Raw genomic sequence first — 50,992 nt, 5'->3', positions numbered from 1 at the left:
CTGCTCTCAATCGCATGATCCAAGTTGCAAAGCCTGATAGCTATGAAGTTAAAGCTTAATCTCAACCTAGTTTAGAACTTGATTGGCTCAATTCTCAATCATGCAACAACGCCGTAATCTATCAAAGAATCGCCAAATAACGACATGATCGTGCAAATAGCGACATTTATCATGCAAACGTACACATGAATTTGAAAGCCGCACCATTTTTTGTGAAAACGTACATAAAGTGCGCAATGCAGGCTGAACATGCCACTAATTTGCGAATTACGCCATACTTTTTGGCTATTCACAATTGCGCAAGTCATTTGCAAATTGCGGAAATCTGCGCAATTCGTTTGCCGAAAAGTGAATCTGCGCAATTCATTTGCCAAAAAGTGAATCTGCGCAATTCATTTGCTCACTTCCGATTTGCAGAAATCAGCAAAAAACCTTGATGTAAAACAATTTCAGCCGCCCTACAAGTGTTTCGTACTGCGGGTCATTTTTTTGCGCAAGTCATTTGGAAACGGTATAATTTTGCGCAAGCTATTTGAAAGTAAGTAAAAACACTTAAAAAAGTAAGATTGCGCAAGTCATTCGGAAATTGCGCGATATAATGTGCTCAGTCACAACGGACACTTATTCCTTCGCTTGTAGAGCGAAGAAATAAGTGTCACAGCCGAAGAAATAAATGTCACAACCGCTTTTTGCCTCAAAGCTTTACAGGGTAGGACTTTGAGATTTTGTAGTCGCCAATTTTTAGAGAAAACGCTACCGAAGAATTACGTGTCATTTCGTGAGGCTACCGAAGGAATAAATGTCATTTCGTTAGTCACTGATTGAAACTCATGTTTTGCAAGACTTTAGCGTTTTCTGCGATCGCCGAAGAATTTCGTGTCATTTCGTTAGCTTAGAAGCTAAAACCTATATACAATAATAATTTCAGGCTTTTCTAGCTTAAGCGAAGGATTACGTGTCATTTCGTTGGAGCCGTTTTCCTTCACGCTGAGATCGCCTATCACTTATGAAATAATCCTACGACTAGATTCTATGTTGGAAGCAGATTGCTTTGTTTAAGGAGTTGTCGCTGAGTGGCTACCCATCCTCACTCTGCTCCTAGGGAAGAAAATTTGTCTCATCTTGTATGACTGCAACCGCTACGCTACAACTTCTAAACCCAATTTACCAGTGACTTTTGATACAGCGATCGCATTCGAATAGGTCATGCTCCATCGCTTAAAGTAGTAGCCCCCGGACTTAAATGATCTTCACATTGGTGCAGACAAAACGACATGATCATGTGAATAGCATCAATGGTGAACGTGTCCACAGGATTATGCAGTTTGAGATGAGGCTAACCCAATGTGATAAACCCCTCAAAAAAGGGAACTCTAATTCTAAAGCAATCCTGCTGTGGAATGTAAAGGTTCCTTGCAGTTGCTCTTGTCATAGTACTGTCACAACAATAAGTCCTTCTATTCAATGAATACTTCTAGAAGCGCTATCATTGACCAAATCATTGAGAAACGTAAACCGCTTGCAAAAAAGATTCAGCAAGTTGAAGCTAACTTGGAATTTTTAGCAGACAAGTTAGGACGTCTTGAAGCTTACCGACAGACTGTGCTTGGGCAAGCTAAAAGTCAAGTGGTTAGGCAACGTTTAGAGATGGTCAACATTTCACGTTGCAAAGACAGTATCTCTAACGAGCTAAAAACTTTAAGGAAGCTGAGAAACCGGTTTGATAGACCTACACTTAATGTTGGCGTTATCGGGCGAATGGGGCAGGGCAAAAGTACTTTGCTACAAAGCTTTAGCGGACTGACCGATGTTGAAATCCCGGCAAGAGTAGGACGAGCTTGCACCGCAGTCCGAAGTGTTTTATACAATCACGAGGGTGCTACTCAAGTTTCAGTTGTTTTACATTCAGAAGAATCATTTTTACGGGACGTTATTCATGAATATTGGCAAGAGCTAGGTTGGAATGAAGCACCTGTAAATCTGAATGCATTTGCATATAATCGATTGCCAGACTTGGTAGATGATGATGCGCTGAAGATTGAGGTTTACAAGCATCTCAAAGATTATCATGAGCATGTAGATAAGTATCGATCGCTCCTACAAGCGGACATACAACCTAGAGAAAAAGAAATTTCTAAACAGGAAATTGAAGAGTACGTTACTCAACAGAGGGATAGCCAAAATCAGTTAACGACGTTCAAGCATTTAGCAGTAAAGGAAGCGAAAATTAACTGCTGCTTTAGCAATGAGGATGTTGGTAAAATCGCACTGGTTGACGTTCCTGGTTTAGGAGATACTAAGTTGGGTGACGAGGCTCTAATGCTAAGAACTCTAAGGCAAGAAGTAGATGTTGTCCTGTTTGTGCGTAGACCCGACCCAATCCGGTACCAGTGGGAAAAAGAAGATGCGGTCTTGTATCGCAATGCTGCGAGAGAGCTTAACCAGATCGCTCAACGAGCATTCATGGTATTGAATCATCAATCTAGTGCTGGTGACAACTTGAGTGGTTGCAAAGAGTTACAAAAAACTATTTCATTTGATGTTGTTGAATGTTTAATTGTTGATTGTTCGAATCATGAAGCATCCAATCAGTTGTTGGATGCTGTTTTGACACATCTAACCAATCCTGATCTTCGCCTTGATGAAGAGTATTTTCAGTTTGTGTGCAAGAGTAGTTTGCAGCAAATTCAGGAGGACGTGGTTGCAGAGTTAGAAAAAGCACGACAGGGGTATGAGAGCTCAAGTTTTGCTGAGGAAGAACGCGTTGACGATCTGTTTGAGGAATTTTGGGAGGCATTGGCCGGAAGTTTGAAGGCGAAATTGGGTGAGATTCGCAGTCGGCGCAATGACCCTGATCCCGCATTTAAGAAGCAGATGGAGGAAACACTGCAACATTGTCGGGAAGACACAGGTGTTCCACCTCTAAGTACTATTCAAGGCTGGATTGATAGCAAAGGAGGACCTCAAACAGCCTATGAATTGTGCCTCAACGAAGTTCGTTTGATGCTCTCGCAAAAATTTATCTCGCTGGATCAGGGCTTAAAGCAATCCCTGGATCAGGCAAAGGGTGAAATGGCTACTGCATTGGCTAACGCCAGTGGTTTATCAGGGCTTTCACAGGCAAAAGGAGCTGAGTTTCTGAACGAGGTTGCTCAACAAATTCCTAACGATCTGCACATCTTGAAAGAAGTCTTTCAAACCTTTGCAGGATTTGACCTTCTATATCGTGGAATGATTCAGCATCGCATTCGCCCCCAACTTGATCCCCTTACCCCTGGCGCACTTAACTGTCCTCAAATTTCCAAATCGCCTACCGCACAGGATATTTTGGAAACTTTAGAAGAATTACAGAAAGAAGCCGTTTACAACTGTGAGCAAGCGTTGAAAGGCTCCCACGAAACAAAGGGATTACTGGAAGAACCAAGCCAAGCTGTGTTTGCGATCGCAGAAGAGTTTGTCGATGGTGTGCTGTGGGCAAAAGATGTGAGAGCGCAGTGGAAAAAGTTCTTGCGACGCGTTCGTACTAAGGTTTGGTCTAGTGAATTTGAAGTGTTTGACGCTTGGAAAGACTGGCAACGACTGATTGAGCGAGTTGAAGATGCGAATAAACTGCTCCTCAACGACCTCCTTAATTAAGCAAAGGATATTTACAATGCCAGAGATAAAAATTACGATGCTGGGACCTAGCAGTGTGGGCAAAACAAGCTTGCTCACAGCTGTGTACGAGCAATCTAAGGATGTTGCCAGTGAGACGAAATTACAATTAACTGCGATCGGTGAGAGTGCGGATCTTTTACAGAATCGTTTGAAGGAACTGAAAACCCTTCCCGCCACATTTTCCAGTATCAAAGCAGAAGGTGGAATAACGGGATCTGATAAAGTTTCAATGTTTCGCTTCAACTTAGGCAAACGAGGTAAAAACAGCTCGCTGCTGACTCTACAATTTCTGGATTACCCTGGTAAGTACCACGAGCAGAAGAAAGAATACCTTACTCAACAAATGACTGAGTGCGTTGCTGTGTTAATTGCAATTGATGCTGCAGCACTTATGGAGGAGGGTGGTAAATGGCATGAATATGTGAATATCCCCCAACAGATTACTGAACTATTTGAGAATACTTACATCAATCTGAATTCGCCTCGGCTAGTGATTCTAGCCCCTATTAAATGTGAGAAATATATGCAAGACCGTGAATCGATCCGCAAGTTACATAAAGCAATTCAAGAAAACTATAGGAACTTACTCAACCATCTTGGTTCGGAAGAACTGCTAACAAAAGTTGCAGTTGTGATTACACCGGTACAAACTGTCGGCAGTGTCTTCTTCTCCCGCATTCATCTAACCGAGGATGGACCACAATTTGTGTTCCGCAAGTTGAATTCGGCAGCTACATATAATCCTAAAGGTAGTGAACAAGTGCTTCGCTATTTATTGAGTTTTCTTTTGAAGTGCTACGACGAGCGGCGTTTGTGGGGGTTCTCTCAATTTATTCGTACTCTTTTTAACAAGGATACAGAGTTTAAGGATGCAATTCGTCATTTCACGTTTGCCTGTATCAGCGATAGTAGTTCTGAAGTGGTGCAGGGACAGCTTCTGCTGACCGTTGAGTAGGAGAATGATATGGAAATCTTTATTCAAAGTCGTGGATTTTCCCGTAAGCAGGACTACATCTGGCTAAAAGTTAGTCCAGACGGAATGGAGCCTTTAGAGCCCCCTCTGTACTCATTGGTAATAGATTCTACAGAACTGAGAGATTTTTCTGTAGTGCTGGGGAGATGGAATGGGCAGCTTTGCTTATTGGTAGCGGGGTTGAAGAGCGACCGCAAAGATATTGCCCATCGCCCGATCAGAAATTCTGTTATGTGGGTCAGTCAGAATTCTCAAGATGAATCTACATTTCGAGTACTAGCTTCCTATGCGTTGAAGAGCCAAATATCAACGTCGTCTAATCAATCCTTGCAGCAAGAGATAGATAAAGTAATCCAGGTTAGAGAATCTTATGGATTTCAGTCATCATTTTCTGATTTAAGACCTGAAAATTTTGCTGTGTCTAACGGTTCTGAACCTAAAACCGAACTTGCTATAGAGAATAACGATAGATGTTTAGCAGATAAAGTTGCCAAGATTGCTGAGCAGATTGAGAACAGTTATCTACCCAGCAAAAAGCAAGATTTGGCTTTTATTTTTACTTGCTTGATACCTCCAGTAAAGTCGAATGAACCGCAACTGTGGAGGGTAATTAATAGAGCGCCTGGTACATTAACTATGCCAAAAGAAATCATACCGTCGGCAAAACCTTTAAACCACGGCAATACTATTTTTAATCCAAAAGATTTTTTTCCAAAAGATTTTTGGATTAAAACTGTTTTTCCATCATTACTTTCCGTAGCATTAACTGCAACCATATTGCTAGCACCTCCTATTAGAAACTGGTTGTCCCCATCCTGTCCATCTCCACCTAGTTCTGCGGCAGTAACTTTCAGCGGACAGCCAGTTTTTGCAGGACTAACCATTCCTTTACTCATTGGAAGAACGGACTCTCGAATCAAAAAGTTAATTTTGATTCGAGATCATCAGGAAAGTCAGGAAGTAGAGTTAAAGTCTAATGGATTTTATGAATACCTTGGATTTCAAACTGAAGGAAAGCATCATTTAACTTTGCAAGGGCTCGATAGCGAAGGTAATGTCGTCGGTGAACAGACAAGAGAATATATAGTCCAAAAGCTTTCAGATGTTAAACAATAGATATTGTCTCTACACAAAACCTAAGGTAAAGAAAAAACTAAGACTTCTACACTCCAATAGTTTTAGGTTTCACCAGTTTCCTAAAAGATTACGTGTCATGCCATGGAGGCAATTCGCATTCCGCTGGCGATTGCTGTACGTTTTCATAGAGAATGGCGCGGCTCGCAAATTCGTGGCGTGACACCGCAAAGCCTTTGTAAAAAAAAGGATTTTACTATTTTTACCACCTCAGCATTTATTAAGTTTCACTATCAAATTTGTGGCTCAAACTTTTGGTAGTGTTCTAGACATGGAGATGAGGATTAGAGAAAATGGAACAACTTAAATCTGTTTGCTCATTCACAGTCATGGTACTTGAACCTGTCATTGCCCTACTTGCACCAGTACTAATATTGTCAAATAGGGCAAGACTCCTGAGGGCAAACAGCGATATAAATGTCGCAACATCGAATGCACTCGCCACAGCTTTGTTTTAGAGTATTCCTAACGTGGCTACTTACCTGCTATGAGGCAACAGATTTGTGATATGGTCCTCCATGGCAGTGGCATTCGCGATACGGCACGGGTTCTTAAGATTGAACCAACCACAGTGATTGAAGAATTAAAAAAGTCTTCATCTTAAACGGATCAACCGACCCCTGTTAGAACAACTCCAGCCCAGTTCTGTAAGCGCTGTGAAACATGTTGAGGAAGCTGAAGCAGACGAGATGTGGAGCTTTGTTGGGTGTAAAAAACAGAAGCGTTGACTATGGCATGCGATTGACTATCAAACCAGACACCTGCTAGCCTACGTGTTGGCAGATCATCAAGCGCATTAAAGTCGTCTGTTGATGATGAGCTCATAAGTGCAGAAAGCTGGTTTTTGTCTTTCAATCACAGCTTCTATTTCTTTTCGAAAGGATGGATTATCTACTAAATTGGGCTGCTCGCAGTGCAGGCGCACAATGAAATGATAGGCCCGTCCTCCACCCAAGATTGCCTTTTGACCGATCTCTGCTTTGCCAAACACCAATCCAGTCTCAGCGGGTTCCTCAATTGAAACATAAGGATCAGCTTCAGGAGCAGGTAAGGGGTCGATCGGTAAACCGAGGTAGAGACGCAAATAGAACCGCAAGCCCCAGCGAGTGCCATGCCAGCGGTAGAGCGTGATGGCATTTCGAATCAGGTAGCGCTGTTGTTTCAGGCTCCAGCGTGAATCAATTTCCCAACCGACCCAATGTGCTAAAAAAGGCAGCAGCGCTTCTGGTGCCGTCAACGGATCGAGGTATGCCCACATTACATCCGTTGTTTGTACAACTGGATCAAAGGCTTGTTCAAAAATCGACAGAAACCGCCCCATAAAGTCGGTTTCTCGATAGATTGCAGGCAAAAAATTGAGGTAGGCGCACCAGGGATTGATGTAGAAGTTGAAGCTATCGTAGCCAATTAAATGGTCTGATTCGTGAACAAAAATTTGGCTTTGATACTTGAGTTGTAGTTGCGATCGCCCCCTACTTAATGCCTGCTGATTCTCAAAAAAGTCTTGTGGAACGGCTAAGCGATATCTGCGGCTCAAAATTTCACCAGGGGCAATTTCTCCCGATTCTTCCCAAGTCAACCGCTGGCGTTGTGTCACTAACTCGTTTGTGGTTTGGTCCGCCTCAAACCATGAGGTAGGAAAATCTCCCTCCATATCAAGCCGCCACTGGCGTGGGCGATCGCTCAAGTTTTGTAGCTCAACTTGAATTTCACCTGGTTCACTTGGATACAGCAAAAACGCTGAAGGACTAGCGGTATCTTGAGTGGCAAAGCTTACAGATTCCGTAAACTGATAAGGACGAAAGGTTGGGGTAATTCGAACCGCCAGAGTTCGGCGGGGCAGGGCTTGGGTCATTGTTTTAGCTCAGCATGGCTTGAAGTGGGTTAGGAACGTGAATCAATTAGCTGCATGATTTCTCTGCAGTAAGGGCTTGGCATTGCCAAGCCCCTAACTTAAATGCTGTGCCTATTGAATAAACTCGACCGCGTGACTCGATCCCAACATCTCATCTGCCCACGAACACACAAGTTGCGACTCGCGCAGTTCGATTACTGACTCCGGTATCCCCTGACAGTGCCATCCCTGGTTATCTTTCTCAATCCGAAACAGTTTCACGGCTCCTAAATGCAGAATGCCAGGAACTGTCCGACACAATGCCAAAATCTCAGCTGGATAAACCGGACGACCCCAATCCCAACCTCTAATTACATCAGTAAAAGGATCGAAACTGCCGCCAAACAGAGGATTGAGAAATTGGTAAAGCTTGGTCAGGAGCTGATTGCGAAGGATATCGAGCGTGTTGTATTTTGGGTCTGGAATCACCTCCAGAATCACCTTCACGCCCAGATAATCAGGCTGAAGCGGATTAATTTGAACGCCGAGCGGTTTGCGATCGACCATATAGTCCTTAATCTTTGTACAAAATTCCTCGGAAAGCGTGAAGTATCGATCGGGATTCATGCCGTTCAACCAGCTATGGTCATGCTCCGAGCTAGGGACTGGCACAATCAGCAAAGGAACTGTGCCACCTACATGGTCAGCTGAATTTCGCGAACAGCGAACCCGCCCCACCTCTGGATGTTGCTCAACTACATACTCAAAATCTTCGGGAGTCACCGCTGCTTTGCGCGTCCGCAACTGCTTGGGGACGCGCATGACGGCTTGTGATAGAGATTCAGGATCAGCACCGCCTGTGGCTCGTTCATAGTTAACCACACTCTTAACATAGGGAATTGCCGTCTTCAAAACAGTCAGCTTCTGTGGCTCAACGTTGCCACGACTACTGCCGCCTGTGCGGTACGCCATCATATAGATTTCTGCTCCGAGCGGTGGCACCTTGCCATATTGCCGCTCCGAAGAGACAGATTGTGTGGATTCTGGTAGCGATAGTGTTGAGCCGTTGCCCTCTTGTCCTGGAAGTTTGCCCCACGCTTGCATCAAACCGCGCTGCTGAGTCTGTTGTTTCAGGTGAGCAGATTCCCGCACGAGCGGACCAAACTGTACCTCGCCTGTGCGCGAATCAATTTGGTAGTGGAGGTCTTCTGCTCCAGAGTTGGCAAAGTTACGAACTTCAGTCCAATCTTCCGCTTGTTCAAGCGACTGCCCCGGCAATTTCACCCGAATTCTTTCATCCGGTCGCCGAATTTGATCAGCATTCTGCACTTCTAAAATCAGGTTACTCTGAAGCTGAAATACCTGATTCGGCTTGCCGTTGCTCACTCCTAGCAGTTCCCGTTCAACTCTGACGCATTCGCTGGCATTAACACTGCCGCCGATCGCTCGCACTGATAGTCCTGCAATTCTGGGTGAAACACTATATCTTGACTGCTGCTCGTTATCTGGATCTAGTGCATAAACACAGCGAATCCAATAGCCTTCATAACCGCCAAAGGTAGCTTTTACCATCTGCTGCGGTAGATGCAAAATCACATCGGCTCCTTCTTGCCGAGGATTTGTACCCTGAGATGCGATCGCGCTGAAGCTAAAGCCCTTAGTCTCATCCCGGTAGCGATCGATATTGCACCATTTGTCTCCATTCCACACTTGCCATTGCAGCGGTGGATCATCTGGATCAATGCCTGTTCCTGTTGCAGATTGTCCTCTAAAGTTGACCGCTAACACATTTCCAGCGATCGCATCTGTCGGCTCGGTCAACACTAAATAGAAGCAGTTGCCAGGTCTGGGATTGAATGAATCAAATAAATAAACATCAGATTCAAAATTCTGCCATTGGCGGCTTTGCTCATGGCGAGTTCCACTAAAAGGATTTCTTAAATCGGTCTCAGTTGGCGTATCCGTATTATGGTTGATAGTCAATAAATGTTTGATTTGAGGATTGCCGATCGTCAGGTTGGCATCTGTTGTAAAAATAACGGCTTCTTCGGTTTCCGTTCTGACTGTTGCCACTTCAGTGCCGCTCGATATCGTCACCGGGGCAGGCTGTTCTCGCGTCAGTTCAAATGTTAGCTCTACGGTTGCAGCGGTAGGTGGCTCAAGCCGAATCCCCAGCAGTTCTAGAAATGTGACGTAATTGCGGCGAGGTACTTGATTAAACCGCAGCAGCATCTGATCGGTTAACCAGGCAAACAGTTCAACCAGCGTCATTCCCGGATCACCAGGATTGTGGTTTGTCCACTCTGGGCAGTAGCGGGGAATGCGGAGACGACACTCTTCTACTAAATCGTTAAATTTGCGATCGTCCAGGTCAGACTTTGGCAACTCCGGCAAAAAATCGAAATCCATGTTTACTCTTCCGCTGGTGAGAGATAAAAAGGAAAAACCAGACTCCGCAAGTCGCGAGTTTCTTTAGGTTGGTAAATAATTTGGATATCAACTTTTCCACGAATCGGATCGGGGTCTGTCCGCACTTCTCTGAGAATAATGCGTGGCTCCCACATTTCCAATGCTTCTTCAATATGCAGGCGAATCAGCAGCAATGTCTGCACATTTAACGGTTCAAACGCAAGCTCAGACAAGCGTGAACCAAAGTCAGGACGATAAACTCGTTCGCCCAATTCTGTCCGCAGAATAATCAAAATGGATTCTTCTAAATTCGGCGCGGCTGAACTGAGTTGCAGGCTACCCTGAACGTTGACGCGCAGGGGAAATGCAATACCAGCACCGATGTAGTTAGGTCCTTCGGGCATGGTGATACACCCCTGAATTGATGCTTGTGCGTCATTCTACGACAGTCAACTTGAAAAACTGAAAAACTGAAGCTTTATTTAGGTTTTCAAACTGAACTAGGATTTGTATCAATTTGCTCAATTGCTGCGATCGCTTTCACAGGCAACGTATCCTCTTCAATTACTGCTTTGATGCCCGGTAAATATTCATCCATCATCATTACATTGGTGTAAACCAATCGCTTAATCAAAGCAAAAGTAAGCCTATCTCCTTCCACATCAATGCTGGTTTTGTAGCGAATTTCACCATCATTGAAGTCGAGTTCAAAATTACCGATCGTCATCCCATAGTTAGCACGGGTGAGGAATTCGGCGATCGCTTGTCGTTTGTCTTCAGGAGTGGCGATTGGACAGATAGAGTAGAAGATAAATTGCTGCTGTTCTTCTCTAACTTTGGCGTAGCAGCTCCATTCACCATTGTCACCCTGAAATGCCACCCGCAGAACAGGTTGACCTTTCAACTTAGTGAATGACCAATCATCTTCAGTAAAGAAGGCAATAACTTGACTGAGAATGGTATCGTTAGCAATGTTTATTTGGGCAATTGCTTCGATGCTAGTGTCAGCGAGATCATTGAAGAAGTTACCAATTTCATCGAGAATTTGGGCTGTGGTTTTTTCTGTGAGATCGCCAAGATTGGCTTCTGACCAGTCAGAAAAGAAGCCAGTAAGAGCTTGAGCAATCTCAGTCTCAGAAATAGTTCCGGCAGCAAGGGCGGCAGGGTTGAGAGTTGCCCAGAGGGTTGTGTAACCAACTTCACCAGATTCTTGTGATTGTTTGACGGTAAGGGCGAGCCAGTTTTCGGTGTGGAGGAGCGGATGGTCAGGGGTTTCTTGCTGTAATTGGAGTAAGTAGTTGGCTGTTGCTTCAGCAGAAGCTGTGTGAGGAGTCAGGTCAGGGAGACGATCGGGTTTAAGGGTCGCTTGAATTTCGATCGGATAGTCAGGGGAGAACTCTACAGTTGTGGCACTTCGGAGTTCGGGTTTGAGGTTGAAGAGGGAATGAGCCTTAATCTCCTGATATTGTTCGGCAGTTGATTTCCAGGTCAGGCGGCATTCTGTCAATTGCTCAGCCTGATGGCAAAGAGAAAGTGTGATCTCACAAAGCGAGATGGAATTGGTAGTTGGGGTAAGGAAGGTTAGCTGCATTTGGTTTGAAGCATGGGTTGTTCATTTAACCCTCTAAGGAAACTTCTTCGTAGAGGAGGGCAATGGGAAACTCAAACCCAACACTTTCTAATGGGATTATGTCTCCGATCTGGTAGGCAGTGTAGAGCCATAAGCGCTCTTCGCCTCGGCGGTAGATTTCGACGTTGATTTGGGTAGAACTGACCAGAACGTATTCTTCTAAACTGGGCAGAGAGCGGTATTCTTTGAACTTGTCGCCCCGATCGAGTGCTTCTGTGCCAGGGGAAAGCACTTCGATGATGAGTTTAGGATATTGAATGGCGTTGAGGGCAGTTCTGTCGCGATCGTCGCAGCTAATCACCAGGTCAGAATAGCGGTAGATGGATGGTGTAACGTTGACTTTGGCATGGGCAATGTTGATACGGCAGCCTTGAGCGCGAATGTGGGGACGCAGTGCGGTGAGCAGATTGATGGCAATATCGTTGTGCGGCAGCGTGCCACCTGTCATGGCGAAAACTGCGCCATTGACGAATTCGTAGCGAAGTTCCTGGCAGGGTTCCCAGTCCAGGTAGGCTTCGACGGTCATTTTTTGAGGTTGGGGAGTGACAATCATGCTAGCTACCCGTCAATGCTTGACTGATTACTAGGTGCAGCATCGTATATCGCGCAAAACTTGTTCTTCATTTGCTTTAACCACTCCAAATATTCCTCATCGGTGTATTGTCTCTCATCTCCTGATTCATCGGGTTCATGATATAAAATGACCCACCCGTACTCTTCTATTAGTTCAACGAGATTAGGAGGAGGGTTATCGATAACTGTACTTAAGCAGTAGAGAGCATCCTCGGCATACCAGGGAAACTGATTTACTTTTACCTCCCACTGCTGTATCGCTTCTTCTTCAGAATTATCCATCCAGATAGCAGATAAAAACTCTTTAAAGAACTCAATAGGCGCAGCCCGACGCTTGCTTGAGTCCTCGCGGATACTTCTTAAAATATCTTCTCCATTCAGTTGCTGGGGGTTTTCCATGTTGCTATTGTTCAAAGTTTTCTATTGTGGCCACGCACTATTGATATACCAACCACCTGGAGCAGCCGAATTAGGAACAAATCTAATGTACACCTCTGTAGGAGTGACATACTGCGTCATTGGGTTAGCTGAGTTAGGAGGTACAGGCATTTTAGGATCACCAGGGTATAAAGGTCGATTTCCAGTTCCCATTGGATGAGCATAAGACGGCATCGCTGTTGCTAGATACTTGGTATTGGGAGGAGGATCAGTCTTCACTAGTGCTGTTCCTCTGGAGGATAAGCGATGTAAAAGCTGTAATGTTTGACCTGTAATAATCTGCATTCTAACAGCATCCCAGTTTGAATTAATTTGCGCTATTAGTGCTTGTCTAACCGATATGTCAGCATCACCAAGAGAGGTAAAAGCGCCAGCCTTGCCAGGACAGGAAGCAGGTTGATGACGACAAACCCTCATTGCTAATTTCTCTACATCGGACACGATACCCATGCCGAAGACATGTCTTTCGGTAGTATGTCCGCCTAGCCCAAGACCATCTTCTACGCTTACACTGTTGAATGGTCGTGGTGACTGACCTCGATCGTGAGAAAGTATTGCAGTAACCATAGCAGAATTACTGAGCTTACTGATTAATGTCTGCTCAGCAAGCTGTATTCTTCTTGGCTTCTGAGCCGCTGATTCTCCAATAAGATTTGTATTACTAGAACAATCCTTCCATAATTGCGTGATTGTTCTAGAGTTAGGATCTTCTCCGGTTGGATACAAACCTGGCACACTTAGGGGATGCGGAGGTCCTGACAAACCAGGATTAATTTTGACGGTTACATGATACTTATTTTTGTCAGCCTTCAGTAGTTCAATTGAAGTTAATTTATATCTTTTTTGAATATCCGGTAATTTCGCTCTAACACTATCAGGTGTAGCATCTACTTTCTCCATTATCTTATCGGAATCTCTCAAGGCTTTCTTGAGATCAGCTTCCTTCTCTATGATGGTTCGCTTATCCGACCCTGGTTTAGACTCACCCTTATTTGTATGCCCCCCAAACCTTTTACCAACATCCTGAAGTTTCTTTTTGCCATGCTCTTTCAGGTCTTGCACCTTAGCTTTACCTCTTTCTTTCAGATCTTTAACTTTGTTCACACCTCGATCTTTCAAATCCTTCGCCTTAGCCGCACCCGCTTTAAACTTTTTCCCAAGTTTAGAACTACCTAACTTCTTCGCAAAAGCGATCGCCTTACTCATTACCCAGTCGATCGCCTTATCCACCAACCCACGAGCTTTCTCAATCAGTCCGCGAATCTTGCCGCTGATGCCGCTTAAACCGATTAAGCTTGCCAGGAAGCTGATGACAACGGGTAGGGCTTTTGACAGTGCGCCTTCTACTAACTTGGCGGCAATGCCGATTGCTCCATCAGCGATCGCCCCCACCGAATCCAGCACCGCATTCACCAGCTCCGCAATCTGGCTGCCCCGCTCCACAAAGAACATGATCACATCGATGATCAGCTTGCAGGCACGAACAAAGGCAGAGGCAGGGTTCAGTAAACTCAGTACCCAGGTTACTCCAGCATTGATGATGGTATCCACAACGAAACTTTGAATTCCACCAATCACCATCTCCTTCAGATTGGCGAGTTTATCCTGAATAAATTTCCACAGTCCTGCTGCACCCTCATTCTTCCAAAGGATAAACATATCAAAGCCCTTCTCCAGGGCACTAACCTTCTTCTCCCCCACCTTACCAGCAACCCGATTTCGCATCGCCTGATAAGTCAGTCCCAACAGGCTTGTCACCATTGCAAAGATGCCCTTGAGGTCAAAGCTCTTGGGAATTTCAATGCCCGTGCTGGCAATTTGTCCGGTGAGCCACCCAATCAAGCCTTTCTTTAAGTGGTTAGTAATATTCCCCATGAAGCCCATAAAGCCTTGCTTGATTCCGGCAACCAAATTACCCAAGAAACCGATCGGGTCTTTGATAATTTTCTCAACGGCTCCAGATGCTTTTGCCAACATGCCCATCAGCATGTTTTTCAACTCCAGAATCGTCTGGATTACGCCACCCATCGCCTCCTTCGCCTTATTGACCCAGCCCTGATTCTCTGCCTTCCGTTTCTCAATATCAGCATCCAGGGCTTGTAGATTCTCGTTGTACTTCTGTGCTAGAGAATCAATCAATTCATTCTGTTTGTTATCAACATTTTGTTCCAGTTGATCGAACTTACTCTGAATATTCTGTGCTGCTTCCTGTCCCAACTGTCGCAGCGATGGGTTTAAACTGGCAACGTATTTTTGAATTTCTTGCTTGCCATTGGTAATTTCAGTCTTCGCTGCATTCAACTTAGTCACAACCAAACTGGCAACACGATCGATAGTTGCAGTCATGCTATCAATATACTTTCGTCGTCCAATCTGGTAAAACCTATTCACCTCATCTGGCAACGGCAGAAATAAGTCTCTCACCCATAAGAGCGCTCCATCAGGACCACCGTAGCGCTTATCTTTGTAGCGCTTCATCTCCTGATCAACGTAGGTATCAAACTGGCTCTTAGCAGCAGAAGCACCCCGATCGAATTCTTGATTGACCTCTCTATCCAATGAACTCAGCAGTAATTCAACCTTCTGCTTCGTGTTGTTGTAAATTCCCTCAATTCGTCCAGCAATTTCCGATCGTTTCTGCTCATCGTGCCCTTTAGTCGTTCCCTGCTGTCCTGTCACTTGAGCCAGAACTTGTGCATTCTGCGCCTGCATCCCCTGTAACGGAGCCTGAGCAGACGCTTGAGCCTGGGTTTGGGCTTGGGCGAGGGTTGCTTGCTCCTGTTGTCGATACTCGGCTGGTGCAGTTGCTGCATTTGCTTGAGCCTCTTTCTTTGAACCTAGAGCAGCTTTAAATTCTGGCTCATTAGATTTTTCCAGTTGCTCGTCAGTAACTTTGGCATCGGTCATTTGCCGATCGAGCGATCGGCTACCCTCCTGCATTGATACCTCAGATGCATCTTTAGGCTTCGGGGTTGCCTGACTTGCACCAATATCTCCGGGAGGCTTAGCTGGAGTTGGTGGAGGTAAGGGAGTAACAGGTTTTTCGGGAATTCCGCCTGTTTTGGGTGCTTCTTTGGTTTTCTCTTCGATCGGTTCCGCTGCTTGCTTCTTCTCATTCCCGACCTGAGAGGACAAATCGCTCTTAACCGCACCTAGCTTATTACCATCCTTAAACTTATCCGCCTCATCCAGATTCTTAGGTGTCGCTGCATTAATTTTTTCCATCAAAGCAGCTTTAAACGCTGCCGTGTTGAACTGTCCAGGCTGCTGTTGGTTCATCTCCTGAACCTGACGATCCTGTGCTTTACTCTGCTTCTCGTTTGAGGGCGGTACGGCCGCTGCTTGTGCTTCTGTAGCCTTCGCTTTTGCAGGTGGCTGTTTCTTTTGCTCCTTTGCTACAGTCTCCGTTCGCTTCACCACTGCCTGAAATCCTGGATCAGCTTGGGGTGATCTCGGAGCTTGTTTACCCTGGATAGTGGCACCTTCAGGAGCCGCACTGATCTTAGTCTGGAGTATGTCCTTAGAAGATTTCAGAGCAGTAGTAGACCTACGCTGTAAGGTTTTAGCACCTGTCTGCTGCACCACATGAGTTAACTCGTGTGCTGTCAACTCATTTTTTCCTGGTGACTTTTCTGCACCGAAATAAATGTTGCTACCGTGCGTAAACGCCTGCGCTCTCAAATCTTTGTTCATTTGGATAGCAGATGGATCGGTATGCACTCGCACATGGCTAAAGTCAGTGCCAAAACGAGGCTCCATGTGCGATCGCACCTCATCACTTAGAGGACTGCCGCCACCTCTGGAACTGGCAAGACGGCTCTCTAAATTAGGCTGAGCGATCGCACTACCGTCTGCTTTTGCCTGAACGTCTTCTGTTTCCTCCTCAGACTGCCGCTGCACCAAAGGCGTAATTGTTTGCGCCAGCGGTTTCATCTGAATTTCTTCGCCTTCCTCCTCTGGGCTGTCTTCTGTCTGGCGTTGAACAGGTTCCGCTTCAGAATCTGGCATTGCCATCACTTGAGCCGCAACGTGATCAGCTTCTTGTTCATAGCGATCGCCTGGTGCTCCGACTTTTAGTTTGGTTTGTACAAGTTCTGCGTCTGCGTCTTCCTGCGGTGGTTCTGCTTCTTGGCGTTGAAGTGTTCCTGTAGGTGTTGGAACTGTGTGTAAAGGCTGCCTGACCTGCCATCTGGGTTGAATGGCTGGGGGGCGATCGACATCGAGTTTAACTCGGTTCCAGTCCGGTTTAATGGGTTTAGGATGATCCTGCTTTGCCTGAAGTTCCGATGTTTCCTCATCCTGAGCAGGTGTATTATCGTAAAGCGGATCACCGAATGGACGATGGGAAAATAGATCTGAAGTGGACGCGGGTGAAGGCGACCATGTGGACTTTTTGCTGGTATTCGCTCGTTCACCCATTGCTTGGTTCTCCCGGTTAATACTTATGAATTTGGAATCACCTCATCAACTCCTAATCAACCACCAATCACTACCGTTGGATATCCTTGCGTAATTGCATTGGGCGCATGAAGTCCTTCAAAGATTGTGTCGCCTGCTCGACAAGCGGGTAAACCGTTGATCAATACAGTATTGCTGCCTGTTACCACAACTCCTGGCGCAGGCGTGGGCAATAAGGAAGCACAAGCGTGAGTTGAAACACCACTGGTTGCTAAGGCTGCGATTGCGTTTGTAACTCTCGCAGTCTGTTCTATTTTTGTTCTCCCTTCATTAAACTTTGCGTCAGGTTCAGCAAGGGTTCCTTTTACTGCTTGGGTTGCTAGTTCTGCTTTGTAAATCTCTTCTTGTGCATCTTTTACAGTGTTCATCAAAGCTGCCAGTGCTGCTTTGGGAACACCTAACCAGGCAGGTTGATTACCAATGAAAACACTGGGGCTACAGGGTCCGCCCGTTAAAACTGGTGGTAAGGGGTGCGCTACTGCATCCCCAAGTCGTGCTGCAAATTGATTCATTGGTTTACTCCTGTTTAATTCAGCCTGATAAAAGCACCTTTAATCGTAATTTCTCCGGTTGCGCTGATGTCGATATTGCCTTTTGCCTCAATTTTGAGATTTCCTGTTGAGCTAACGGTAACGCTGCCATCACTGTCGTTGAGATGAAGTTTGTGCCCTCCATTTGTTTCAACGTAAACTCCTTTTTGGCGATCGCCATTATCTTCTTCTACAAATTGAATTTGATGCCCTGTGCGAGTTTTAAATGTTCGCAAACGAACTTTGCCATTTTGGACACTGTGTTTTACCTCAGTAGGCGGCGCATCTTTACCGTTCCAAACCCCGCCAATAATGTAAGGACGATGGATATCTCCATGCTCAAATCCAACCAGGACTTCATCGTTGATTTCGGGTAAGCAATCAAATCCTCGGCGATCGCCTGCCCCAATGCTAACGACTCGTGCCCAATTGCTGGTGTGATCTTCCGTTAACGTTGGCAACTTTACCTTGACTCGTCCCCATCCTTCTGGGTCTTCGTTATCGGTTACAATGCCAACTAGGAGGGTTTCTCCGGGCGATCGCCTGGTTTGAGCCGAGAGTGCGGTGAGCAAATCTCCTTCCCTCAACCCACGCACACTAAATTCGGTACTGTAAGCCCGTTCTTGATAAGAGTGGCGAGTTTCCGTGATGTAATACTTGCCGTCATACTGCCCCATACCCTCAAGCTTGACGACACGTCCGACTCGAATTTGTGGATCTCCTTCAGCTTTTGCATCTGCCTGAACAAATTGTCCCTGTAGCTCATCACATAACGCTTGAGCCATGATGTCTGCCTCTTTAGGATTGAAGAAGGGGCGATCGACCACAACCAAAGTCGGTTTTTCGGGTTTACCGTTAAACTTGGTGCTGGTTTCGCTGCCTTTACCATTGTCTGTAGTTGTAATAATTTTTGCGGTTTCGGCAGTTGAGATAATGGGTTGCTTCTGGCTGTAGTCCCACGCTCTTACTTCCACTGATTTGACCTGCTCCGCAGTTGTCATGCGGACTCGAAAACTTCGTAAATTCTGTAGCCATTTCAGGCTTAATTCCTGTCCATCTGCTTTGGATTTGCGAAAGTTTAATTTGCCATTCTGCACAAATAGCTCAAATCCAGTTCGAGCAGCACGCTCTCGCAGAAATTCCATGTTAGTCTGGTTTTCCTGAAACACATAGTCATGCGGAGAACCACTGCTGTCAATCGCATTCGTTTTAATACCAACTTCTGCGGCAATCTTTTTGACAATATCGCTATCGGTCATATTCTGAAAAGAACGGTTATGCCGCCCACGATGCAGACGGTGGGAGACATCATAACCCCGCACAATAACTGGAGCCTGCGACCCTTCACTGAAATAGGTTTCGATCGCCGTAATTTCCCCTTCTAAAACGGTTCCTGGCTTCTCTTCGGAGGGGCTTTGCGATTCAGTGATACTAGAGCTGAAACCGAGCTTGAGTGTTTTACCAATTTGCAGCAAGTCTTTGTATCGCCAGGGTTTGTCATGCTCCTGTCCTGGAAAGTAGTCATTTTGAATAACCAGCATAAACATTCCCGGTCGATGTAGGCTTTCTTCGACACAAACTTGCAGAATGTCATCTAATAAATTTTGCGGTGCTTTTTCCCCATCAATTTCTAATGCAGGAAGAGCGCGATAGCCGACTGCTGCCATAACAACTGAACCCTACAAACTTGCTTTAAAATTTGCCTGCCCACTAATCCGTGCCTGAAGGCTATCTTTGACGCGATCGATCCCATTTGCTAACAAGTTTTGTCCTGTTGGAGATTCATCAATCTCTTTGAGAGCAAGGCTGTCAATTACGGCCCGAACAGGTGTTCCATCTGGCAAAAACATGGTGAGCTTATACGTCAATTTTTCAATAAAACATTTTCGTAAATGCACTTGATCGCCCCAAACAAATCGATAGGTAGGTGTACGTTGATTTTGAGCATTACCCTGTCCACCACTCTGACTGTTTGGCTGCTGACTAAGAGAATTTGATAGACTATCCAATGAGCTAGAAATTTGATCCAATGGATTTGGAATATTTTGAAGCGGCACAGGTAACCCTTCTAAATTCAGCAGTGGCGCGGTGTGAGTACCAATCGGTCTGACTGCTGCTCTAAACGCTTCAAGATACTCATCTACAACATTTTTACCCTCTTCATAGGTATCAAATACAATTTTGCTAATCGTCACCTTGTACGCTTTTGTGTAAGAAAAACTTACCTTCGGCTGTTTCTTTTGCTCAGTACGCGCACCTGGATTTTCTGAAGTTTCCACAATTCCCTCAAACGTTAGTTCAGTCGGATTAAACATAAATCGAATTGGTGGAACACCTCGCTCCCAGGGAATTAAAGTTGCTTTAACCAGAGGAGTATTACTCAAAGCTAACTTGACTTGAGGAGTACCATTTAAAAGTGAAGCATTGAGTAGAGCCATATGTTTCTCCAGAAGATAAGGTTAATGAATTGAATTAGTGCAAGCGGCTTATCCGATATCCCGATCGCTCGTGTTCGATCGCCAATTTCTGTTGAATTTGACTGTAAACTTCACGAGTTAAAACTGATATGCTGCTGTCAACTGAAGGATCATGTGAAGGGGTTGGCGATCGCTCCCCAGTTTTGATTGAATTTGATTTGATTTGAGCAGATGTTTCATAAACAGAAATGATGTTGCTTGACCAAATGGGATAAGCGATTGCGAGATAACCTGAACGCTCTTGGTCAAGATCTATACAGTGTCGCATCGCGTTATAGATGTGTTGGGCTAGCATCACAAGCTGTTGATCATCAACGGTTAATTTCTGCTGATTTGCGTTGCCAACTTGTTCGTCTGATTTCGCTTGAATTCTAGAAGAGATTAAGGTGACAGAATTATCAACAGAATTATTAGTAGCGCTCTCTTCAGCTTCAGGATCATCCTCGTAGGACAAATTGCTTGAAGAATATGTGTTATCCGCTAATTCAGCTAAGCTTGACCACGAGCTAGATCGATCGTCAGCAGCATTAAACTCTTCAGCAGAGGGTTGTGGCTGAAATTCCGTTCGTTTCCGCTGCAGAGGAATAGGTTCAGCGATCGCATCCCCAGAGATTGAGGAGTCTTTGATATCAGGGTTAGAAACCTCAGTGGATTTTACTATCTCAAATGTCTCGGCTTGATAGTAAGATGTAGAGTTCTCCCCTAGCAATTCTGCCAGGCTTGACCAAGAAGTTGGAGTTTCAGAAACACTGGATGTATTCTCATCCGATGCTTTTTCAGAACGCATTATTGATAATGAGCGATCGTCATTTTGTAAAGATTCTTCTAATATGTCTGAATCTTCCATAGAACTCATAGCCTGTAGCGTAGTTTCCGCTTGTTCCTGTAGCTTGAGTTGAATTGGAGAGATAAAATTCGATATTTGAGTGAGAGGTGTTAATGATCCTAAAGGCTTGAGTGAAGATAGAACATTACTGCTTTGCTCAATTGAAGTGTCAGTTAGAGGCGATCGCTCCTCACCTAATTCTTCTGGTTCTGTTGCAGTCTTCTCTTCAGTTACCTCGACGGATTCAGATGGTAAAATTACCGGTTCATGGAGAAGAGTAGTTGAATCAGAAACTCTTTCTATAGATGGTTGAATAGAGTTTAGCTTTGAAGAATTATCTTCTGTTTCAGAAGTTATAGTATCTGATGAATTTGATGAACTAGACCATCCATCTGTTTCCGAATTGGCTGATTGTGCTTCTAATATTGACTCCGATTCAGGTACTTCCAGAACCTCTTGTTGTTCAGTAGGTTTTGTTACTAAAGATTCTACTTTTTTCTGTAATGACGCTGAAGAAACTTGTGAAGTCAGTGGTGTGGTTTCTATACTTTCTACTTTAGAAGCTGTTTTATCTGTTCTAATGGAGTTTGAAGCAAGCTTTAGAGATTTATCTATGAATGTATCTGTTGTATCTTCTGTAGAAGAAGAATAGTTATCCGCGGGTATGTTTGTTATGTCTTCTTGAGTAGATGCTGAACGACGCAAAACTATCTGAGCAGGATCTGTAGCTAACACCTCTTTTGTTTGAGGTTGTGACGGTTGCTCGATAACTTTGTCTTCTGGAATTGCGATTGCATCTGAAACAGAACTTTCTTCTGCAGTAGTTTCCGAGTATGGTTCAGCAGCAGCTTGGACTATATCAGTAGGCAAAGCGATCGCTTCTCCTACTGGTTCTACAGGTGTAGTTTGAGATGAAGTATCGGGTGAATTGTTGGAAACCCTTGTTTGTTTTGGAGAAGAAACTCTATCTGAAATAGTTGAGGATGTCTGGTTCTGTTCTAGCTGTACTGGTAAGGCTTCTGGTATAGCCTCTAAATTATTTGAACGTGTTGAAGTATGTTCGTCTTGAACTGATGCAGCAGGTTTGGTTGCTGAACTAAGCTTTTTTCCAAGTTGGTCTTCATCATTCTGGCTAGGAGATTGTACTTCAGTCGAATCTATAACGGCTTCTGATAGTAGAGGCTGTAAGGCAAGTGATTTGTTCTGAATCGGTTCTACTGGAGTTTGTTCTTCAAAGATACTTAAGTCTTCAGGAGAGTGAGTTTCTGTTGTTTCAAGTTTTTGAATTTGGCTGTCGCTCTCCTCCGAAGTTGAGTTTTTAACTTCGGGGGAAGATAAGGAAATTTCATCTAGTGCTGGCGCTTGAGCTAGCGAGATATGCCGTAATTGTCCTGAAGATTCTAAATTACTTGATTCTTCTGAAGCAGAAGTGTTTTTTGATTTTGATGAGGCTTGTTCAGAGGAGGATGAAAGTTCTTCTCGCGATTGGGCTATTGGCTGAATTCTTGCATCTGATGAGTTCGATGAGTTAGAAACAGAAGCAGTTTCCCCCAGTTCCTCAGAGGCTGTTAGCTCAAAGAACGGATCCAAAAGTGCTGTTTGTAAAAGTAGATTGAGAGGTGAAGGAGGCTGGAGCGGTTGAAAGTTTTGTCCCAACGGTTGAGCAAATTGACCAAGTGGCGGCAAAGTTCGCAGGAATTGGTTCTGTCCTAACGGTTTAAGTTGCAGGTGGTTAGTGCTAAAACCGAGCGGTGGCAATGACATGAGCTTTACTTCCTGCCTTAAAAGGCGAGCGCAAATTAAGGATTGAAGGGATTCACAGCATTGATGAGGTCACTGCCAAGACTGCTGCCTGACGAACTGCCTGAAAAATAACCCAATTTATCTCGTCCAGACGTGAGATTGATTGCACCTCCTCCAGCAGATTTTTCAATCTTCAAGCCTTCGTAAGCTAGTGACAGTTCTTCGATCGCAACTGTAGTGGAATGTGCCTGTAAAGAGGGGGCTTTCCAGCTAATAGGAACGGCTCCAATTAGAGTCCAGCACTGCATAGTCTCTCCTGCCTGACTGAATAGCAGAATGTTAATGTTGCGCCGCTGTTTTGGAACTCCGCCTAAGATCTGGCTTGCCCAAGTCCAGAAGACCAAATCATCGGTAATGCCACGTTTTAGCGTAATGTCTGTAAACTCAGATTGCCCTAGTAAAATGCGCTGCTGGTTGTTGACACCACCTTCAAAGATTGCTTCCCGCTTAACTTTAACGCCTACTCCAGAACATTCGCTGAAGGATGCTGTAATTGCGCTTTCTATTTCCACATAAAAGCGGTTAGCTGTGACATAGTTGAGTTCATAGCTAGCAGAACTATTGCTTGAATTTGCCATTAAAATAATCTCCTAGAAGAAGGACAGCGATCGCGTTGATTGCGTAAATCTTGCAGCATAATTTCATAAACGCGATCGCTCAACTTTTGCAGCAATACTGGATCGCGTAATACCTGTTTTGCTAGTTTTGAAAACTCTTCAGAATCTTGCATTAGCGTTGATTAAGGTTGGGTACAGGGTTGTAAAGGAACTAAGCCTGCTTCACTTAGCAAACACTGTCCTTCATCCGTTTTGAGTAACTTGATAAAGTTTTCTGCACCAGTAGAAGATTCTTGTCGATACACAACAACAAGTTTGAAAGCTAATGGATAGTATCCTAATGCAAATGCCTCAATATTGGGATGATATCTTCCCTTACTGCACAAATCTGTTGTAGGTTGAATAGGTTGATTTTTGTCTTGAATGAGTGCTTGAACTTTCTGGCGTTCTCCTATTGCTAAAGGATAAACAGCACACTGTCCTGATAAACTACTAAACAGCCCAAAGCCAATTCCCAATTCCTGTTTTTCATCTTGTGTTCCCTTTAAGATTGCTCCAAAAATACTTGCTGTTCTTTCATGATTAGTAAAGTTCTCGTTATGGAATTCATCATGTTGCTGCTGTCGGACAACTTCAGGTGACTCCTGAAGTTGTCCGCCCTTAAGGACAATTTGTTGAAATAGTTTTATTGCTTGATTCTGATCCGCAAATGGGACGTAGGGTTCGACTTGCCAAGTTTCTAAACTATCAGGCGGATGCCAGTTTCTATCTACATAGATTTCGCGCAGTTCGTCAAAGGATAAGTCTCCGTCGAGTTGGCTTGAAATGTTTTGTCCTTGTGCAGGATCATTAAAGGCAACAAATACGGCGACCCCATCATAAGCAACAGGCTCCAGCGCTAAATCAGCAGGAATTTTTTCAATAGTTGTTGTCAGAATAAAATCTACATCTCCTGCTTGTAGTTGTGCGATCGCTCCTTCATGAGAACTGACTGATGATTTAAAAATATTGAGTTTAGGAGGATTAGATCCAGCCTGTCGTACTGCTATCTGCTCAATCAGCTCCTCTCCCTCTGCAACCAATCCAGTTTGGTCGAGGACATTGCTCCAACTACTGCCCTGAACATAAACATAGTTCATCGGTTCATCTGAAACCTGGACATCACTCAGTTTAGATATGGTCATTTCTTCAATAGTTGAGCGACCGATCCCAAACAACCACATCCCCCCCGATGAGATCATTCCAAATAGAATTCCCAACAACAGTGCTGTAAGCGGCTGTCGAATAACGAACTCTGAGTCATCCTCTTCGACTTCCTCGTCTGCTTCAGCGATCGCGAGTGCAGAGTCAGCAGACAGCAATTTAGGTGCTTTCAGTAGCGCTTCACGAGCAGCGGCGGCACTGGTAAAAATGGGTCGCGATAGACCAACAAGCTGATAGATAAATTGCTTCAGCGATCGATCGCTAACAGCGTCCCAAGGCTGTTTAAGCTCAGGAGGCAGCAACCGGGAATCCAACGATTGTCCTGAGTTAGGAGCGATCGCTGTACCAGTCAAAAGGCTAAAACCAATGTAACCTAACGCTTTTAGGTCTTCAACAATAGAAGCACGAGATGGCGATTGAGTTTCAGATTGAAATAAGTCTTCCCAAGTTTCCAAAATGATGTAGATGAAGAACTGGGGATCACTCACGCCAACTGGAGAGTCTTGAAGTGCAAACAGCACGTTATCCAGCTTGAGATTGCCATACGGTTGCTTAACCTCGCCTGTGGCAAACCGCACCTTTTGGCTGTGAAGAAACAAGAGTGTCTGTAATACTTGCTTGAATAGTTGCCGCACAAAATTAGCAGGCATTGCTCCCACATGCTCTAAGTAGCCTTCGAGCGTGGTGCTATTGGCGATCGCCTCAGTCACAACATAGCAGCGATAGTCTTGGGATGATATATCAGTATCTAACGGTGTAATAACGCGAAACTCTGGTTTGTTGTTGCTGCTAAAGCTGATTTTTGTTAATTGCTCAAATTTAACTTTGCGTTGTTTAAGCTCTGTCGAGTCAAGGCGTTCTGAAAGAAAATATTCTTTAATCAAAACGGGTTGACCATCCGGCATTTGCATACCTTCATACAGGCGCATCCAGTCTTCTTCCTTCAGGAGCTGTCCGAGCTGGTATCGTCCCCGACGACCCATGATCCCGTTGACTGGACGAGGAGGTGATTGCAAAAGGGACGAAGTAGGTTCGACTGCAATCGCAGTGGCAGTATTTGAACTAGCTTCAGGTACGATCGCTTCTGGCGATTGGAAGAACCAATTGGGCTTAGGTGGTGTGGAACGAGTCGGGATTCTATCAGGCACCCTAATCTGCTCCAGTTTCTCTTGTCCAAAGCGTCTAGCTGTTTGTCTAGCAACCTCTTCAGGATGACGAAAAAGAGTCAGCCATTCTCTTGTCCGACTCCTGACAACATTAATCAATTCTGTGAGTTGCACTGCTACCTCATCCGGGGCTAATCGTTCCTTGCAGTTCTTCTGATTTCAAGCCAGACTGCAAATTTTGAGCTGTTGTATTATCTGATTCATCTTCTAACTCATTAATTTGTAAGTAGAAGCGATGGAGATAGTTTAAGTCACAGGCAAATAAACCTTCAATAATCGTGGGCGTGATTTCCTCTAACGCCCCCAAACAGGTGATGACGCGAGCTAGAACAATCACTGTTGAATACGCTGGATTTGCTTTAACACGTGGATCGCGAAGGGGCACGATTTCATCGATCGCCTTTGCTAGTCGCATCATGCCCCGACGATGTAAATTGCCGTGAGCATCGAGGTAGCCCTTGGGAAGGGTAAACTCAAATTCGGTTTGCAGCATGAGTTACTGTTGTCGGCTAAAGAGTTCGATCGCTAATTCCATTTCTTCAACTTCGATGTCATTACTGCTGGCGTTGAAGTCGGATACAACATAGCTAATAGGCCATGCGCTTCTAAACTGAAATATTGCCTGTGGGTGTTCTCCCTGGTCGTAGATCGTCAGCGACCCGTCTCGCAGTTGGTTTGCCCAATCTCCCCGCTGCACTGCTTCAAACCATCGCCAAAGAGTGGGCGATCGCGTCATTCCTCGACGTAGCGTCACATTGTTAGTTTTGACATTGCCTGGAACTTTGGTGCGAACAACCTGACCTGATTTTGCTTTCCCCCATTGCTGGGGTGTCACTTCACAAATTTCTACAACATCCTGAGTGCGCTTAAAGCCTTTACACTCCATGAAGTAAGCATCCACCGGGTCTTGACTGCCGTCCAATTTCAGTTCGATATAAAAACGACACGTTGTGAGGATTTCTGGAAAATTCTCAATCAGATTTGGCATGAGTCAGATTTGGAATTAGATAGGCATCAGATAGAACTAGAGTTACTTCTCTCGCACGATTCCTTCGTGAACCAAGGTAATAGTTTCATTTGCCACATCGTTTGCACCCGCCTCCAGCTTTGGACCTTCATACTTAGTAGGATAAGCGTTGACTAGGTTCCAACGAGCTTTTTCGTCTCCGGCCTGGTCATAGACGGTAATAGAAGCCCCCTTGCGATTAGCTGACCAGTCAGATCTTCCGCCTGAGTTTTTGTTACAGCTATCGTACCAACCGTAAAGGTCCTTGTTGGTTGTGGCAACAACCTTAACAGTAACAGGAGAAAACTTGGTGCGGGTTGGCGCTGCCTGCCGCAAATTAACGGCTTGTTTGCCTGAACCCAGCACCTTATCGCCACCCGCTGCTGGAGTTTCTGAGGTAAGTCCAGACACTTCTAAGATCTGTTTGTCAGTAATGCCATCTGCTTCAAAATAGAACCGACAACTGACTAAAATTTCATCGTCTGCCATGATTTCATTCCTAATTCATTAAATTCACTAACTAGTCAACATACTGATCAAAACAACGTTAGAAACTTTGTAGAAGTAACTTGCATAGACAAGGCGCTTAAGCTCCTTGTTTAAGCCATTGAATACGTTCAGGCAATCAACTTATTTCTACAAACTGCTTTACTCCATCTGTCCATTCCACTGGCTGACGCGGAATACCACAAATTCTGCAGGTCGTACTGGACGAACACCCACTTCGATATAGAGGCGACCTAACATCATTGTTTCTTCAGTGTTCAAGGTTTCATCGCACTTAACGTAAAACGCTTGCTCGGGAGAACTCCCAAACAACGCGCCTTCTCGCCACAGTCGTTCCAAGAAGTTGCTTACCGTACGACGAACTCGTGCCCACAAGTCCTGATCGTTGGGTTCAAAGACAACCCATTGTGTTCCCTCTTCGATCGATTTTTCGATGTAGCTCATTAAGCGCCGCACGTTGATGTAACGCCACTCTGTTTTTTCTTTTTCAACTAGCGTTCGCGCTCCCCAAACCTTGATCCCACGATTGGGAAAGTTGCGAATGCAGTTGATTCCCATTGGGTTAAGCAATTCCTGTTCGCGGAAGTTTACCTCATAAGACAATCCCAAAACACCACGAGGAGTTTCATTGGCGGGAGCTTTGTGAATGCCACGGGTTTCATCGTTTCTTGCCCACACTCCCATCATGTGACCGCAAGGTGGAACAAAAATAGACTTTCCTTCTTTGGCTGGATTCGCGACTTTAATCCAGGGATAGTAGAGGGCAGCAAACATCGATCGCCTGTTAATATTGTTAAGCCACTCTGCAACCTGCTGGGGATTTTTGATAGGGCGATCGCCCACAGGTGGCGGTGCATCTAAAACAACCATGCGGTTGGGTGGATTAGGAGCTGCATTTTCGCAAAGGCTAATCATTAAATCAACAAAATAGGCGAGTTTATCGTCATCCAATACAGGAGAACCATCAGGATTTTTCTCCTCGTAAAGGCGCATCAAATCAGGAAACGCCAGCATGTTGATATCATCTACCTCAAATGTTCCTTGAATTCCTGTCTGACGGTTGCGAACTCCAGTAGCATGGCGCACAATCCGTTCCGTTGTCGGCACAATAATAGGCGCACTAACTTCATACGTTCCATATGCGGGACGGAGTGAAAGCGGCAATCGTTGGCGTTGACTTTCAGGAATGATGTTAGTGATATCAATGTACTGCGATCGCGCTAGTGCAGTAGGCGCAAACCCTCCCATTGCTTTGACAGCAGGATCGCCTGAATCTGCTTCAATGACGGGTGCCTGAGGATTCATTGTTAAGTTGAAGTACTTTTCCAGTTCTTCGCTTTCCTGGCGGAAAATGGTTACATGAAAAAACTCACCTGGAAGCGGTGCTGGAGCATCAGAATCACCATTTTCGTCAAAGGGTGGCTCAGTTTCAGGCTTAGAGATGTTGACATATAGCCGTCCATCTTCAGCTTGCTCAGGCTTGAGGGAAAACTGCAAGGAGTTTGTCTTGCGCGTTGTTTTTATTTCCAGCGGTACTAGTTGGCGATCGCCTGATTCTAACGTTTCACTCGGTTTTGGCAGTTGGGTTCCTAGACTTACCACCCAGCAGCGTCCACCACCATTGAGGAACCAGCCTTGCACTGCAAACGGAAGATAGAATCTTTCTGGAGAAAATCCTGTTGAGCCCTCTTTACTGAAGTACCGCAAATACTGATCCCAGCTTGTCACCAACATTGGTTTGAACTGTTCAGCACCATTACGAATGGCTTCTGTAAATCCAACAAATCCACCCACGTTGGTTGGCACCCCCTCAATTGGGCGACTGCCGCGATCGACTTCCTCAACATAGACACCCGGAGCAAAATAATCGAGCCTCGCCATAGTGCTTAGACTTCCTTGTGTGAAGCGATGGTGTGCTGACGGACAAAATATAGATAGCGAACAGGACTAATTACCTAAGGCAAAACAAACTGCCCGATGCAAAACCAATTACCTCAGCAACTGCTTACTGAAATTATTCTCTGAATGATTCCCTGTAATTACTTCTGCGATTTTTGAGTGGGAGACACATCTCTCAGTCAAATCTCAGTCAAAAGACTACTGGATTATTTACAGATGGAAAATGACGTTGTATCTGAAATCAACAAAACCTGGAACACACAAGATTAGCGAAACCCAAGCAGTGACAGTTTTAGAATTCACAAGGACACACTTGTATCTTAATCTAAAGGGAACCTGTGGTATCTATTCTAAAATTAACCTTAAATATACGCAGCGATCGCCTGCTTACCAGGACATCTTTTACAGTAGTAGGGTAATTCTTAATCAATTGATACATCCTTTCGTTCTACTTCATTGCTTTCGCAGCGATGATCGCACAGAATTGCAAACAAATTCAGCATTTGTGCAACTCAAGCTTATAAGGGCCAGCAGTCGATGAGTAATTATTTGGCGATCGCAACGGTCACAGCTACACTGCAACGCATTTTGCAATCGGCGCTACAGATTGACGTTGCTGGGGCGAGAGTGACAACAGTTCGACCAGATGCGTCAGGCAGCGGCACGCCTGAAGTTGGGGTCAACGTTTTTATGTATCAAGTGCTGCCAAATCCAGCATGGCGAAATTCTGATTTACGCAATCGCCGCCCAAAAGGAGAGTTGAGCAAACAGGCGCAAGCAGGCATTGACCTTTATTATTTGATGACCTTTTATGGCAATGAGGTGGAGCTAGAACCGCAGCGATTGCTGGGCTGTACACTACGCACGTTAGTTGACCAGCCAATTCTCACGCCTACTATGCTGCGCGACACCATCAACAATCCCACCTTCAGCTATTTGGCTGGCTCGACGCTAGCAGAACAGGTTGAACAGGTGACTCTGGTGCCTACACCAATGAACACCGAAGAGTTGTCAAAAATCTGGTCGGTATTTTTTCAAACGCCTTACGTGCTGTCGTTTGCCTATCAAGGAAGCACCATTCTGATTGAAGGCAGCAAACCTGGAAAACGAGCATTGCCATTGCGGAGCAGCCAATTTTTTGTCACATCTAAACAGCCTGTGATTAAAGACATTGAGTCTGATGATGGAATAAATCAACCAATCGGACTTGACAGTACGGTTACGATTACAGGTAAACAACTCCGCAGCAGTCATCCCCGAATCTTGGCAAAGGTAAGAATTGGGGATGCTCAAATTACGCCTCAAGAGGTCAGCGATACACAGGTTAAAGTTGACCTGTCGCAGATTGCAGAATCAGAAAAACGTTTGTTGAGAGCCGGAGTACAAAGCCTGCAAGTTTTGCATCCACTGCCAACTCAAGTTGCGTCTGATTCTGATTTAACAACTGCTGATCTGGAACGAGCGGTCGGATCAAACGTGCTGCCTGTCGTTGTTTATCCCACCATAGTTGATGTTAGCTCAACGAATACACGAAGCAATGGTGATGAACTGTATTCTGCGATCGCTACCGTGCAAGTTGATGTAATGGTTGCTCCTGAACAACGAGCTTATTTGTTGTTAAACGAACGTGTCCTTCGCAATCCTGCTGCTTATGTATTTGGAGCGCGATCGCGTTCCGAAAGTCAGAATACGCTGACTTTCATCGTTCACGAAGTGAAAGCTGGAACCTATCTAGTCCGCGTTCAAATTGACAACGCTGAGAGTAAATTAGCAGTTGACCCGGATGGTGAAAGTCCAACGTTTGATCAGTACACTGAACCTACGATCGAAATTCGATCAACATAAGATTTAAATGCTATGACGTTTACCCTAGAAAATCAGCGAGAAAATGAGTTAGAAGCAAACCGTCATGACCTGATGAGTGCGATCGCTCATCTCCACAAGGTTTTAGAACAGCGGCTTGAAGCTACTGCAATTTCTTCTTGCCCTACGCTCGATCGGCTCTGCGCTCAATTTGGACTGTCTGAGTTTGAGCGAAACGTGCTGCTGCTGTGTGCAGCAATGGAACTGGATGTGAGTTTTGCCAACCTTTGTGCTGAAATCCAGGGCGATCGACAAGCTTATCCCACTTTCAATCTGGCAATGACAGTGTTTGCAGAACCGCATTGGGGTGCAGTGCTGCCCGATCATCCATTGCGGCACTGGAGGTTCATTGAGGTGGGTGCAGGTCAAACGCTAATGTTGAGTCCGCTACGAATTGATGAGCGAATTTTGCACTACTTAGTTGGACTACACTCGCTCGATGAACGATTGAAAGGCATGATTCAACCTGTGATGACCTGTGATGACCTTGTGCCGTCTCATCAACAGATTGCAGAGCAACTGGTTCGCGTTTGGTCACAGCGGAGCGCTTCTCCAATCGTTCAGATTTGGGGAAGCGACGGCATGAGCCAGCAGGCGATCGCTGCTGCCGCTTGTCGTCTTGCCGGATGGAGTCTCTACACGCTGCCTGCTCAAGCGATTCCTACCTCCATTAACGACCTCAGTAAGCTGCTGCTGCTGTGGGAGCGAGAAGCAATGTTGCATCCGAGTGCACTGCTGTTGGATTGTAGCGCGATCGACACGACTGATACTAACCGATCCCAAGCAATCGCCTACTGGATTGACACGACCAACACTTCACTAATCATCATCAGCCGAGAACGTCAGCAAATTCAGCAACGCCCTTTCATTACCGTTGAAGTCCATCCTCCCACTAAATCTGAACAGCGCACTCTCTGGCAGCAAACTCTAGGCTCAGCCGCTCCAAACCTCAATGGGCATATCGAAAAACTCGTCACTCAATTCACACTAAACCCGCTCACCATCCGCACCGTCTGCACCGAAGCCCTTACCTCATCTCCATCCTCCTCATTTCCCCTACCATCCTCATCCTCCCCTTCTCCTGCTCCCTTCCCTCAACTCTGGGATTCCTGCCGCGCTCAAGCACGTCCCCGACTGGATGATTTGGCGCAACGAATTGACGCGATCGCCAGTTGGGATGACCTCGTGCTACCCGAGAAAGAAAAGCAGGTGTTGCAGAGCGTCGCGGCCCATGTGCGACAGCGAGAAACGGTTTATGAAACCTGGGGATTTGCCAGCAAAAGCGGACGGGGATTGGGGATCAGTGCGCTATTTGCGGGAGCTAGCGGCACAGGAAAAACGATGTCGGCAGAAGTGCTAGCGCTAGAGTTGCAATTAGATTTGTATCGCATCGACCTTAGTTCAGTGGTCAGCAAATACATTGGTGAAACTGAAAAGAACTTGCGAAAGGTGTTTGATGCTGCCGAAGCAGGCACAACGATTTTGCTGTTCGATGAAGCCGATGCTTTATTTGGTAAACGCAGTGAGGTGAAAGATTCCCACGATCGCTACGCCAACATGGAGGTGAGTTATCTGCTGCAACGTATGGAAGCGTATCGAGGACTGGCAATCTTAACCACCAACTTGAAAGATGCGATCGACCCTGCTTTCTTACGTCGCCTGCGATTTATCGTCAAGTTTCCCTTTCCCGATTTGGCACAGCGTGAAGACATCTGGCGACGCATTTTTCCGCCGCAAATTCCGCTGGCAAACCTTGATTTTGCAAAACTTGCTCGCTTGAATGTCTCTGGCGGAAACATCCGCAACATTGCCCTCAACGCCGCATTTTTAGCAGCCGATGCTGAAGAACCTGTCAGCATGAAACACCTGCTGGAGGCATCTCGAAGCGAATATATCAAGCTAGAACGATCGCTCACGGATGCTGAAGTTAAAGGCTGGGTATGACATCACAACAAAACTCAAGTCAGCATGTCTTGATACTGACGCATCATTCCAAGACAACCGTGCCACACTAGTGGCAATAGCTAAATTTAGGCTTGGAGGGGCAGTGGATTATGGCTGATCAAAAGCAAGCTCGGATGCGATCGCACGTCCAACGCAAAACGTCTACCACGCCTCCTCCTGCCCACAGCAGCTTTTTCTGGCAACGCCCCTTCACAGACCAGCTTCATCAAGCATCTGACTCACCTCAATCAGAGCCAACCTCAACCGTTGCCCTAAAACCCACAACTTCTGCCCTCAGTCGAGTCAACTTTGACAGCGATCGCCCAGCATCGGAACAGCATCGTCCTCTCCCCATCCAACCTAAACTCACCGTCGGCGCACCTAACGACCAATACGAACAAGAAGCCGATCGCGTTGCTGAGCAGGTGATGAGTATGCCGGATACAGCTATCCAGCAACCCATCCAACGAGAAGCAGTCCCCGACGAAGAAGAACTTCAAACCAAACCAATCGCCGCATCCATCACACCTCTCGTCCAACGGGAGGCAATCCCCGAAGAAGAGGAACTCCAAACCAAATCATTAGGCAATTCTTCTATCCAACGTGAGGAAATGCCTGAAGAAGAAGAATTGCAGATGAAGGCGATCGCACCTTCCATTCAACGCGAGGAGATGCCTGAAGAAGAGGAAGTGCAAACAAAGGCGATTACAAATACTCTACAACGCGAAGAACTTCCCGAAGAAGAGGAAATTCAGACTAAATCTCTAAGTAACTCCTTACAACGGGAGGAAATGCCCGAAGAAGAGGAGGTACAAACTAAACCAGCGCTACAGCGATCGCCTGATGGTAGTTTACGAGCAGATAGTTCAATCGAGAGTCGGTTGAATAGCAGCAAGGGTGGGGGGAGTCCTTTACCGGAAGAGGTGCGATCGTTCATGGAGCCGCGCTTTGGTGCTGATTTTAGTCAGGTGCGGGTGCATACAGGCAGCGAAGCGGTGCAGATGAGTCAAGCGATCGGCGCTCAAGCCTTCACACACGGCAACGACATCTACTTCGGAGCCGGAAAATCTCCCGCAAATTCTGACTTGACGGCCCATGAATTAACTCATGTAGTGCAGCAAACCAATGAGAACCCAAGCAGTCTAAGATTTAAAATTCAAAGAGAGATTTCGACTCCCATACCCTGGGACTCAGAAGAACATCCTCAAGCTCAAAAGGATGGTTCTGTTAATTTACAGGTAGCACAAGTTAGGGTGACTATAAAACCAGATAAAAAGAGTAAAAACAAAAAAATGAAAGGTGCCCATACTACTTTTAACCTGACGTGGAAAGCTCCTACTCCAAAAAATCAGCAAGGCAAGGTAGTGAGCATCAGTTCTGCACCGTTGGTCAACATGACTATCCAAACTACCTATGGTCCTCAAGCAGACCCATACGAGCAATCTGCGTATGGTAAAGGCACGACTGAGCAAGATATTGCCGATGGCAATACAACTCTTAAGTATCACGAGGGTAGTCATGGAACAGACTATATGGAATATCTACGACAAAATCCCTTGCCAAGCTTTACAGGTCAGGAAGATATGACTATTAAAGAATATATGGATGCTGTCAAACAATTTAACCAGAATATGAGGGATTACAATACTCAAATTCAGGAATACAGTAAACAACAAACCGACTGTGTTGGTACACCATCAGGAGAGTGCAAGTAGGGCAATTGTTTTTTATATTAGCCCTGTTGTTTTTTATATTAGTTCTGTCGTCATCTTCGCTCTAGGCACTCTAAGAGCGATCGCTCTCCCGTAGGATGCGTTGCGACGCACCCTACTCACCAACGCCACAACTCGGTGGTTCAATTTCTTTACCGTCTGCTCCCCAATCTGCGGCATACATCCCTACTGCAATGAATCGTCGAGACTGGAAAACTGCCATTCTTGAGGAACCCAACACAGCCCATGCGCCACCGAATTGCAATGAATGTAATCACAGTGCCGAGTAAAATTTGCTTCATCCCGAATTAGATGTTCCCAAAAGCGTTGTTGCCAATTGCGTTTCCCCCGCTTTTGTCGAGAGGCTGAAACACCTGAAGGCAAATCAAAACGATCGCCACATTGCCGCGTGACAGAGCCTTTGATCAGCCGCAACCGAGTTGAATAATCGCTGTCTCCTGTCGATAACGTCAAAAGACAGTGAAAGTGATCGGGCAGCAGCATGAAGGCATGGATCGCATCCTGAAAGCTGTGATTGTTCGACCGCTTTGTAAGAAGATAGGAGCGATCGCGGCTATGTTTGAGAGATGCGATCGAGCTATGACTGCTGGGGGCGATCGCCAGCTAAATCTTCGCTTTCCAATACCACGCCATTTTTCCAAAGCTCATACTCGCTAATATCAATGTCTTCGTTCCACGCGATCCCATAACCACCTGGCTCCACTTTAAAGTTCTTAAAAAAAGCAGGTTGTTGAAGCGGAACGAACATTAGAACCTTTAAAAGGGGACGAATATCGTATTTCTTAATCTCCTGATTCGTAAACTCAACCACTAGAGTTACGTCGTCGATCGCCCTAGCTTTTTTGATTCGAGGACACTTGTTACTCATAAACCTGTATTTACTTCAAAGGAGGTAATTTACGAAACTCTTGGGTATTCCACATTTGTAGCAAATCTTGCTGATAGAGCGTTGCCCACTCCAAAACTAATTTTTGTGCCCGGCTTGGTAAATCTCCTTCAATCATCTCAAGTGACTCAATACTGACTAACGCATTGTACTCACCATAGATTGCATGAAAATGAGGCGGCGGATGATCACCAAAGAAAACCTTGATCACAATTCCGTAGAACCGTGCAACCTCTGGCATAACAGCATTCAATAAGCAACGAACTCCTGTATTTTATCAAAATGTAAAAAGATGATCGCACTGCGATCGCCATCTTGTAGGGTGCGTCGTGACTCACCTACAACTGAGACATAGATCAATTTCTTCTCTTACTAAAGATATTCTTTACCCTCAAAAGGAAGCGGTTAAAATATTGAAATAAGGGGAAGGGCGATCGCACCTAATTCAACTGTGGCGGTAGCTCAAAGGGTGGTAACCCATTCGGATCAGATGGAACTGCGAGTGGATTGGGAGATGGTGCATCAGGGGTAGGTTGAGCCGAGTCAGATTGAGTCTGTGGTGGTGGAGTTGCTTCCATGACTGAAATCTCAGCCGTTCGCGTGACCTGTTCACCAGACTCATTAGTAACTTGTAGGGTAATAATCTGCTGACCTGGAACACTAATCGGAGAAGTGATGCTGCCCGAATTAAGAACAGACCCAGGAGCCGGGAGCAATTGAGCCTCACCATCTATAACTGACCAGTTCACGCTAAGCTCAATAGGACCTCTAGCAGGGTTAATAACGTACACCTGCCTGGGATTTTCTAAGACATTCTGACCGTTAATCAGAAAAGTGATGATTTCGGGTGGACGGGCTTGAATCTTGATGCTGGGTGTTATTGCCGCAATTTCGGGGACAGTCTGGGCAGGTTGCGATGTAGAAGCTGACGAGACAGGTGGCAAGAGCGGCACAACAACCAGCTTAAAGCGATATTCACCTACAGCTTCGATATTTGTAGGCAGATTTCGACAAACTAAGTTGGTAGCGATCGCACAATATTGCCTCAGTTCCGTTGGGACACCATCATTAACCGAATAGCGTCTGAGTTCGCGATCGACCGAACCATCAGGAGCAAGATTCACCAGCCGCAGTTCCTTAATCTGCTGAGGATTCGCAATTTCCCAATTCAGTTGAATTGGACCTAGTTTGGGGCGAGGGGAACTGTCTGGATTAGTTGAGGGAGAGAGAGGTGGACCTACTTCTTCATAGGTCGGTTGAGTCGAGAAGAAACTAACGACAACAGGTTCGGGCTCTGGCGGCAGAATGCGAATGGTGTCCGTAGTGAGTGTTGCAATAGGTTGTTCAGGGTTTTGAGCAGAGGAAGAAGCGGGCGATCGCCGTCCGAACCAACGCTGCCAGCGGCTTTGTGGTGCTGCGGGTGTGACTAAAGCCTCAGGGTTTGCAAAGACCTCAATTCTAAAAACAGAATCACCGCTTTGACTAGCCGAAGTAATGATTCTCTGGCATCTTAAAGTTGTGTCAAGCTCATCTAGAGACGGAGTTTGGGAGTCAGAGGATGGAGAGGGGGAAGGTTCGGGAGAGGATTGCTGAGGGATTTCTGAGAGCAAAACCTCTTCGCAAAAATTGTTTTCCTTAAGCTCACCATTTGGATAATTTTGTCGTTGTGCGATCGATGGAAGCTTATCGCAATCAATACTACCTTCCGTTGCACGACGTTGCCGTAGTTCTGTAGAAATGCGACAAAATGCACCTTTATCGGGCAAAAAGCTATAGCTTTTTCGATTAATCTCCACATTCTCTTGCAGCTGAACGATCGTCACTTTTTGCACTCGATTGAGATATGAAATTTCCCAATCAAGGCGGACTGGAGTATTTTTACCTTCTTGATAGGCGGGTTCTGCTGCATCAAGGCGGACTGGAGTATTTTTACCTTCTTGATAGGCGGGTTCTGCTGCTTTAAAGCTGATGACTTGGGGTAAAGGAGGCACAGCAGGGGCAGGGGCTGTCCAAAATAGGAAACGCCAGATTATGTAAGCGATCGCCCCTAACAGCCCTAACGCCAACAGCGCCAATAGAAGCAAGTGCTGCCAAGGGCGAGCTTGCCAAACAATTGTGCCCTCTGGCGAAGCAGGCAAAGCAAGCGGCTCTGCTTCTAGTTCAGGCGCTTCCGGTTCAGCATTCTTTAGATCAACTGTAAATGGGAATTGCAGTCCTTTTCCCCAAAAGGGCCGTCGCCACCTCTTTTCAGGTCTGGCAACTAACGTGATATAGCTGGTTTGCCCTCGATCAAGGGTGAGTTTTGGTAAGTCGAATGTGTAGGCAAATAACTTTTCTTGATCCCAGGCTTGCAGCCGCAGCTCACGAACGATGTTTCCCTGATTGACTAACTTAATCTCAAAGGTTTTTGGCTCCTCTGGAATGCGGCGAACCGCAGGAAACATACTGATTTCCAGGTTGACATTCGGCAGAATCTCTAAATACAAAACATCCAGCAGCACTAGATTTTCTGTGACACTAGAGGTAAGGCGAATCGTTGGTTGATAATAGCCTGCTGGCATATACTCAGGTGCACACAAGGACGCTTGAATTGCACCCACCTGCCCAGGCAGTAATTCTAACCCATCTGTTTCAACAGTTTGCTGGACAGGATTAGAAGAGGATTGGAAATATTTGGGTTGGAATGTCCACTGGGACTCTAAATCTGGACAGAGCAGTTTAAAGCGATCGACCCGTTTTGATCGATTTTCAACCTGCATTGTGAAATTGAACGGCTGTCCTGCCTGTAGCTTGTGGGGACCAGTGGGACTTGTAGCAGGTTGAGTGGTAAATCTGGGTGTATTGTCAAATGTGGTGCTCTGGTCAGACGGTAGAACCTGTAATTGTTGAGGACGAGTTAATTGTTTTGCTGGATACTCATTAGTAGTCTCAATACAAACGTCATAGTTATATGTGCCAGGACTGGCTTGCAGAGGAATTTCAAACGTTAGAGTAACTGTGATCGAATCCTCTCCTTTTAGAACTACTGTGGGTGGTACACTGATTTTGCACCAGCGCTGTAAGGGCAGAGAAAAACTATTGGTTGGATTAATCCAGACAGAAATTTCAACACTTTGTTCTGCTGCATTGGTGATTTTGATCTGCCGATCAATCGTTGCTCCGCGTGAAACTGAGCTGTTTTCAGAAAAATCTTCTAAGCGCAGGAGGTTACTAGTTATCTGCATTAGTCTTTCTTACGCTAAATAGGCTGACATGGTGCTGATCGTCTCCTGTCACCACTCGAATCTGATTGTTCACTACTTGAACATCGATGCTGTTAATCTTGGCGCTACTCCTAAGGTTTGGCAAATGCCAACGGTCAAGGTTTCTTGCTTCTTCTTTGATCCTTTCTGGGGAGAGCGATCGCAATTGTGACACAGGCGGCCACAACATCACCCGTCCATCATCTCCACCGCTGGCTAAGTACTCGCCCGTTTGATCAAACGCAACCGCACGAACAGCTTGTCTTCTGTCATTGCTTTGCCACTGGTTAACTATTAGTTCTGTCGCCGGTAATTCTGTCGTTGAGCACCTAAGCTTGTAAACAACGTTTGGCTCGTCACCTAATACATCTCTAATCTTGACAAGTTTTCCATCTGAAATACAACTTCTGATTTTATTCAAATCCCATAAAGTGATAAATCCATTTGTATCAGCCGTTACTAAAAGATTTTGTTGATCTGCGATCGCTAGGCTCTCAATATAGTCTTGTTGTCCAACGATGGGCTGTGGCTGCAACTGCTCCGGATATTTGTACTGCAACTCATACAGATTATGGTTCTGCCAATCCCAAAAAGAGAGCTTGTTATAGCGCTCTCCGATCACAACTAAATTGGGCAATGAACTTTGACTTTGACTGACTGCTACAGCAGAGACAGGAAATTTGACATAAGCAGAATTCTTGCGTGTTGTTTCACCATTGGGTTCGAGCTGCCACTGGCGCACAAATCCGCTGCTATGCCCACTGTAAAGGTAGCCAGAATCTTCACTAAAATCTAGCCCGAACACTCGATCGTTGGGTTGAAGCGTTTTAGGATTCGGCTGTGCCTGCTTTTGAGCAACATTCCAAAGCTTAAGGTCTCCGTTTGCGAGTCCAGCGGCAATGCGTCCATCTCGCTGAGGTTGCTGTCGCACAATTCGCACTGCGCCACCTGCTTCTGTAGTAAATGGGGATCGATCGCCTTTCAGGTAAACGGTTTTGAGTAGAGGCATTTCGCTGACTTGCCACCGTCGAATGGTGCGATCGCCAGAGCCACTAATTACAGTGTTTCCATTTTCAATTAAGCGCACCGAGTTGACAGGCTGCCTGTGAGATGGTGAATGAAGTAGGAGCATTAGTCCCAAAAATATTGCCAAGAGAAACGCTATCACTAGCTGTAACAACAGTGGCACGCTTGGTTTAACAATGAGTTCAAACGCTTGCACATTAGGGTCAGGATAGATTGAATCTGAGGCGTTTGAATTACTGCCCAGCTTTGGATAAACGTGAAACAACAGTCGGCGATTGAGTCCAAGCAACGGGCGCTGTCTATGTGCTGTTAACGTGACAGGTTTGATTTCGTTAGATTCTCCAGGCTGTAGTGTGATCGGATCAGAAATTTTTAAGCGACATTGCTTCTGCTCCAACGGTGGAATTTGCAGTTGAATGTGCTGCGGTAAGTTGCTTCTGTTCTCAAACTGCAATTCATAGATCGCGGCATTGACATATTTTTTCGCTCGCTTGTTTCGCCGTTGATGAGAAGGAATAGTTTGTTGAGGCGTTGGGCAACTCCATTCCACAACACCCCAAGGCAAAATTTCTAAAGTTCCCTTCTTAAGGGTGACATAGGAACTTGTGTCAGATTGCGCCTCGATTCTAAAGGGGTAGGGTTGGCTGAAGGCAGCAGCACTTGCAGGAATTTGACAGCGAAAGCTAGTCTCGGCTGAACCACCTGCATTCACAGGCACGATTTGTTCAACTCCATCAAACCAAGATGGATGGAACCTTATTGGTGTATCAGAAGATGGGGTTATATTCTCGGCTTCTCCTGATTCAACAAACGCTAAACGAATATTGGTGTATTTTGGGCTTAAGTTGTAAACCAATACTGGAATTTCGATCGCATCCCCAGGCGTAGCTTTGAATTCCTTTATAGGTAAGTAGATCTTATAAGGCTGTGGAGGTTTACTAATTTCTAGTTTGAGTTTTTGTTCAACCGACAATTGCTCAGATTCAACCGAAAAAACTTTAAGCGTTAAATCAATTGTAGTGCCGTATGCAGGAATTGGAGCTTTAACGATCTTGACTGTAAATTTGGTAATTTGTCCCGGTGGTTTTTTGGCTCCAACTTGTGGCTCTAATCGATACCAGCGCAATCCTGAATCTACGTCTAATCCTACTGCCAATAGTTCTACTTGAAAGCTTACAAACTGCTTACTGTTGTTTGTTACAAAAACATTAAACTCGCGATCCGGATTAACGTCGTCAAGCTCTGATACATCATCATCGTCCTGTGGAACAAACCGGAGATATTTTTGACTCACCTCCACCTTGACTAACTCCGCCATACTCAAAAACACCCTTGTTAATCACAAATCGTTAACGGTTATTTTTAGTGATGCGATCGCAATTCATTGACTGCAATTTACTGAGATAACTGCATTAGCTGCTGCCGTCGCCAAGCAAAATTTAGGATATTAATTCCCAGTTCTTGAGCAGTGCGAATCTCATGACGAGCAAAGTTCAAGTTCTCATTTAAGCCCCACGCTCTAGACAATTCACCTGCCACTAAAACGACACCATTTCCTGCCCATAGCTGCATCGGCTGTTGAGATATCGGGAGCGCTGAGAAGAGAAAAGGTTGAGTTTTGAGAATTCGCAGTGAGGGGTTTTGGCCGAAATTTTTCCAGGAATGCAGAGAAGGCTGTAGCTGTTGCAGAGTTGATTGCACGTGATCTAGATTCACACTGCGATCGCTAACCTCAACTAAAACAGTACTTCCTGCTTCTAACCCGCGACGAAGCAACTCTAGCGCTCCAATGTTAAAGTTCAAAAGTTGCCATCCAGTGAGGTAGAGCAAGTCAAAAGGTAGAAGAGGCGATCGCAGCTGAGGAAGTTCAACAGGAATTCCTTGTAGAGACGGGTAAAGCGCTTCTAAGGATTGCAATAGGTAGAGCAGGTCAGAGATGCGATTGCCAAATTCACTATCACCATCTTGCAGAACGGCAACCTGGACTAATCCCTGTGGTTTTGCTTGTGCTTGGTTACGATAGCGAAAATCAAGTTCATTGGCTTCGGGGACAAAGGCATTTTTGGCAGCCTTGAAAGCCACAGTTTCTGGTTGAAGCTTGATGCGACATAACTCAATTTGACGATCACTTGGCGGCTTGGTCGTTTCATCTAGGCGAAACTGCTCTTGGATAGTTGCTGCCTCTTGCTGATAAGGAGGATTATCCGGTTCAACGTAGCTAATCAGCAGATAAACCGTTACTGATCCTGTTGAAGGAGACTCTGTTGCAACCCGATAAGTGAGCGGGCAATCGACAATAATTGGATTGCCTTCCATATCAATCGCGATACCGGGCTGAACTTCTAACCAGCGGCGATCGCGAAACCGTTCAGGCGCAGTATCCGGTGGGCTGATCTGCTTAACCCCTAAGCCACAAACAACTCCGGGCTGGTGGAGCGACTGATAATGAACATTTTGGCGACGACGATGATACTGCTCAGCTAATAGCCAGCGGTCAGCATTCATCATCAGCCCGTCATAGACGTGAAGACGAGTGAGGGGATCGATAGATGGCGTAGGAAAAACCCGATCAATCACAAGTGCGCCTCCCTGAAAGGCTACTATTTCTGTAAAGCTAAACCGAGTTAACCAATCAAACCCACAGGAACCTAGCCTGAATCAACTAAATTCAATCGTTGCCACTCAAAAATTTGCAGTTCTATTAAATCTGATCGTTCAAGGGAACACAGTTGAGAGAAATTTGAGTCCCGCAAGAAGAAAAGTCTACTTGCACATAGTGACCTAATGTAGGATTATGCGTTTAGAAACTCTAAGTTGATCAAATTATTAGAAAGTCTTCATAATTGTTAGACTTGATTAGAGATAAAGGATTTAAGCCTGGAAATTTTTGTGTAACGCAGCTCAACCACGCCACACAAATTTTCGGATAAAAGTTCATTGCGTTAGTTCTTCAATTACAACTACCCTGCGTCCCGTCGGGCATCGTTGCACCACAAAAATTGGTGTTATCTTGTCTGGTTCTAGTCAAGTTTGCTCCTCTAAGGTTGGCGTTGCTGAGATTAGCTCTACTCAGGTCTGCATTGGTCAGGTTGGCATTGCTGAGGTCAACATTTTGGAGATTTACTCCACTAAAATTTGCCCAACTCAAGATCGCGTTTGAGAGATTAATCCCTCGGAAATCTCGAACAGAAATCTGCCTGAAATCATGACAACTTAAATTACTGCCGCTCAGATTGGTATTGATTAAAATTGCATCACTCAAACTCGTTTCGGTGAGACAAACTTCTGCTAAACTTGCATTTCTCAGACTTGCTGCTGCCAAATCAACGCTAGCGTTGACATTGCCCAGATTTACACCAGTTAAGTTAGCGTTGCTAAAGTCAGTTCCACGCAACGTTGTAGCCCGCAAATCTGCCTGGCTCAGATTGGCATCCCGAAAGTTAGCATTCTGTAAGTTTGATCTGCTCAAATTGACGTGACTAAGGTTCGTTTGATTCAGAATTGCGTCTATCAAGGTTGTTTCACTTAGATTGGCATAGCTGAGGTTAGCAAGCGATAAATTGGCTTCTCGAAGGGTTGCAGAACTTAAATTGAGATAGCTAAGGTTGGCATTGCTTAAATCTGCTTTAGTGAGATTAGCTCCTTCTAGGCTGAGATAGCTGAGATTTGCGCTACTCAAATTAGCAGCAGTTAGATCAGCACGGCTGAGATTAAGTTCTGCCCCAACTTGGTTGAGAATCTGCCACACTAAACGCCATTTAGGATCGATCGCCGCTCCGTCAATCTGCGTTTCTCTCAAATCAGCTCCTGCTAGCACTGCATTGCTCAAATCTGCACCTCGTAAATCAGCTCGTCTCAAGTCAGCATTCGTGAGATTTGCTTCACTCAAGTAAGCATCGCTTAAATCAGCCCCACTCAAGTTTGCGCCCTGCAAATTTGCTCCACTCAAATTTGCCGATCTAAGATAAGCTTCAGTTAAATTCGCTTCTTGTAAATTACAGTTAAGGCATTCTCTGGTTTCTCGTAACTGCTGAATATCCTCGTCTGTGTCCGCGATTGCCTGCTCTATTTGCATTCCGCTCAAAGTAGCGATCGCTATCAAGCCGATACTTGTGAGTCTTTTCATCCTGCACCCACCTTCCTTCAGGCTGTGACTAAGTTTGTCAAATCTTTATCAAGCTGAGTAAGCCAATGATTTTCTCTAGTAGCGTAACAGGTTCATTTGCAAGACAGTTCCTAATTGGGTTAGGAACAACTACTGCAATTCTAGAAGCTGTTGTTCCCCAATTCGCTCTTGGAACCAATAATACTCATGCTACATCTCGCGTAGAGATTACTCTATTAGCTCAAGCTAACTCCCCTCGGTTTGAGGTGGAGGACATTGAATTTTGGACAGACCAATGCCAAGTTTTGGCTCAGCAGCAATCCTACGCAGATGCTATTACTGCTTGCGAACAAGCCATTGCCTTGGAGCCTCGTGAAGACAATTTAGAGCTTTGGAGCGCCCGCAGTGAAGCGTTATTTCAGCTACAACGATTTCCAGAAGCGATCGCTTCATACAATCGAGTGTTAATGGTTGCACCTAATAATTCATTTGCCCTAGCGCAACAATGCGCAGCATATAGACAGTTAGGGCAGTATGAAATGGCGATCGATGCCTGTGAACAAGCGTTGAGCCTAAATGGAGATTGGGGAACCGAATCACCTACAAGTGCTTGGTATCAGAGAGGACTTGCACAGAGAACATTAGGGCAGCTACCAGAAGCATTAACATCATTCGATCGCGCCCAGCAAATCAATCCTGAAAATACTTTAGTACTTGCAGAACGATGCAGCCTGCTGATTGAATTGCAGCAAACGACTAATATCCAATCTAGTGCAAGCGATCGCTGCAACTCTGCTACTGCAATTAGGCTCTATGAAAGCGTACTGGCTGCTAATCCAACTAATGTAGATGCATGGTTACAGCAGGGTATTACCTTAGAGCAATTAGGACAGTATGAACGAGCATTAACCTCTTACAACAGAGTCGTTGCAATCAACCCTGATGCGTCAGTTGCGTTGGCTCATCAATGTGCAATGCTCAATCAGGTTCGTCAATATCAAGCTGCTCTAACTGCTTGTGAGAATGCATTACAAGGCGACGGCATTTGGCAGGAAACCAGCCCTGCTTTTGTTTGGAGTCAGCAAAGCCGCGCCCTCATTGGCTTGGAACAGTACGAAGCAGCAATCGCTGCTGCTGAACGAGCGATCGCGCTTGATGCTAGTAATGGCGAAGCATGGGATCATAAAGCTATCAGCCTATGGCAGCTAAATCGATACCTAGACGCAAAAACCGCATCTCAGCAGGCAATCACAACTAATCCTCACTCTGCTCAGTCCTGGTTTAATCGTGGACGGATTCTCAGTTCTCTTTCTGACGATCAGGAGGCAGTTCAAGCTTATTGCCAAGCGGTGATTCTAACTGGACCGCAAAACAACACTCGACCGGAACATAACACACCAGATGATGCTAATCCTGAATCAAGAATTCAGCAACAGTGTCGATCAATTTGGAACTGTTCAACAGAGAAGCAAAGCACAATCAATTGTCAAATCATTACTGGCATTGATTCCTCCGACAACGTCTTCCGCGCCAGCATTCGGGCAAATTTAGCGGCTGCCTTTCTCAACACAAACCAAAATTCTTCTGCGTTAACATCTGCTCAATCTGCAACAGAGTTCGATCCGGAGTCCTTTGCAGGTTGGTATAACCAGGGTTTGGCTCTGTTTAGGTTGAGTGAGTACTGTGAAGCAATTACTACTTACGAAAATGCAAATCGTCTCAGCCCTAACAACATCTATGTTTTGACTGCAATGGGTGCAGCACTCGCTGGAGAAGGGAGAACTGAAGAAGCGATCGCTGCCTTTCAGTCGGCTCTCAATCTTTCTCCAGACTTTCCTGCTGCTTCAAACGGATTGAGTGATGTGTACAGTAATACGTCTAATGTGGCGTTTCTCGATCGGATGAGGTACATCTGCAAGTCCAAAAGACATGTGAGTCAAGCGTTTTGTTGTACCTCACGTGAGTAGGAACCGCTATAGTATTACAGTTATAGATTTAGGATTGAGACTGTTTGCGGTAGTGATGATGTCGAGCCATTGCTTGATGCACCCTGCGCCAGTAAGACCAGTGCAAAATGAATTGGAGGTGACCAAGCCTTCGGAAACAAAAGCCGCCACAACCACCGCTGCATTTCCCACAGGCTCAACTTGATGCGAGTCCTCTGCGTTCTTTGAACACAGCCAGAGAACCCGTTCGAGTCAAAGGGGGGGTAGAATCAGAGCCTTCTATCCTCGGTTCCACTTGAGCCCGCAACACACTCAAAAATACGGCGTTGCTGAAAGGGTAATGAATCAAGCGGGTAAAGGAATAGTTCAATACTTCAAGTAATGAAGGAGCAAACGCAGTAGGGATTGGGGAGGAGAGTGGCAATGCTCACTATGGACATGGTTGGGTGATTGACCAAGCCTATGAGCGCGATGCCTCTGGCACACGGGTACCTGCTCGCGTTGGGCATGGCGGACGAATTGATAGCTTCACTAGCAGCATTGCCAGATACCCCACTAAGCAGATGGTGGTCATTGTTCTCAGCAATCTGGAAACGGCTCCAGTTGCCCAAATCAGCCATGACCTAGCTGCAATCTTGTTTGGCAGAGAGTATAAATTGCCCCAGAAACGTCAAGCGATCACTCCTAATCCCGCAATTTATGAAACCTATGTCGGAGATTACGAACTTGCTCCTGGGATCATTTTGTCAGTAACGACTGAATCTCAACGGATTTTTGCTCAATTGACGGGACAGAACCAGGTTGAGATTTTTCCAGAATCGGCAACTCAATTCTCTCTGAAAGTAGTCGATGCTCAACTAACATTTGTGGTGGAAGAAACAGGTAAAGCAGCGCGTGTCATTCTGCATCAAGGTGGACGAGACCAGACAGCAATCAGGGTTACTGCTGAAGAAGGATTCTCGCAAAGTTAGTAGCTGTTTGCTTGCTGTGACAAGGTGTTGTAGAAGAATGCTTTATATTTTTGGGGGGCTTGCAGGAACAGGAAAATCTACGCTTTCGCAATCCCTCACTCGCAATCGGCAATGGTTTCATCTGCGAATTGATACCGTCGAGCAGGCACTCCGCCAGAGTAGAAGCCTGATCACTGGCGTAGAAGGTTATGCCATTGCCTACAGTCTCACTGAGGATAATCTTCGTTTGGGGTTGAGTGTTGTCGCTGATTCCGTCAACCCTTTACCAATTACCCGTACTGCTTGGCGCGAAGTCGCTCAGCGTGCTGGCGTTCCGTTTATTAGACTTGTTGTGAAATAAGGGTTGAGAATGGGCAGCACAGATTCCCCTGGTAATCAAATAATTTAAGCAACCATGAGGTAGAAGTTCCATAACCCACAAGCAGTTAACATCAATCGGTCATCAAAATCAGTGACACGATTCCTATAAACCTCGCTGACGGCTCTGTAACGCTTCACTCCAGCAAAAGCGTTTTCACAGCGTACTCGCCTGCTGCTCCGCTCTCGGTTCTGTTGTTTTTGCAGCTCACTGAGTTCTTTCCCTTTCGGCTTTTTGTGAGGGATTTCGATATCGACAAACTCATTTTGCAGACCTTGGAACCCCAAATCCACTTGAATGGGAATCTCATCTGGAATGCCTTCAACCAGTGTTTCCTCATCGAGCAACCGCTTGTCATGCACCTTGCCTTCTCTAGCTTGGCTCAATCCAATCACTCGTTTGGTTTCATCGACTACCCCTAAATGCTTGCGGGTATTGCGCTTCTTTTTGCCCGAGTAAGTCAACTTCTGTTTTGCGCGGTCTTTAGGGCGAGCAATCGGTCGCTCGGTGCCATCGATCATGACTTCTTTGACTTCTGGGTAACGCACGAGAAACTGCTCAATCGTCTCTAGTTTGCGTTCCGGTAAAGTCATTTTTTGTCCCAGAGCAGCTTCTAATATCGCTTGTAAGTGATGCATCCAACGGTTTGCTTGGAAGCGGTCAAAGTCAAATAAGAAGCCTGCGACATCGCAGGTGGGATAGCATTTGAAATAAAACAGGATGTAGAACAACTTCTCCTGGTCGCTCGATAACTGAGCCTTCTTGCCTCCTCCAGGTGCCCGTTGCCGGGGCTTTGCCAGCTTCGCGGTTTGCAGGGCTGCTGCAAAGGCGACTAACAGTTCATCAAAGGCTTTGCGGTTCAATCCTGTCAATGCCCTCATCAACCGGTCGTTATTCAGCGCACGATGAATATCCAGCATTACTTCTTCATGCTAAGCAAACTGCTATCATTGTCGCTTATTTCGCAACAAGTCTATTGACATTAAAGTCATCTGCTCGGATCGTTCAGAACATCAACGTCGGGTCGAAACCCGTTCCACAAATATTCCTGGGTTAAGGCTTCCCACCTGGAATGAGGTCGTCAACCGGGATTATGAACAGTGGGATACAGAGCATATTGTGATTGATACAGCCGGTCAAACGATAAAGCAAAGTATAGCTGCTCTTCAACAAGCTTTAGCCCTTACACTCTAAATTTAGATATGCTGAGGATAGGAGGACAACGGTTTTCTTCTTCTATGCGAAGGCAACAAATATGCCAGTGTCCATCAACAAATAACTGCGTTATCAGTGAAAAACTTTGGAGCAAAAGAATCGGTAGAACGACTTACCTATCCGTTGTTCGAGGAATTTGGCGAGAGAATAAGGGAGTTGAAACCAGAGTACATTCTTGATGGTCGTCGCACCACAACACTTGAGGCGTTCTGCAACGAAGTTGGACAAGTTTTGCTGGCAGGGCAGCCCTGGGATGGGAACCTCGATGGCTTCCATGCTGTACTTCGTGGCGATTACGGATACTTACCTGAAGCGTTCCGATTAGTGTGGCGAGAGGTAGATTATGCGAGAGCGGCTTTAGGCTATGACGAGACCGTTCGTCAACTGCTGCAACAGTTACGGGACTGCCCTCCGACTGCATTAATTAAAACCGCTTGGGCACTACGAGCAGCCCTGAGAAGACAGGGACCCACGGTTTTTGACTGGTTGGTGGAAGCGATAAACCGTTATTCAAGTATAGAGCTAGTGCTGGTCGAAACAACGGATGATGTTGAGTAGCTACCGCTTGTGAGCGGTGCGAAGCGGTTCCCCCTACGGGGTAATCGCGCCTAATCAATCCATTGCTGTTGATACAAATACTCCAGTACTCGTTGAGTGGCTGGAGCACATTGGTCTAAATCCGTGTACCCCAGCCACGCAATCGCTTCAATTTCAGAGTTTGCCATGATTTCACCCGTGTGGTCTGCCCCAAAGCAGCGCATCGTCACCTGAGTTGGTTCTGTGTAGCCATGAGCGACTTCCTGCACGACCGTCACCTCTGCTAGGGTTTCAGCGATCATGCTGAGATTAAGTTCCTCCCGAACCTCTCGGCGCAATGCTTCCCAGTCAGACTCACCCTTCTCCCGCTTTCCCCCAGGTAGATAGAAGACATCCTTGCCCTTTGTCTGGGTACACAAAACCTGCTTGTCCCTGATGCAAATCCAGGCGACAACATCAATAAACGTGCTGTTCATTGCTAATACTTAGAATTTCAGCTTTGATAAAATATCACGCGATCGCCTTCAAAGAATGGAGCCTCCCTCGTTTGGAACTTTGACCATATTCATCCTCGATCGAAAGGCGAAAGTACTTCTTTGTGAAAAGGACGAGCCACGATCGCTGCATTACAGATGAACAATCTAGCCATAGTAGCTGCTCTGGTCCCGTTAGGTTATCAGTGGACTTGTCTAACAGTCAGGGAGCCTCAAAAAACTGTGCCTTTTGGGGCTAATACCGCTAACGCAATTTCAAGGTTTCAGGCAGCCCTTCCCTAGACATCAGATGCACCCGTTATAAGTGGCTGGCATCCCTCTACAACTTAGTGAAAGTTTTTTGAGAAGAATTATCCAGATTCTGCTGATCTCTAATATCATTGGTACAAATCTACTACTTATCGGGGGATAGAAGGAATTATGGACCTGCCTGAAGCCAATGAGCATTCTGATCAGCAAGAAGATAGCGATTTTTCTTTAATCTACGATGATGAGGATTTTGATGCTGGGGAACCTCCAATTGCTGATGAGATAGAAGAAGTGGTGACAGGTAAGCTAGAGGTTACGTTTCAACCTTCTGAAGAGTCGATCACTTGCTATGGCGCACCAAAAGACGATGAAGCAATCGAGTTTCTGGACCGTCGGTACGCTTTGGAAGATGAAGTCCTTCTTGAAAACGGAGAAAAAGTTACGCTCCAGTTGAATGATGAGCAGAAACTCAAACGTGAGGTCATTCGCAGTCTATTAGAAGCACGGCATAATCGAAAGCTGTTTAGTGAAAGGCTTGAAGAAGGAAGAAAAAAGTTAAATCTCAAATCCACTCGCCAAGTACGACGCATCTTTAAAGCCTGGGTTAATTCAGGAACTGCTTCATTATTCAAGAAAGCCACAAGCGATGGCAATGTTAAACCTCGTCGAGGCGAATATTGGTACAACCTGAGCCTCAAAATTTACAAGGATGGAAATAAGGGCGACAGCGTAATGTTCCGTACCCAGGTTGCCAGTCGTATTGAAGACCAAATCTATGAGTACATGAAACTGGAGTTGTCGGATGAAACTGCCAGATTGGAGGCAGCAGGCTTTTCTAGAGAAGCACTGGATCTGAAACTGTCAAGGTTAATTAAAGAGCGTCAAGAGGTTTGTAACGAGCAAAGGTGTGAGATTCAGAAAGAAATCTCTGCCTTAAAAACTAAGATTTCTGAGTTACGGAAGCGGAAGCTAGATACAAAGGCAGTTCACAAGCGTATCAAAGACCTTAAGGAACAGAAGCAGTCGATTGTAGCGTTTGAGTTTTGGCGAGAATACGGTCAACCCCCCAGTACCAGAACTGTCGAAATTTGGTTGAAGCCAATTGAAGAGAGGAATAATCAAGCGAAAAATAGCCGTAGTCCTGGATGGCATGGCGATACCTTAATTCTCAGAACTCGTGACGGAGAATACATTTCGGTTACTCGTAGCAATCAAGTTTGGCAAATTGACCATCAGGACTTACGCAGATGTACTAAATGTGGTGGTCAGCTTAGCCCAATTTCATAGCAAGAGTGGGTGATTTGAGTTGCCCAATCAAATAGTGGGATAACAGTCTGCTCTTG

At 45.6% G+C, this 50,992-nt stretch carries 39 protein-coding genes and 1 pseudogene; 13 read left to right on the top strand and 27 right to left on the bottom strand.

What is annotated here, in order from left to right:
- Window positions 1-1,464 precede the first annotated feature (1,464 nt).
- From H6F93_RS02900 to H6F93_RS35625, 5 genes and pseudogenes are all read left to right on the top strand, one after another.
- Window positions 1,465-3,636, top strand: coding sequence for a dynamin family protein (locus H6F93_RS02900; protein ID WP_190679105.1), 2,172 nt, complete (start codon window positions 1,465-1,467; stop codon window positions 3,634-3,636).
- Window positions 3,637-3,652: 16 nt separating this feature from the next.
- Complete coding sequence (locus H6F93_RS02895) at window positions 3,653-4,612, top strand: hypothetical protein (RefSeq protein WP_190679095.1); 960 nt, start codon at window positions 3,653-3,655, stop codon at window positions 4,610-4,612.
- A 9-nt stretch (window positions 4,613-4,621) separates the two neighbouring features.
- On the top strand, window positions 4,622-5,746 hold the full coding sequence (locus tag H6F93_RS02890) for a hypothetical protein (protein ID WP_190679093.1): 1,125 nt from the start codon (window positions 4,622-4,624) through the stop codon (window positions 5,744-5,746).
- Window positions 5,747-5,848: 102 nt separating this feature from the next.
- Window positions 5,849-6,025, top strand: coding sequence for a hypothetical protein (locus tag H6F93_RS02885; RefSeq protein ID WP_190679091.1), 177 nt, complete (start codon window positions 5,849-5,851; stop codon window positions 6,023-6,025).
- A gap of 68 nt (window positions 6,026-6,093) precedes the next feature.
- Window positions 6,094-6,555 (top strand): annotated as a pseudogene (locus tag H6F93_RS35625) (IS1 family transposase); the annotation flags it as partial.
- Window positions 6,556-6,560: 5 nt separating this feature from the next.
- Here the strand turns inward: H6F93_RS35625 and H6F93_RS02875 are convergent.
- The 18 genes from H6F93_RS02875 to H6F93_RS02790 all read right to left on the bottom strand — a co-directional run bounded on the left by H6F93_RS02875 (window position 6,561) and on the right by H6F93_RS02790 (window position 29,062).
- Window positions 6,561-7,619 (bottom strand): phage tail protein, encoded by a 1,059-nt coding sequence (locus H6F93_RS02875; protein WP_190679089.1) that lies wholly within the window; start codon window positions 7,617-7,619, stop codon window positions 6,561-6,563.
- Between the two features lie 111 nt (window positions 7,620-7,730).
- Window positions 7,731-10,007, bottom strand: a complete 2,277-nt coding sequence (locus tag H6F93_RS02870; protein WP_190679087.1) for a putative baseplate assembly protein — start codon at window positions 10,005-10,007, stop codon at window positions 7,731-7,733.
- 2 nt (window positions 10,008-10,009) lie between these two features.
- Window positions 10,010-10,411 (bottom strand): GPW/gp25 family protein, encoded by a 402-nt coding sequence (locus H6F93_RS02865; RefSeq protein WP_190679085.1) that lies wholly within the window; start codon window positions 10,409-10,411, stop codon window positions 10,010-10,012.
- Between the two features lie 86 nt (window positions 10,412-10,497).
- Window positions 10,498-11,598 carry a YbjN domain-containing protein gene (locus H6F93_RS02860; protein ID WP_190679083.1) on the bottom strand — a complete coding sequence of 367 codons (1,101 nt, stop codon included), beginning with the start codon at window positions 11,596-11,598 and terminating at the stop codon, window positions 10,498-10,500.
- A gap of 25 nt (window positions 11,599-11,623) precedes the next feature.
- The gene (locus H6F93_RS02855; RefSeq protein ID WP_190679082.1) at window positions 11,624-12,190 is read right to left on the bottom strand and encodes a Uma2 family endonuclease; all 567 of its coding nucleotides are present in this window, start codon (window positions 12,188-12,190) and stop codon (window positions 11,624-11,626) included.
- Between the two features lie 5 nt (window positions 12,191-12,195).
- Window positions 12,196-12,609, bottom strand: a complete 414-nt coding sequence (locus H6F93_RS02850; protein ID WP_190679081.1) for a hypothetical protein — start codon at window positions 12,607-12,609, stop codon at window positions 12,196-12,198.
- Between the two features lie 21 nt (window positions 12,610-12,630).
- Window positions 12,631-17,067 (bottom strand): eCIS core domain-containing protein, encoded by a 4,437-nt coding sequence (locus H6F93_RS02845; protein WP_190679080.1) that lies wholly within the window; start codon window positions 17,065-17,067, stop codon window positions 12,631-12,633.
- 56 nt (window positions 17,068-17,123) lie between these two features.
- Window positions 17,124-17,618, bottom strand: a complete 495-nt coding sequence (locus tag H6F93_RS02840) for a PAAR domain-containing protein (RefSeq protein ID WP_190679079.1) — start codon at window positions 17,616-17,618, stop codon at window positions 17,124-17,126.
- Between the two features lie 14 nt (window positions 17,619-17,632).
- Window positions 17,633-19,303, bottom strand: coding sequence for a VgrG-related protein (locus H6F93_RS02835; protein ID WP_190679078.1), 1,671 nt, complete (start codon window positions 19,301-19,303; stop codon window positions 17,633-17,635).
- 12 nt (window positions 19,304-19,315) lie between these two features.
- Window positions 19,316-20,074, bottom strand: coding sequence for a CIS tube protein (locus tag H6F93_RS02830; RefSeq protein WP_190679077.1), 759 nt, complete (start codon window positions 20,072-20,074; stop codon window positions 19,316-19,318).
- A gap of 34 nt (window positions 20,075-20,108) precedes the next feature.
- Window positions 20,109-22,703, bottom strand: a complete 2,595-nt coding sequence (locus H6F93_RS02825; protein WP_190679075.1) for a hypothetical protein — start codon at window positions 22,701-22,703, stop codon at window positions 20,109-20,111.
- A gap of 35 nt (window positions 22,704-22,738) precedes the next feature.
- On the bottom strand, window positions 22,739-23,320 hold the full coding sequence (locus tag H6F93_RS02820) for a contractile injection system inner tube protein (RefSeq protein ID WP_190679073.1): 582 nt from the start codon (window positions 23,318-23,320) through the stop codon (window positions 22,739-22,741).
- Window positions 23,320-23,472 (bottom strand): hypothetical protein, encoded by a 153-nt coding sequence (locus H6F93_RS02815; protein WP_190679070.1) that lies wholly within the window; start codon window positions 23,470-23,472, stop codon window positions 23,320-23,322. The genes H6F93_RS02820 and H6F93_RS02815 overlap by 1 nt, the downstream gene beginning before the upstream one ends.
- A 9-nt stretch (window positions 23,473-23,481) precedes the next feature.
- Window positions 23,482-25,782: a substrate-binding domain-containing protein kinase family protein gene (locus tag H6F93_RS02810; RefSeq protein WP_190679068.1), complete on the bottom strand. Its 2,301-nt coding sequence runs from the start codon at window positions 25,780-25,782 to the stop codon at window positions 23,482-23,484.
- 7 nt (window positions 25,783-25,789) lie between these two features.
- The gene (locus tag H6F93_RS02805; protein WP_242043281.1) at window positions 25,790-26,161 is read right to left on the bottom strand and encodes a hypothetical protein; all 372 of its coding nucleotides are present in this window, start codon (window positions 26,159-26,161) and stop codon (window positions 25,790-25,792) included.
- 3 nt (window positions 26,162-26,164) lie between these two features.
- Window positions 26,165-26,656: a phage tail protein gene (locus H6F93_RS02800; protein WP_190679066.1), complete on the bottom strand. Its 492-nt coding sequence runs from the start codon at window positions 26,654-26,656 to the stop codon at window positions 26,165-26,167.
- Window positions 26,657-26,698: 42 nt separating this feature from the next.
- Complete coding sequence (locus tag H6F93_RS02795) at window positions 26,699-27,163, bottom strand: phage tail protein (RefSeq protein WP_190679064.1); 465 nt, start codon at window positions 27,161-27,163, stop codon at window positions 26,699-26,701.
- A gap of 159 nt (window positions 27,164-27,322) precedes the next feature.
- A complete protein-coding gene (locus H6F93_RS02790; RefSeq protein WP_190679062.1) occupies window positions 27,323-29,062 on the bottom strand; it encodes a phage tail sheath family protein in 1,740 nt (579 codons plus the stop codon).
- Window positions 29,063-29,617: 555 nt separating this feature from the next.
- On the opposite strand from H6F93_RS02790, the gene H6F93_RS02785 reads away from it, so the two are divergent.
- The 3 genes from H6F93_RS02785 to H6F93_RS02775 all read left to right on the top strand — a co-directional run bounded on the left by H6F93_RS02785 (window position 29,618) and on the right by H6F93_RS02775 (window position 34,602).
- Complete coding sequence (locus H6F93_RS02785) at window positions 29,618-30,925, top strand: Pvc16 family protein (RefSeq protein WP_190679061.1); 1,308 nt, start codon at window positions 29,618-29,620, stop codon at window positions 30,923-30,925.
- A gap of 12 nt (window positions 30,926-30,937) precedes the next feature.
- Entirely contained in the window at window positions 30,938-32,887 is a 1,950-nt protein-coding gene (locus H6F93_RS02780) for an ATP-binding protein (protein WP_190679059.1), read from the top strand.
- 110 nt (window positions 32,888-32,997) lie between these two features.
- Window positions 32,998-34,602 carry an eCIS core domain-containing protein gene (locus H6F93_RS02775; RefSeq protein WP_199313445.1) on the top strand — a complete coding sequence of 535 codons (1,605 nt, stop codon included), beginning with the start codon at window positions 32,998-33,000 and terminating at the stop codon, window positions 34,600-34,602.
- 183 nt (window positions 34,603-34,785) lie between these two features.
- On the opposite strand, the gene H6F93_RS02765 is transcribed toward H6F93_RS02775, so the two are convergent.
- The 7 genes from H6F93_RS02765 to H6F93_RS02735 form a co-directional block, all read right to left on the bottom strand.
- Entirely contained in the window at window positions 34,786-35,193 is a 408-nt protein-coding gene (locus tag H6F93_RS02765) for an REP-associated tyrosine transposase (protein WP_524537884.1), read from the bottom strand.
- Window positions 35,194-35,197: 4 nt separating this feature from the next.
- Window positions 35,198-35,488 carry a DUF2442 domain-containing protein gene (locus tag H6F93_RS02760; protein ID WP_190679052.1) on the bottom strand — a complete coding sequence of 97 codons (291 nt, stop codon included), beginning with the start codon at window positions 35,486-35,488 and terminating at the stop codon, window positions 35,198-35,200.
- A gap of 10 nt (window positions 35,489-35,498) precedes the next feature.
- Complete coding sequence (locus tag H6F93_RS02755) at window positions 35,499-35,747, bottom strand: DUF4160 domain-containing protein (protein WP_190679050.1); 249 nt, start codon at window positions 35,745-35,747, stop codon at window positions 35,499-35,501.
- A gap of 199 nt (window positions 35,748-35,946) precedes the next feature.
- Window positions 35,947-38,730, bottom strand: a complete 2,784-nt coding sequence (locus H6F93_RS02750; RefSeq protein ID WP_190679048.1) for a COG1470 family protein — start codon at window positions 38,728-38,730, stop codon at window positions 35,947-35,949.
- A complete protein-coding gene (locus tag H6F93_RS02745; RefSeq protein ID WP_190679046.1) occupies window positions 38,717-41,092 on the bottom strand; it encodes a hypothetical protein in 2,376 nt (791 codons plus the stop codon). The genes H6F93_RS02750 and H6F93_RS02745 overlap by 14 nt, the downstream gene beginning before the upstream one ends.
- A 77-nt stretch (window positions 41,093-41,169) precedes the next feature.
- Complete coding sequence (locus H6F93_RS02740) at window positions 41,170-42,351, bottom strand: hypothetical protein (protein WP_190679044.1); 1,182 nt, start codon at window positions 42,349-42,351, stop codon at window positions 41,170-41,172.
- 373 nt (window positions 42,352-42,724) lie between these two features.
- On the bottom strand, window positions 42,725-43,900 hold the full coding sequence (locus H6F93_RS02735; RefSeq protein ID WP_190679042.1) for a pentapeptide repeat-containing protein: 1,176 nt from the start codon (window positions 43,898-43,900) through the stop codon (window positions 42,725-42,727).
- 65 nt (window positions 43,901-43,965) lie between these two features.
- Here H6F93_RS02735 and H6F93_RS02730 point away from each other — a divergent pair, with 65 nt between their 5' ends.
- From H6F93_RS02730 to H6F93_RS02720, 3 genes are all read left to right on the top strand, one after another.
- Window positions 43,966-45,846 (top strand): tetratricopeptide repeat protein, encoded by a 1,881-nt coding sequence (locus tag H6F93_RS02730; protein WP_190679040.1) that lies wholly within the window; start codon window positions 43,966-43,968, stop codon window positions 45,844-45,846.
- A gap of 425 nt (window positions 45,847-46,271) precedes the next feature.
- A complete protein-coding gene (locus H6F93_RS02725) occupies window positions 46,272-46,796 on the top strand; it encodes a DUF3471 domain-containing protein (protein WP_190679038.1) in 525 nt (174 codons plus the stop codon).
- A 37-nt stretch (window positions 46,797-46,833) separates the two neighbouring features.
- On the top strand, window positions 46,834-47,136 hold the full coding sequence (locus H6F93_RS02720; protein ID WP_190679036.1) for a P-loop nucleotide/nucleoside kinase family protein: 303 nt from the start codon (window positions 46,834-46,836) through the stop codon (window positions 47,134-47,136).
- Between the two features lie 44 nt (window positions 47,137-47,180).
- Here H6F93_RS02720 and H6F93_RS02715 read toward each other — a convergent pair whose 3' ends face one another.
- Complete coding sequence (locus tag H6F93_RS02715) at window positions 47,181-48,074, bottom strand: transposase family protein (RefSeq protein WP_190679033.1); 894 nt, start codon at window positions 48,072-48,074, stop codon at window positions 47,181-47,183.
- 370 nt (window positions 48,075-48,444) lie between these two features.
- Here H6F93_RS02715 and H6F93_RS02710 point away from each other — a divergent pair, with 370 nt between their 5' ends.
- A complete protein-coding gene (locus tag H6F93_RS02710; RefSeq protein ID WP_190679025.1) occupies window positions 48,445-48,927 on the top strand; it encodes a barstar family protein in 483 nt (160 codons plus the stop codon).
- A 50-nt stretch (window positions 48,928-48,977) separates the two neighbouring features.
- On the opposite strand, the gene H6F93_RS02705 is transcribed toward H6F93_RS02710, so the two are convergent.
- A complete protein-coding gene (locus H6F93_RS02705; RefSeq protein ID WP_190679023.1) occupies window positions 48,978-49,382 on the bottom strand; it encodes an NUDIX hydrolase in 405 nt (134 codons plus the stop codon).
- 438 nt (window positions 49,383-49,820) lie between these two features.
- Between H6F93_RS02705 and H6F93_RS02700 the strand changes: the two genes are divergently transcribed.
- Window positions 49,821-50,936 (top strand): hypothetical protein, encoded by a 1,116-nt coding sequence (locus H6F93_RS02700; protein ID WP_190679021.1) that lies wholly within the window; start codon window positions 49,821-49,823, stop codon window positions 50,934-50,936.
- Window positions 50,937-50,992: the final 56 nt, after the last annotated feature.

This window comes from Leptolyngbya sp. FACHB-671 (assembly GCF_014695745.1).
Lineage (GTDB): Bacteria > Cyanobacteriota > Cyanobacteriia > Elainellales > Elainellaceae > JAAUTN01.
The sequence above is the reverse complement of the archived record's forward strand: the minus strand, read 5'-3'. Positions and strand labels throughout refer to the sequence as shown.

Bases quoted from the DNA above. Each gene is read 5' to 3' on its own strand.
- H6F93_RS02900 (WP_190679105.1), top strand. From the start codon at position 1,465: ATGAATACTTCTAGAAGCGCTATCATTGACCAAATCATTGAGAAACGT.
- H6F93_RS02895 (WP_190679095.1), top strand. From the start codon at position 3,653: ATGCCAGAGATAAAAATTACGATGCTGGGACCTAGCAGTGTGGGCAAA.
- H6F93_RS02890 (WP_190679093.1), top strand. From the start codon at position 4,622: ATGGAAATCTTTATTCAAAGTCGTGGATTTTCCCGTAAGCAGGACTAC.
- H6F93_RS02885 (WP_190679091.1), top strand. From the start codon at position 5,849: ATGGAGGCAATTCGCATTCCGCTGGCGATTGCTGTACGTTTTCATAGA.
- H6F93_RS02875 (WP_190679089.1), bottom strand. From the start codon at position 7,619: ATGACCCAAGCCCTGCCCCGCCGAACTCTGGCGGTTCGAATTACCCCA.
- H6F93_RS02870 (WP_190679087.1), bottom strand. From the start codon at position 10,007: ATGGATTTCGATTTTTTGCCGGAGTTGCCAAAGTCTGACCTGGACGAT.
- H6F93_RS02865 (WP_190679085.1), bottom strand. From the start codon at position 10,411: ATGCCCGAAGGACCTAACTACATCGGTGCTGGTATTGCATTTCCCCTG.
- H6F93_RS02860 (WP_190679083.1), bottom strand. From the start codon at position 11,598: ATGCAGCTAACCTTCCTTACCCCAACTACCAATTCCATCTCGCTTTGT.
- H6F93_RS02855 (WP_190679082.1), bottom strand. From the start codon at position 12,190: ATGATTGTCACTCCCCAACCTCAAAAAATGACCGTCGAAGCCTACCTG.
- H6F93_RS02850 (WP_190679081.1), bottom strand. From the start codon at position 12,609: ATGGAAAACCCCCAGCAACTGAATGGAGAAGATATTTTAAGAAGTATC.
- H6F93_RS02845 (WP_190679080.1), bottom strand. From the start codon at position 17,067: ATGGGTGAACGAGCGAATACCAGCAAAAAGTCCACATGGTCGCCTTCA.
- H6F93_RS02840 (WP_190679079.1), bottom strand. From the start codon at position 17,618: ATGAATCAATTTGCAGCACGACTTGGGGATGCAGTAGCGCACCCCTTA.
- H6F93_RS02835 (WP_190679078.1), bottom strand. From the start codon at position 19,303: ATGGCAGCAGTCGGCTATCGCGCTCTTCCTGCATTAGAAATTGATGGG.
- H6F93_RS02830 (WP_190679077.1), bottom strand. From the start codon at position 20,074: ATGGCTCTACTCAATGCTTCACTTTTAAATGGTACTCCTCAAGTCAAG.
- H6F93_RS02825 (WP_190679075.1), bottom strand. From the start codon at position 22,703: ATGTCATTGCCACCGCTCGGTTTTAGCACTAACCACCTGCAACTTAAA.
- H6F93_RS02820 (WP_190679073.1), bottom strand. From the start codon at position 23,320: ATGGCAAATTCAAGCAATAGTTCTGCTAGCTATGAACTCAACTATGTC.
- H6F93_RS02815 (WP_190679070.1), bottom strand. From the start codon at position 23,472: ATGCAAGATTCTGAAGAGTTTTCAAAACTAGCAAAACAGGTATTACGC.
- H6F93_RS02805 (WP_242043281.1), bottom strand. From the start codon at position 26,161: ATGCTGCAAACCGAATTTGAGTTTACCCTTCCCAAGGGCTACCTCGAT.
- H6F93_RS02800 (WP_190679066.1), bottom strand. From the start codon at position 26,656: ATGCCAAATCTGATTGAGAATTTTCCAGAAATCCTCACAACGTGTCGT.
- H6F93_RS02795 (WP_190679064.1), bottom strand. From the start codon at position 27,163: ATGGCAGACGATGAAATTTTAGTCAGTTGTCGGTTCTATTTTGAAGCA.
- H6F93_RS02790 (WP_190679062.1), bottom strand. From the start codon at position 29,062: ATGGCGAGGCTCGATTATTTTGCTCCGGGTGTCTATGTTGAGGAAGTC.
- H6F93_RS02785 (WP_190679061.1), top strand. From the start codon at position 29,618: ATGAGTAATTATTTGGCGATCGCAACGGTCACAGCTACACTGCAACGC.
- H6F93_RS02780 (WP_190679059.1), top strand. From the start codon at position 30,938: ATGACGTTTACCCTAGAAAATCAGCGAGAAAATGAGTTAGAAGCAAAC.
- H6F93_RS02775 (WP_199313445.1), top strand. From the start codon at position 32,998: ATGGCTGATCAAAAGCAAGCTCGGATGCGATCGCACGTCCAACGCAAA.
- H6F93_RS02760 (WP_190679052.1), bottom strand. From the start codon at position 35,488: ATGAGTAACAAGTGTCCTCGAATCAAAAAAGCTAGGGCGATCGACGAC.
- H6F93_RS02755 (WP_190679050.1), bottom strand. From the start codon at position 35,747: ATGCCAGAGGTTGCACGGTTCTACGGAATTGTGATCAAGGTTTTCTTT.
- H6F93_RS02750 (WP_190679048.1), bottom strand. From the start codon at position 38,730: ATGCAGATAACTAGTAACCTCCTGCGCTTAGAAGATTTTTCTGAAAAC.
- H6F93_RS02745 (WP_190679046.1), bottom strand. From the start codon at position 41,092: ATGGCGGAGTTAGTCAAGGTGGAGGTGAGTCAAAAATATCTCCGGTTT.
- H6F93_RS02735 (WP_190679042.1), bottom strand. From the start codon at position 43,900: ATGAAAAGACTCACAAGTATCGGCTTGATAGCGATCGCTACTTTGAGC.
- H6F93_RS02730 (WP_190679040.1), top strand. From the start codon at position 43,966: ATGATTTTCTCTAGTAGCGTAACAGGTTCATTTGCAAGACAGTTCCTA.
- H6F93_RS02720 (WP_190679036.1), top strand. From the start codon at position 46,834: ATGCTTTATATTTTTGGGGGGCTTGCAGGAACAGGAAAATCTACGCTT.
- H6F93_RS02715 (WP_190679033.1), bottom strand. From the start codon at position 48,074: ATGCTGGATATTCATCGTGCGCTGAATAACGACCGGTTGATGAGGGCA.
- H6F93_RS02705 (WP_190679023.1), bottom strand. From the start codon at position 49,382: ATGAACAGCACGTTTATTGATGTTGTCGCCTGGATTTGCATCAGGGAC.
- H6F93_RS02700 (WP_190679021.1), top strand. From the start codon at position 49,821: ATGGACCTGCCTGAAGCCAATGAGCATTCTGATCAGCAAGAAGATAGC.